Consider the following 54,909-nt stretch of genomic DNA (forward strand, 5'->3'; position numbering starts at 1 on the left):
CAAGGTTGCGAACACAGCGAGGCGATAGCCGGGTCTGGCCATGGCAGAGCTCCTATCCGATGTTGGACAGCTTGAGCAGATGACGCAGGTCGTCGAGCACGTGCTTGCCCTTGACCGTGGCGTCGTAACGCAGCACCAGGTTGCCGTGCGGGTCGACGATCCACAGTTGCGGCCCCGGCTCGCTGACGTGCTCGCCGTAGCGCTGCAGGTCCAGCGGATAACGCTGCAACTGCGGGTACTCGCGGGTGAGCAGCTGCTGGTAATCGCTGCTCAGTGGCTGCGCAGCCGCCAGCGCATGGCTGGCGCGGCTGGCATCGCGGCCCAGGCCGATCTGGATCTGCCGCGCCAGGTACACAAGGTTCTGGCAGGGCTGATCACACGCCGCCGGCGCGCTGACCAGCAGCTGCCAGCGCTGCTCCTGCGCCGGGATACCAATGTCGGCCCGGCTCAGGCCGTTGCCGATCATTGCACCGTGATAACTGCGGCCGTCCGGCACCCAGAACTTGAACTTGTACATGCTGGTGGCAAGGATCATCGGGCCGAGGGTGACCAGCAAGATCAGCAACAGCTGCCAGCGTCCGCGGCTGCGGGGCTTGCGGCCTTCAGGCACGTCCAGTGGACTCGTGGCGGCGCTCATGGTGATGCTCCTTGTTGTTATGCCAGCCGAAGTACAGGTACAGCAGCACCAATGCCGCCGCCAGGGCGAACCACTGCACGGCGTAGCCCAGGTGCTTTTCCGGGCCCATGGCGACTATCGGCCAGTCCAGCCGGTAGCTGGCTGGCCCGCCGAGCAGGCGCAGTTCGTGGCCATAACCGTCACGCCCCAACTGCTGCCAGAGCGCAGCGGGGTCGATGGCAGTGAGCAGGTGCGGCCACTGCCCGCCGACCGGGTCCGGGTGCAGTTGGAAGGCCGCGCCGGGGGCGATATAGACCGACGCCTGCAGCGCCAGCGTTTGCGAAGGGGTATCGAAGCGCGCCGGCACACGCCGATCGGGCCAGGGCAGCCAGCCGCGATTTATCAACAGCCAGTGGCCGCTGGCCTGATCGAGAAACGGTTGCAGCAGCTCGACGCCGACCTGGCCGTCGCGCAGGCGGTTGTCCAGCAGCAGGCTGTGATTGGCGTCAAAGTGGCCAAACAGCTGCACCCGATGAAAAGCCGGATCGGCCAGCGACTGCAGCTCGGCCAGCGCCAGCGGCGCTTCGACCTGGCGTTCGGCGTAGGTCGCCAGCAGTTCGCGCTTCTGCTCGGCGCGGCTCAGTTGCCAGCAACCCAGCGCGATCAACCCCGGCAGCAGTGCAAGCACCACCAGAGTCGGCACCAGCCCGGGGCGAAACGGCTTCACCTTGGGCCACGCTGTGCGAACGCTATACTTGCCTGCATCACCAAGCCCCCCGGGGAGTGCCGCCATGCTCAAGGCCGCCATTGTTTTGCTGTTGTTGGCCACTGTTGCCAGCCTGTTCAGTGGCCTGGTGTTTCTGGTCAAGGACGATCAAGACTCGACCCGCCTGCTCAAGGCCCTGACCGTGCGCGTCAGCCTCGCAGCGCTGACCATCGGTCTGATCGCCTGGGGCTTCATGAGCGGGCAACTGGTCTCCCACGCGCCCTTCTAATTGCATCCCACGCGCCCTGTGTAGGAGCGGCCTTGTGTCGCGATTGGGGCGCGCAGCGGCCACATAAATCGTGCAGCCACCACAGATCGCCGGGCCCGCTACGCGCGCCTATCGCGACACAAGGCCGCTCCTACAGGGTCCGCGCAAGCCGTTACAGCACATAAACAAATACAAACAACCCAACCCAAACCACGTCGACAAAATGCCAATACCAACTGGCCGCCTCGAAACCGAAATGCTGGTTGGCATCAAAATGCCCGCGCAGCACGCGCACGAACATCACGATCAAAATCACCGTCCCCAAGGTCACGTGCGCGCCGTGGAACCCGGTCAGCATGAAGAACGTCGCACCATAGATCCCCGAGCCCAACGTCAGCCCCAGATGCACATAAGCTTCGTAGTACTCGTAGGCCTGCAATGCCAGAAACGACAGCCCCAGCAGGATGGTCAGTCCCAGCCACAACTTCAGCGGCCCGCGATGGCCTTTGCGTAATGCGTGGTGGGCGATGGTAATGGTCACGCTCGAGCTGACCAACAGCAGGGTGTTGATCAACGGCAGGTGCCAAGGGTCGATGACATCCTTGGGCGGCGGAAACAGCTTCGGGTCCGGCGTGTGCAAAAGCGGCCAGGCAAACTCGAAGTTCGGCCAGAGCATGTGCGCCACACCCTTGGCGCCGTCACCGCCCAACCACGGCCCGGCCAGCACGCGCACATAGAACAGCGCGCCAAAGAAAGCCAGAAAGAACATCACCTCGGAGAAGATGAACCAGCCCATACCCCAGCGGAACGAGCGGTTCATTTGCGCGCTGTACAGCCCCGCCTTGTTCTCCCTGATCACCGCACCGAACCAGCCGAACAGCATGTAGGCCAGGCACAGCGCACCGAAGAAGAAGATCAGCGGCCCGTGCGAATCCGGGTGGCCGGCCTTCAGATCATTGAACCAGGTGCCCAGGCCGAACACCGTGACGAACATGCCGATGGTGGCGATGATCGGCCATTTGCTCTGCGCCGGGACGTAGTAGTGATCGTGGTGTGCCATTGCTGTTCTCCTTCCCTCAGCGGGCGCGCTGGACGCCCTCGGTGCTCAACTGGGCAACCGGCGGGTGGCGAGCGGTGATGTCGAACAAGGTGTAGGCCAGAGTCAGGTGCTTGACGTTGCCCGGCAGGTCGCGGTCGACGATGAACCGCACCGGCATCTCAATGCGCTCACCCGGCTGCAGCACCTGCTGGGTAAAGCAGAAGCATTCGGTCTTGTGGAAATACGCCGCCGCCTCGGCCGGAGTGATGCTCGGTACCGCCTGAGCGCTCATCGGCTTGTCGGTCGGGTTGTGCGCCACAAAGATCATCTGGTTGACCGCGCCCGGGTTGACCTCGACCTGGTCGGCACGCGAGTAGAAGTCCCAGCTCATGTCACCAGCATTGGTCGACATGAACTGCACCCGCACCGTGCGCGAAGGGTCGCTGACCTGGCTGCCTTCATATTGCCCGCCGGTCTTGCCATTGATGCCGAACGCCTTGCACATCACGTCGTACAGCGGCACCAGGGCAAAGCCGAAGGCAAACATCACCACCGTCAGCAGCAGCAGGCGGCGCACCAGGCGTTTGAGTGGCAGGCTGGTCATGGCAAGGCCCTATTTCACTTCCGGCGGCGTCTGGAAGGTGTGGTACGGCGCCGGCGATGGCACCGACCACTCCAGCCCTTCGGCGCCATCCCACGGTTTGGCCGGCGCTGGCCGGCCTCCACGGATGGTCTTGATGACGATGAACAGGAAGAAGATCTGCGTAGCGCCGAACAGGAATGCACCAATCGACGAGACCATGTTGAAGTCGGCGAACTGCAGGTTGTAGTCGGGGATGCGCCGGGGCATGCCGGCCAGGCCAACGAAGTGCATCGGGAAGAAGGCCAGGTTCATGCCGATGAACGACAGCCAGAAGTGCAGCTTGCCGAGGGTTTCGTCGTACATGTGGCCAGTCCATTTCGGCAGCCAGTAGTAGGCCGACGCGAAGATGCCAAAGATCGCCCCAGGCACCAGCACATAGTGGAAGTGCGCCACCACGAAGTAGGTGTCGTGGTACTGGAAGTCCGCCGGGGCAATCGCCAGCATCAGCCCGGAGAAACCGCCGATGGTGAACAGGATGACAAAGGCAATGGCGAACAGCATCGGCGTCTCGAAGGTCAGCGAGCCTTCCCACATGGTGCTGACCCAGTTGAACACCTTGACCCCGGTCGGCACCGCAATCAGCATCGTCGCGTACATGAAGAACAGCTCGCCCACCACCGGGATGCCGACCACGAACATGTGGTGCGCCCAGACAATGAACGACAGAAACGCGATCGCCCCGGTGGCGTACACCATCGAGGTGTAGCCAAACAGCGGCTTGCGGGAAAACGCCGGGATGATCGAGCTGACTGCGCCGAACGCCGGCAGGATCATGATGTACACCTCGGGGTGGCCGAAGAACCAGAACACATGCTGGAACAACACCGGATCACCACCGCCGGCCGCGCTGAAGAAGCTGGTGCCGAAGTGAATATCCATCAGCATCATCGTCACCACCCCGGCCAGCACCGGCATCACGGCGATCAGCAGAAAGGCGGTGATCAGCCAGGTCCAGACGAACAGCGGCATTTTCATCAGGGTCATGCCCGGCGCGCGCAGGTTGAGAATGGTCGCGATCACGTTGATCGCGCCCATGATCGAGCTGACGCCCATCAGGTGGATAGCAAAGATGAAGAAGGTCACGCTGGCCGGCGCATAGGTGGTGGATAACGGCGCGTAGAAGGTCCAGCCGAAGTTGGGCCCGCCACCGGCGCTGAACAGGGTCGATACCAACAGCAGAAACGCCGCCGGCAGCAGCCAGAAACTGAAGTTGTTCATCCGCGGCAGGGCCATGTCCGGGGCGCCGATCATCAATGGGATCATCCAGTTGGCCAGGCCGACAAACGCCGGCATCACCGCGCCGAATACCATGATCAGGCCGTGCATGGTGGTCATCTGGTTGAAGAAAGCCGGTTCGACGATCTGCAGCCCCGGCTGGAACAGCTCGGCGCGAATGACCATGGCGAACGAGCCGCCGAGCAGGAACATGCAGAAGCTGAACCACAGGTACATCGTGCCGATGTCCTTGTGGTTGGTGGTCAACACCCAGCGCATCAAGCCCTTGGCCGGGCCGTGGGCATGGTCGTGGCCATGCTCGTCGATCACTGCACTCATGTCCTGTCTCCTGCCAGCCACTGGCTGCGGCGCAATTTACGGCTCATTTGGCTTCTGCCTGCTTGAGCGCGAGCACGTCTTTAGGCGTGACCATGTCGCCTTTGTTGTTGCCCCAGGCGTTGCGCTCATAGGTGACCACGGCGGCGATATCGACTTCCGAGAGCTGTTTGCCAAACGCGGCCATGGCCGTGCCGGGCTTGCCGTGGAAGACAATGCCCAAGTGGCCTTCGATAGGCCCGGTAGCGATTTTCGAGCCCTTGAGTGCCGGGAACATTGGCGGCAAGCCCTGGCCCTCGGCCTGGTGACAGGCGACGCAAGTAGTGTGATAGACCTTGTCGCCGCGCTCGACCAGCTCTTGCAGGGTCCATTCCTTGCTGTTCAGCTCTTTGAGCTTGGCCGCTTCGGCCTTGCGCTCGCCCAGCCAGGTGTCGTAATCGGCCTGCGACTTGACCTCGACCACCACCGGCATGAAGCCGTGGTCCTTGCCGCACAGCTCGGTGCACTGGCCGCGGTAGATGCCGGGTTTCTCGACCCGGGTCCAGGCTTCGTTGACGAAGCCGGGGATGGCGTCACGCTTGACCGCAAAGGCCGGTACCCACCAGGAGTGGATCACGTCGGCGGCCGTGACCAGAAAACGCACCTTGGCGCCCACCGGGATCACCAGCGGCTGGTCGACCTCGAGCAGGTAATGCTCGTCCTTGGGCGCCTTGTTGTTGATCTGTTCCGCGGGGGTGGCAAGGTTGCTGAAGAACTCGACATCCTGCCCCAGGTATTTGTAATGCCACTTCCACTGGTAGCCGGTGACCTGGATATCGATGTCCGATTCACTGGCGTCGTAGATTTCGATCAGGGTCTTGGTGGCAGGGATGGCCATGACGATGAGGATAAGCAGCGGCACCACGGTCCACATGATCTCGACCCAGGTGTGCTCGTGGAAGTGCGCGGCCTGCTGGCCGGTTGAGCGGCGGTGGATCACCATCGACCAGAACATCGCGCCAAACACCACGATGCCGATAACGACGCAGATCCAGAAGATGATCATGTGCAGGTCGAACACTGCGTGGGAGACTTCGGTAGCCCCGGGCGCCATGTTGACGGTCCATGCGCCATGCGCCTGACCGATAACCGACCACAACAGAAGGCCCATCCAGACATGTGGATGTCGCATCATTGCGGGTTCCCCTTATCATTCTTGTAATCCCGGAGGCATAGACCTTGGGCAAGGGGGGGCGGCGGTCAAGACAGCCTGCTTCGACGACCGAGCTCCTCTGCAAACTGCAGGTGGGCCTCATCAACCAATCACGTTCAACCCGAGTATAGACAGCGCTCTAGGCCACGCAACGCGGCCTATGAAAACATCGTCACAAAGCCACAAAACCCAGCAAACCCGCGCCATTGCTGGGTCATGGCATAATGATGGCATCGCTATATTCTTGAGCTCGCACACGTTTGCGTTGCTTATAACAAATGCGTCTTAGGCATCCGGTATACCGAGCTAACTTAGAGCTTTCCGTAAGTACTGTCTTCCGTTTGTCACCCAATGTCCCTGGAGTTGTCATGAACATCGCCGCTGTACGCGAGCAGATCAAACAAGCCCATCAACATGAGAGCCAGAGCGGCCAATTGAAACAGCGCCTCGAAGCGCAACTGCCGCACCTGCATCCGTCCATCCAACTCCCTGAGAAAGATGCTCAGGGCACCCTGGCGCGCTTTGTTGGCGCTTATATCGACGAGGTTCCAGAGCTACTCGAAGCTGCCCATGCGGTCGCGCTCGAAGCTGGCATCGAGTCGCAGATCAAACCGGTATTGAAGATCGCCGAAGCCTATTTCATGCAACCGCCCAGCGTCATGCAAGGGCATGTCGGCCTCGATTGCCTGCTCGATGAAGCCTACCTGGCCCATCGTCTGGTCGAAGAGGTCAACGATCTGTACATCAAGCACTTCGGGCAGCCGCTGATTCCGGCGGACACCACCGTGGCCAACCTGATCGCCCATCAACTGATCGGCGAAGAGTTTGCCAACCAACTGGATGAAGTGGTGCATCACTCGGTCGACGAGATGCTCGACGACGACAGCTTCGCCCTGGAATCGGTCGAAGCCTACCGCGCCACGCTGAGCAGCCCGGCGACCGGTGAAGCCTGGAAACGCTGGCCGTGCCTGTCGCGCCAGCTGGGGGTCGAGCTCGGCCAACCGGCTTGAGCTGACGCAGTGTGAACCGGCCGGTCGCGGGCAACCCGCGACCGGCCAATACTGTTTAGGTGCAGTGCCCGCTCAGGCACCCACGCCCGCCGTGGTCCGCAGCCGCCCCTCGATCCGCCGCTTCAAGCGCCACTGCTCGATCTTCAAGCGCGAGCCCTTGGCGGCATTGCTGCGCCCCCAGTCTTCCAGTAACTCCAGGCACGAGTGGTCGATGTAGCTCAGGTTGCCCAGCGGCACATGCAGGGTCGTGCCCGCAGGCACCTGCTCAAGTACCTGGGTCAGGGCCGGCACCTTGAGGAAGGTGGCCGCGCCGCTCAGGCGCAACTCCATATGCCCAGGCTTGGCCAGGTCGACCAGATTGATTTTCAGCCGGGCCGCCTTGAACGCCAGCTTCAACAGAGTCAAGGCAAAGCCCAGCAAGACCCCGGTCAGCAGGTCGGTGAAGATGATCGCCAGCGCTGTTGCGGCATAGGTGAACATCGGCATCCGGCCATATCGGCCAAGGCTGCGAAACGCCTTGAAATCAACCAGCTTGATCCCGGTATACACCAGCACCCCGGCCAGGCTCGCCACCGGAATCTGCTGCAGCACGCTGCTCAGCACTACCACAAAGCCCAGCAGCCAGACACCATGCAGGATCGCCGAAGCGCGAGTCTGCGCGCCGGCCTGGACGTTGGCCGAGCTGCGCACGATCACCCCGGTCATCGGCAGCGCACCGAGCACGCCGCAGAGCATGTTGCCGATGCCTTGCGCCGAAAGCTCCTTGTCGAAGTCCGAGCGCTGCCCGCTGTGCATGCGGTCTACCGCTGCAGCAGACAGAAGCGTTTCAGCACTGGCGATGAAGGCCAGGGCAAAGGCGGCGACCAGCAAGGTCGGGTCGGCCAGCTTCAGCAGGTCATCCGGGCGCAGCCAGTCGATCGCTTCGGACAGGTCCGCCGGCACCACCACGCGGTTGACCGGCAGTGCCAGCCACATGGCGATTGCGGTCATGCTTGCCACACCGAGCAGCGCGCCCGGCACAAAGCGCAGCCGCTGCGGCCGGAAGCGCTCCCAGGCCCACATCATGGCGATGGTGCCCAAGCCAAGCGCACCGGCCTGCCAGCCATTCCCCGCGTTTTCCAGCGGCAGCGCTGCCAGCAGCGTTTCGGGGAAGGCCAGCAGGTTGTTCAGGCCCGAAGGCTGCGGCGCGGTGTCGAACATCACATGCACCTGCGACAGCACAATCAGCACGCCAATCCCGGCGAGCATGCCGTACACCACCGCCGGTGCCGTAACCCGAAACCAGCAGCCCAAACGAAAACGCCCGGCCAATAGCTGCAGCAAGCCCGCCAGCAGCAGAATCGGCCCAAGCATGGCCATGCCATGCTGGCGCACCAGCTCGAACACCAGCACCGCCAGGCCCGCCGCCGGGCCACTGACCTGCAGCGGCGAACCGGCAATGAAGCCGACCACGATGCCGCCGATAATGCCGGTAATCAGCCCCTTGGCAGGCGGCATGCCGGATGCGATGGCGATACCCATACAAAGGGGCAGGGCCACCAGAAATACCACCACTGAAGCCAGTAATTCTCGCGGCAGGGCCGCCTTGATCTGTGTTTTGTTCACCGTATTTCTCCTTTCTAGACACATGGCCGGTCCGCTGGCCATGGGCACAATGGGCCCCTGACAGGCGCGCAGGCGCCCGCCGCCAGCGCAGATGCCGGCAACTCGGTCAGGGAAATTCAAGGCAGCCGAAGGCCGCACCGCGCCCCTTAGGGTGCGCGGTCGGCTATCAAGGTTTTGCGGGTGTCAGGGTCGCTTAGTAGCGGCCTCTCGGCGTGGCGCTCGGGATCGGCTGGCCAGCCTCCAACGGCAGGAAGCTGTCGCTGACGGCGTCATAGGCTTCGATCCGACTGGTCTCGATGTCGTAAATCCAACCGTGGATGTGCAACTGGCCAGCGGCCAGGCGCGAAGCGACCGACGGGTGCGTGCGCAGGTGCTGCAGCTGGGCGATGACGTTTTCTTTGGTCACGACCTGCATGGTCTCGTGCTCGCTGCCGCACGAGCAGTTGTCTTCAACCACTGTGCGGGCCACTTCGGCGTGGCGCAGCCAGGCCTTTACGGTCGGCATCTTTTCCAGCGAAGCGGGGTTGAGCACCGCACGCATGGCGCCGCAGTCGGAGTGGCCACAGATGATGATGTGGTGCACACCGAGGGCCAGCACGGCGTACTCGATGGCTGTCGAAACACCACCGTTCATCTGGCCATAAGGCGGGACCACGTTACCGACGTTACGGGTCACGAACAGGTCGCCTGGCGAGCTCTGGGTGATCAGTTCGGGAACAATCCGTGAGTCGGCACAGGTAATGAACATAGCGCGTGGGGTTTGCGCTGTGGCGAGCTTCTTGAACAGCTCTTGCTGCTCTGGAAACACATCGTGATGAAACTTCAGGAAGCCGTCGACGATATGCTTAAGGGCGGCATCGGCGCTTTCGGCCGGGACAGCAGCCGGGGCGGCTTTGGATGGGTCCTTGATGGGCATGATTCATCCTCTAGACGGTGTGGGTAAGTTCCATATTACCGGTTAAAGATTCTGGCTATGCGGGGAATTAGATGACACGCACGGGCCATGAATCACAGTCGGTGTGGACTGATTTCCTACGCTACCGGGGAAAACTTAATTGAAACTTAATTTGAAGGCTCTAGAACGGGCGTTCCAGCTTCATTTGGCGGGACTTTGATAATAGCAAAAAAACATCAGAGGCCAAGAGTCATTAGTAAAAATATTGTGCAGTATTAGTTGGGCTGAAGGGTAACTGCCTGGGCTCAAAACAGTGCCATCTGCCCGCCGGGCCGACAGAACGCCGAGCAGTCCAGCGTTTGCGCCTCGCGGCCGGCAAAATCCAGCCGGCGCATGGCCCGAGAGAAGCGCTGCTGCAACAATTCGGCAAACACTCCTTCACCGCGCATGCGGCTGCCGAACCGGCTGTCGTAAAGTTCGCCGCCGCGGCTCTGGCGGATCAGGCTGAGCACGTGCGCGGCGCGCTGCGGGTAATGATCCTGCAACCACTGTTCGAACAACGGCGCTACCTCCAACGGCAAACGCAACATCATGTACGCCGCACTTTGCGCTCCGGCCTGCTTGGCCGCTTCAAGCAGATGCTCCAGCTCGCTGTCGTTGATCATCGGGATCATCGGCGAGCACAGCACGCCGACCGGGATACCCGCTGCGCGCATCACCCGGATCGCCCGCAGGCGTGCCTTGGGCGCTGCCGCACGCGGCTCGAGCACACGTTTGAGCTCATCATCGAGGGTGGTCAGGCTGATCATTACCCGCACCAGGCGCTGCTGAGCCAGCTCGGTGAGCAGGTCGAGGTCACGCAGAATCAACGAGCCTTTGGTGACGATGGTGACCGGATGGCGAAAGCGCAGCAGTACCTCCAGCAAGCGCCGGGTCAGCAACTGCTCACGCTCGATGGGCTGGTACGGGTCGGTGTTGGAGCCAAGGTTGATCGGTGCACAGACGTATCCCGGCTTGCTCAGCTGTTGTTCGAGCACTTCGGCAGCGTTGGTCTTGGCAATTAGCTTGGTTTCGAAATCCAGCCCTGGGGACAAATCCCAGTAAGCATGGCTGGGCCGCGCATAGCAGTAGATGCAGCCGTGCTCGCAACCGCGATAGGGGTTGATCGAACGGTCGAAGGGCAGGTCGGGGGAGGTGTTGCGGGTGATGATGGTCTTGGCGGTTTCGCTGCGGATCTCGGTGCCCTGGGTGAGCGGCACCTCTTGATACCAGCCGTCATCCTCCGCCACCGATACGCTTGGCGCAAATCGGTTATGAGGATTGTCGGCGGTGCCACGACCGCGCACAGGAGAGACTGACATGAGCATACTCGGAGCACTGTTTTTATATACAGTACTCCGATTGCGCAGCCAATGCCATGACCGCCCGGCGCTCAGTTACTCGCTGGGCTTTTTCAACTTGGGGTTAGGGAAAAACTGCACCGTCTGCACCTTGACCGGCTCAGCCTTGACCGCCTGCTGGTTGACCCGTGTGCCCAGCTCCTTGGGCACCGACAGGCCCTGCTCGTTGAGCGTATCGGTAAACCCGCAGGCGACGCACTCTCGGTGCGGTACGCCGTCTTCGCTCCACATGGTCAAGCGATCCGGCTCGCTGCACGCCGGGCAGACCGCCCCGGCGATAAAGCGTTTTTTGGTCTTGCTCACAGGCACCTCACTCATGCCGCTGCATCCTCGCTCAAGCCGCAGTGACGCAGCAGGGCATCGATCGACGGCTCGCGGCCACGGAAGTCGACAAACAGTACCATCGGCTCACGCGAACCACCGCGGGCGAGGATCGCCTCACGGAAGGCGCGGCCGGTTTCGGCATTGAGTACGCCTTCTTCTTCGAAGCGCGAGAAGGCATCAGCCGACAGCACTTCGGCCCATTTATAGCTGTAGTAACCGGCAGCGTAACCGCCGGCAAAGATGTGCGCGAAGCTGTTCGGGAAGCGGTTGTAGGCCGGCGGACGCATCACCGTGACTTCATCACGCACGCCTTCCAGCACCTCCAGCGCGCTGCGACCGTCGCCGTGGGTGGCGTGCAGCTCGAAATCGAACAGCGAGAACTCGAGCTGGCGCACCATCATCATGCCGGACTGGAAGTTCTTCGCTGCGAGCATCTTGTCGAGCAGGTCCTGCGGCAGTGGCTCGGCGGTCTCGAAGTGGCCCGAGATCAACGCCAGGCCCTCGGGCTCCCAGCACCAGTTTTCCATGAACTGACTTGGCAGCTCGACCGCATCCCAGGCCACACCGTTGATGCCGGATACGCCGGCATGCTCGATGCGGGTCAGCAGGTGATGCAGGCCGTGGCCGAATTCGTGGAACAGAGTGGTGACTTCATCGTGGGTCAGCAGCGCCGGCTTGCCAGGCGCGGCCGGGGTGAAGTTGCACACCAGGTTGGCCACCGGGCTCTGCAGGCTGCCAGCCTCGGTACGGCGGCGGTCGCGCGCGCCGTCCATCCAGGCACCGCCACGCTTGTTGGCGCGGGCATAAAGGTCGAAGAAGAAGCGCCCGACGTGCTCGCCGTTCTCCTTGATCTCGAACAGGCGCACGTCCGGGTGCCAGCTGTCGAAGCCCTTGAGTTCGGCGATTTCGATGCCGTACAGGCGCTGGACGATGGCGAACAGGCCAGACAGCACCTTGTCGATCGGGAAGTAGGCACGCAGGGTTTCCTGCGAAACGCTGTAGCGCTGCTCGCGCAGCTTCTCGCCGAAGTAACCGACGTCCCAGCTGGCCAGTTCAGGGCAGCCTTGCTCGGCAGCGTAGGCCTTGAGCTGTGCCAGGTCCTGCGCGGCAAACGGCTTGCTGCGCTTGGCCAGGTCCCGCAGGAAGCTCAGCACCTGGTCGCTGGACTCGGCCATCTTCGTCGCCAGGCTCAGCTCGGCGAAGTTCGGGTAACCGAGCAGCTGCGCCAGCTCCTGACGCAGGTCGAGGATCTCGTTCATGACCGGGCCGTTGTCGAACTGGCCGGCGTTCGGGCCCTGGTCCGAAGCGCGGGTGCAGTAAGCGGCGTACAGTTCTTCACGCAGGGCGCGGTCGTTGGCGTAGGTCATCACCGCGTAGTAGCTGGGGAATTCCAGGGTGATCAGCCAGCCATCGAGGCCCTTGGCTTGCGCAGCGGCAGCCATCTGCGCCTTGGCCGATTCGGTCAGGCCGGCGAGGGCGGCTTCGTCGCTGACGTGCTTGCTCCAGGCCTGGGTGGCGTCGAGCAATTGGTTGGAGAAGCGGCTGCCCAGCTCGCTGAGCTTGCTCTGCACTTCGGCATAGCGCTGCTGTTTGTCCGCCGGCAGGTCGATACCCGACAGGCGGAAGTCACGCAGGGCGTGCTCGAGGATGGTCTTTTGGGCGACGTCGAAGGTCGCCGACTCGGGGCTGTTGGCCAGGGCTTCATAGGCCTGGAACAGCTCGCGGTTCTGGCCCATCTCGGTGGAGTAGGCGCTCAAGGCAGGCAGGCACGACTCATAGGCCTCGCGCAGCTCGGCGCTGTTGCACACCGCATTGAGGTGGCTGACCGGGCTCCAGGCCGCGCCGAGGCGGTCGTTGAGTTCGTCCATCGCCAGCACCAGGCCAGCCCAGGTAGGGTGCTGGCCCTGGCTTTTGAGAATTTCAGCGATGGCTTTACGGTTATCGGCAAGGATCTGTTCGATCGCCGGCAACACGTGTTCGGCACGGATTGCCGAGAAGGGCGGCAGATCGTAGGACTGCAGAAGCGGGTTGTTCGCACTCACGGTTTGGATACCTTGGCAGGAGAAACATGGGACCATCTTAATTACAATCGACGCCGTCCGCAGCAGGCAGCCCGCCTATTGGCATTCAAGAGAGGCGCTATCATGGCCATTCGTAGCTTTCAGCAACACACTCCGATAGTTGGACCCCGGGCCTTTGTCGACCGTTCGGCGGTGGTGCTGGGCGACGTGCAGATCGGCGAGGACAGCTCGGTATGGCCGCTGACCGTGGTGCGCGGCGACATGCACCGCATCCGCATCGGTGCGCGCACCAGCGTGCAGGACGGCAGCGTGCTGCACATCACCCATGCCGGCCCGTTCAACCCGGACGGCTTCCCACTGATCATCGGCGACGAGGTGACCATCGGTCACAAAGTCATGCTGCATGGCTGCACCCTGGGCAATCGCATCCTGGTCGGCATGGGCAGCACCATCATGGATGGCGCGGTGGTCGAGGACGAGGTGATCATCGGCGCCGGCAGCCTGGTGCCGCCGGGCAAGCGCCTGCAAAGCGGTTACCTGTATGTCGGCAGCCCGGTCAAACAGGCGCGGGCACTGACTGACAAGGAGCGGGCGTTTTTCCCGTACAGTGCCGCCAACTACGTCAAGCTCAAGGACCTGCACCTGGCCGAAGGCTACGACCGCCCGGAATGACGCCTTCGCGGCGCCCATCCGCACAACCGAGAGACTCCATGCACCAGCAGACCATTCTTTTCGACCTGGACGGCACCCTGACCGACCCGCGTCTGGGCATTACCCGTTCGATCCAGTACGCCCTGGCCAAACTGGGCATCGACGAGCCGGACCTGACCCGCCTCGAGCACTTCATCGGCCCGCCCTTGCTGCAGGCCTTCATGCAGTTCTACGAGTTCGACGAGGCCAAGGCATGGCAGGCGGTGAACTTCTACCGCGAGCGCTTCAAGGTCACCGGGCTCTATGAAAACAGCGTGTATGCCGGCGTGCCCGAGCTGCTCCAAGCGCTCAACGAGCAAGGCCGCACGCTGTATGTAGCCACCTCGAAGCCGTGGGAATTTGCCCGCGAAATTGCCCGCCACTTTGCCTTCGACCATCACTTCAAGGTGATCTACGGCAGCGAGCTGGATGGCACGCGCACCAACAAGGTCGAGCTGATCGCCCACCTGCTCGAGCAGGAAGGCCTCGACCCGGCGCATACCCTGATGATCGGTGACCGCAAGCACGACCTGATCGGCGCGCGCAGCAACGGCGTGCAGGCCGTGGCGGTGGGCTACGGCTTCGGCAGCCGCGAAGAGCTGACGGCAGAAGCGCCAGCCTTCCATTTCGAAACGCTGGCTGAACTGCATCAGGCGTTTATCAGGGCCTGATCAGCTTCGCCGACGGCTGCGCAAGCTTGCCCAGCTCAGCTTTACGCTGTGCCAGGGGCAGCTTGCCCAGCTGTTCAACCACCTGATAGAACCGCGGCCAATCCCCGCCGACCTGCTGGAACAATGCCGCAAAGGCCGGCACCCATTGGTCATAAAGGCCGAAGGGCAACAGCTTGGCATTGCTCATTGGTGCGTAGATCCAGGCGTCATAGCGTTTGTCGCCCGCCCATTGACCATCGCGCAGCTGCCGGTACTCGGCGCGCAGACGGGCAAACTCGGCTTGCTTGGCCGCTCGCTTGGCGGCATCGGACAGTTGCCCCGCGTAGAGCTGCTGCAATCGCTCGCGGCTATCGAGCACCAGCTGAATGAACTGCTCGCGTTGCCGTGAAGTGTCTTCGCCAACCGCTGCAAGGCCACGGGCGGCGCGCCATTGCCGCGTGCCTTGCTGCTCGACGAAAGTGGCAAAGGACTCGTTGAACTCGGTGTCATCCTTCACGTAAAAGCGCTGGTGTGCCAGCTCGTGAAAGATCAACGAAGCCAGCCGCTCGTCACCCCAGCCAAGCATCGACGACAGCAGCGGGTCATCGAACCAGCCCAAGGTCGAGTAGGCTTCGACACCGCCGACATACACGTCCAGCCCTTGCTGGCGCATCAACGCCGCCGCACCGCGCGCTGCGCCTTGGCGGTAGTAACCGCGATAGGCCACGCAGCCGGCAATCGGGAAGCAGTGAGTGATTGGCTGCAACGACAGCTCAGGCGTGGCGAACACGTTCCATACCACGTACGGCCGGCCCAGATCGGCATACACCCGGTAGCTGCGGTTATCCGGCAGCTTCAGCACACCGCTGGCAAACACTCGGGCCCTCTCGGCGTGCTCAAGCCGCTCGCGCAACACCGGATCTGTCGCCGGGTCGCGCAGCAGCTGCTCGACCGGCTGGCGCGCACGCAGCAACTGCAATTGGCCCGCGGCCAGTTGGCTGTAGTAACTCACGCTGCTGCAACCGCTCAGCAGAACAAGCGCCAGTACGGGAACCAAAGGTGAGAAAACGCGGTCGAGTGCCCCAAGGCCTGAGCGCTGACTAAAAAGATCGTAAAGCATCGCCGCTGTTCATCTCGCTCAAGGTTGTGCAAAGCCACAGACTATCTCGCCAAGAGGGAGTATCGCCATGCGTGCACCGATAGCCATCGGCGCCTTACTGCTGTTGTCGGGTTGCTCGACCCTGCCCGATGCCGACCCGAGCAAAGCCTGGGTCGACCTCGAACCGAGCGATGACACGGCGCTGCATGCCGTGCAGGTCGACGAGCGCGACTGGCAAGACAACCGTTACTTCGAGGTCGAGCCCGGCAAGCATGAGCTGACCGTGCGCTATCAATTCCCGGTAGCGCCGAGCAACATTGGCCCGGTGGCCGAGCCGCTCTGGCGCGACTGTCAGCTGAATGTCGACTTCAAGGACTTCAACGCTGGCCAGCGCTACAGCCTGCAAGCAGGCAGCATCGGCTTCAGGCCATGGCTGAAACTCTACGATGAGCGACAAAAGCTGGTAGGCCAGGGTGCACCGGCGGGCTGCCAACGCAGCTGATGGCGACGATTGGCGCTATGCTCAAGGCTTGTAACCTGCAAGTGGGAGTTCCACCATGCGCCAGCCCATGATGCTGATCGCCCTGAGTACACTTGGGGCCTGCGCCAGCCCCTTGCCCCCCGTTGACCCAAAACAGGCGTGGGTCGACCTCTACACCATGACCCCCGGCAAGGTGATCATGGCTGACCGCCTCGATGGCAAGCGCCTCGACGACGGCCGCTACTTTCAGGTACCCCCCGGCCAACACGAGCTGAGAGTGCGTTTTGACTATGAGCTCAGTGGCGGGCTGTTCACTACTGACCCTACCCAGCGCACCTGCTACCTGACCGTACGTTTCGACAACTTCGAAGCCGGCCAGCGCTATCGCCTGGAGGCCAGGGCGCCAGCCATGCAGCCGCAGGTGTACCTCTACGACACCAGTCGCAAAGTGTTGGTAGATGAGCCCAGCGACGTGTTTTGCATCCCGTAACGAAAATGGGGCTGCTCGAGTCCGAGCAGCCCCATGGCATCAACCGTTACTGATCATTCTTTTGATAAATGATCTTCTTGCTGCCACCTTCACAGCTGCCCACCACCATGTTCTGGTCGGTGACCTCACTGTTGGCAACAATCTCCAGGGTGTAGGAGGCTACGCCTCGGGCCTGGATCTTCGCTTCGATTTCAGCTTTGAGCTCTTCGCAGGGCTTCACTGCAGCTAACGCAGAAGTAGCGAGCAGCGAAGCCAGCAGGGCGATTGCAACGCGAATCATGGGACGGCTCCTGGAGCGGCAGGCCAACTGCCGACAATCCTTAGACTACAACAAACCGCCCCAGTTGCGCCGCCTCAGCCCTCCAGTGTGGCGTCGAGGCTGATCTGCGCATTGAGCACTTTCGACACCGGGCAACCGGCCTTGGCCTTGTTGGCGATCTCGGTGAACTGCTCTTGGCTGGCGCCTGGCACCTTGGCCTTGAGGATCAGGTGCACGGCGGTGATGGCGAAGCCGTCGTCCTGTTTGTCGAGGGTGACTTCGGCGGTGGTGTCGATGCGCTCTGCGGTCAGGCCAGCCTCACCGAGCATCATCGACAGTGCCATCGAGAAGCAGCCGGCGTGGGCAGCGCCGATCAGTTCTTCAGGATTGGTGCCGGGGGTGTCTTCAAAGCGGGTATTGAAGCCATAAGGGTTCTGCTTGAGCGCGCCGCTCTCGGTGGACAGCATGCCTTTGCCATCCTTCAGACCACCTTGCCATACCGCTGATGCTGTCTTTTTCATGGTGTCCCCTGAACATTTGCTTGCGTGTAGGTAAAGATTGAGAGGACACCACCTACGGCAAGTTCAGAACAATCCGCAGGCAAACATTGAATACATCGAATCTGCCCATACAGAGTCTACAAGGCTAACGCCCTTTACTTTTTTGCGGAGGCAGCGATGACGCAGTTGCGTGATCTGAAGATTTCTACCCTCGACCTGGTCCCGGTACGCGCCGACGCCGGCCCAGCTCAATCCCTGCACAATTCACTGGACCTGGCGCGCCACGTCGAACGCTTTGGCTACAACCGCTTCTGGGTGGCTGAACACCACAACATGGACGGCATCGCCAGCTCGGCCACCTCGGTGCTGCTCGGCTACCTGGCCGGCGGCACCTCGACCATCCGTGTCGGCGCCGGCGGGGTGATGCTGCCCAACCATGCACCACTGGTGATCGCCGAGCAGTTCGGCACCCTGGCCAGCCTCTATCCCGGCCGTATCGACCTTGGCCTGGGGCGTGCGCCCGGCTCTGACCAGATGACCGCCCGCGCCCTGCGCCGCGAGCGCTCGGGCAGCGCAGACGACTTCCCAGATGATGTCGAAGAACTGGTGCGCTACCTCGGCCCACGCACGCCTGATCAAAAAGTGATCGCCGTGCCGGGGTATGACACCGAGGTGCCGATCTGGCTGCTCGGTTCCAGCCTGTTCAGCGCCCAGCTGGCTGGCATACGCGGCTTGCCTTACGCCTTTGCCTCGCACTTTGCGCCGCGCTACATGCATGAGGCGATTCGCACCTACCGTAATCACTTCAAGCCGTCGACGGTGCTCGACAAGCCCTATGTGATGCTCGGCGTGCCGATGGTGGTCGCTGATACCGACGAGACAGCCGAGTATCTGGCGACCTCGGTATATCAACGCATCCTCGCACTGATGCGTGGGCAGAGCCTGATGCAGCGCCCACCGGTGAGCACCATGGACGGCCTGTGGCTGCCCCATGAGCGCGAAGCGGTGATGAGTTTCCTGGGTCTGGCGATGATCGGCAGCCCGCAGAAGGTGCGGGCCAAGGTCGAGGTGCTGCTGGAGCAGACCGGTGCTGATGAGCTGATCTTCACCTGTGACCTTTACGAGCACGCCGACCGCATCCGGTCGTACGAACTGCTCGCGCAGGCGCTCAAGGCCGACTGAGTGCAGATGCGATTGGGGCTGCAGAGCAGCCCCAATTGGCCATTACGCAGGCAATATTACTTGCGCGTGTAGACGATTTCCTTGGTGCCGCCCTCGCAAGAGCCGACCACTTTGCCCGCTGGATCACCCTTGTCGATGATCTCCAGCGTGTAACCACTCACCCCTTTGGCATCCAGCTTCGCCGCAATCTCTGCCTTGAGCTCCTCGCACGGTTTGCCTGCGGCCATGGCACCACCGGCCAGCATCAGCAAACCCATCGCCATCAGTAGCTTGTTCATCGATCGCTCTCCTTGTTCAGATCAATCAAACAGGGCGCAACCCGCGCCCCTGAACTGTATTACCCCATCCCTCACGGACACTCTAGCCCGGTAGTGTTTCAGCTCTCGGCAATACGGAAGCCAACCTTCAAGGTGACCTGGAAGTGCGCGACCTTGCCATTCTCGATATGGCCGCGGGTTTCGGTGACTTCGAACCATTCCAGATGCTTGAGGCTCTTGCCGGCCTCGGCGATAGCGTTGTTGATGGCGTCCTCTACACTGGTCGTGGAAGACCCAACCAGCTCGATTTTCTTGTACGTACGATGCTCAGACATTAGCGCGTTCCTCGAGTGATTACCGCAGATGAGCCTAGCAGTGCAGGCCTGATTTACCTGCGAGCGGTCAATTCGAGAAAAAGTTCGATCGCACTTTTGCCGCGCGGCACAGTCGCACTAGTTACTGCCACTTACCATTGCGAAGGAGAGTCAACATGGCCCGCAACACCCTGCGTAAGACATCGCTGCAAAGCATGGAAGCCGAGATCGAGAGCCTCCTCAACACCCTCGAGACGCTCAAGAATGACGCCTCCGAAGAATCGCAAAAGTCCCTCAAGGCCATTCGCGGTAACGCCGAAAACGCCCTGAAACACTCGCGCAGCGTCATCAGCGACGCCTATGACGAGGTCAAGACCCGCACCCGTCAAACCGGCATCGCTACCCGTGACTACGCCCAAGAGCACCCATGGACTGCCGCCGGCGTTGCGGTTGGCGCACTGGGCCTGCTGGCGGCTTACCTACTGACCAAACGCAACTAAGCCATCTGCTCCAGCTCGCGGCGCAGCCACTGCGCCAGTTGCTCGGCGCGCCCATCTGCGGCGCGCCGCGGCACCCACAGCGCCAGCGCGGCGTTGGTGGGCGAGAACCCCCAGGGTGCAATCAAACGCCCGGCACGCAAGTCGTCCGCTACCAACGGTTGCGGTGCAATCGCCACGCCCAGGCCTGCCACGGCCGCCTCCAGCAAATAATACAAATGCTCGAACGCCTGCCCCAGCTGTAGCTCGCTCGTGCTCAGCCCATGCTGCGCCGCCCAGGTAGGCCAGGCTTGTGGTCGCGAGGTGGTGTGCAGCAACGCTTGCTGCAGCAATGCTGCGGCTGGAGCGTTGCGCAGGCTCTGCGAACCCGCAAAGTGCGGGCTGAGCACCGGGCCGATGCGTTCTGCAGCCAGGACATGGACCTGCATATCTGCCGGCCACGGCGGCTCGGCGTACACCAGCAGCGCATCCAGCCCCGGCCGGCGCGGATCGAGGTCGCCTTCACCCGCCGACAGGTGCAGGCGCAGCGCCGGCAGCTCGGCATTCAGTCGCCCAAGCCTGGGGATAAACCAGCGCGCCAGCAGGCTGCCCGAGCAGCCCAGCACGAACGGCGCTTCGCTGACATCCCGGCTCAGCTCGGCACACACGCCGCGCAGGCGGTCGAAGGCATCGACACTGGCATCGCGCAGGCGCACGCCGGCATCTGTGAGTTTGACGCCACGCCCATCCTTGACGAACAACGCCACCCCAAGATGCTCTTCCAGCACCTTGATCTGCCGGCTGACCGCGCCGTGGGTCACGTGCAGCTGTTCGGCGGCCTGGCTGACGCTGTTCAGCCGGGCGGTCGCTTCAAATGCCCGCAGAGCATTCAGGGGAGGAAGGTCGTGGCGCATAACCCGTGAGATTTCCTGACATGTTTGCGCAATCTTATCGGTTTTCAGCCGAGCGCAGTGAAGTTAGAGTAAAGCCCATCAGTCATCCATATCGCCTTGGAGCGCTCCATGACCCAGACCCAATTCCGCGCTGGCCCCGACGCCGACGGCCTGTTCGGCTCGTTCGGTGGCCGCTACGTGGCAGAAACCCTGATGCCGCTGGTGCTGGACCTGGCCCGCGAATACGAAGCGGCCAAGGCCGACCCGGCGTTCATCGAGCAGCTGGCGTACTTCCAACGTGATTACATCGGCCGGCCCAACCCGCTGTACTTCGCCGAGCGCCTGACCGAGCACTGCGGCGGCGCGCAGATCTACTTCAAGCGCGAAGAGCTCAACCACACCGGCGCGCACAAGGTTAACAACTGCATCGGCCAGGTACTGCTGGCCAAGCGCATGGGCAAAAAACGCCTGATCGCCGAAACCGGCGCCGGCATGCACGGTGTTGCGACTGCCACTGTGGCTGCCCGTTTCGGCCTGCCGTGCGTGATCTACATGGGCGCCACCGACATCGAGCGCCAGCAAGCCAACGTGTTCCGCATGAAGCTGCTGGGCGCCGAGATCGTTCCGGTTACCTCCGGCACCGGCACCCTCAAAGACGCCATGAACGAAGCGCTGCGCGACTGGGTCACCAACGTCGACGATACCTTCTACCTGATCGGCACCGTTGCTGGCCCGCACCCTTATCCTGCGATGGTGCGCGACTTCCAGTCGATCATCGGCAAGGAAACTCGCGCCCAGATGCAGGAAAAACAAGGCCGTCTGCCAGACAGTCTGGTGGCCTGCGTCGGTGGTGGCTCCAACGCCATGGGCCTGTTCCACGAGTTCCTCGATGACGCCAGCGTGCAGATCATCGGCGTTGAAGCCGGCGGCCATGGCGTCGACACCGACAAGCACGCCGCCAGCCTCAACGGCGGCGTACCGGGCGTGCTGCACGGCAACCGCACCTACCTGCTGCAGGACGGCGACGGTCAGATCACCGATGCCCACTCGATTTCGGCAGGCCTGGACTACCCCGGCATTGGCCCGGAGCATGCCTTCCTGCACGAAGTGAAGCGGGTCGAGTACGTCAGCATCACCGACGACGAAGCGATCGATGCGTTCCACGCCACGTGCCGTCTGGAAGGCATCATCCCGGCGCTGGAAACTGCCCACGCCCTGGCTGAAGCCATCAAGCGCGCGCCGACCCTGCCTAGCGACCACTTGATGGTGGTGTGCCTGTCCGGCCGTGGCGACAAAGACATGCAAACCGTGATGAACCACATGGCCGCCCAGGAGAAACAGGCATGAGCCGTCTCGAACAACGCTTTGCCGACCTCAAGGCCGAAGGCCGCTCGGCGCTGGTCACTTTCATCACTGCCGGCGACCCTGGCTACGACACCTCACTGGCCATCCTCAAGGGCCTGCCAGCCGCCGGTGCCGACGTGATCGAGCTGGGCATGCCGTTCACCGACCCGATGGCTGACGGCGTGGCGATCCAACTGGCGACCTTGCGCGCCCTGGACGCCGGCCAGACCCTGGCAAAAACCTTGCAGATGGTTCGCGAGTTCCGCGTCGACAACCAGACCACGCCAATCGTGCTGATGGGTTACTACAATCCGATCCACCGCTTTGGCGTAGAGAAGTTTGTTGCCGAGGCCAACGAGGCTGGCGTTGACGGCTTGATCATCGTCGACCTGCCGCCTGAACATGACGCCGAGCTAGCTACCCCGGCGCAGGCAGCAGGCATCGACTTCATTCGCCTGACCACACCGACCACCGACGATGCGCGCCTGCCGCGCGTGCTCGAGCGCAGCTCGGGGTTCGTCTACTACGTTTCGGTGGCCGGCGTCACCGGTGCAGGTTCTGCTACCAGCGAGCACGTCAGCGAGGCGCTGGCGCGTCTGCGTCGCCATACTGACCTGCCGATCAGCGTCGGCTTTGGTATCCGCACCCCTGAGCAAGCAGCGGCGATCGCGCGCCTGGCTGAAGGTGTGGTGGTTGGCTCGGCGCTGGTCGACAAGATCGCCAACGCCAGCAGCAACGAGCAGGCCGTCAACGATGTGCTGAGCCTGTGCTCGGCGCTGGCTGAAGGCGTACGCTCGGCTCGTCGCTGAGGTGACCTGGGCCACTCGCGCTGCTGCAGCGCGGATGGCCCTGCTTCACTCCTCGAAGATCGACAGGTCCAACGGTCGTAAAGCGCCCATCCAGATCGCATGATCACGGTGATCGGCCAGCTCATCGCCAGTCAGCGGGTGCAGAAACACCACCAGCCCGCGCCGATATAACGCCAACCACGGCAGCACCACGCCCACCACCTCCGGCGCAAACGCCAGCTGGCAGCTCCAGTCCGGGTGCGGCCCTACTGGCTTCTGATGCATGCGCCCCATGCTCACGGGAAACAGCCGTGTCGCCTCCTCGCACAGCTCCCGCGCCTGCTCCATGCTCTGCGCGTCGTAATAGACGTGCGCGTGGTAACCCTTGATTCTCTGCACGTTAGCTCCTGATTACGCTTCCACCGCCACCGCCGGCAAGGCAGTGATGCAATGAAAAGATAGCCGAGACCGCAGAGCAGCCCAACCTCTTAACGGTTGCGCTCTTGCTCCAGCCAATCCACAAACCGCTCGATCAACGCCCCACGGCGCTTGCGCGGCGGTAATACCACGTAATACCCGCGGTCCGAGCGCAAACTCCCCGCCAATGGCCGGCACAACAACCCTTGTTCCACCAGCCCGTCCACCAAATGCCCCCAGCCAATCGCCACGCCTTGCCCGGCAATCGCCGCCTGAATCAGCAGCGTGTAGTTATCAAAGCGCAATTGCCCAGCCGGCGCTGGGCTGGACACGCCAAAGCCGCGAAACACCCCCGCCCAGTCAAACCAGCGGCTGGCCTGCTCGCCCTTCAAATGCAGCAACGGCAACCGTTGCAAAGCCGAGGCTGACAAGGGTTTGCCATCAGTCATCCGCGGGCTGCACACCGGGAAAACCTCCTCATCGAACAACCAGCGGCTCTCCCCCTGATGGAAACGCCCATCGCCGAACAGCACCGCCACGTCGATGTCAGGGCGCAACATGCCCTGACTACGTTCACCGGTCACCAGGCTTACATCCACCTGTGGATAAGCCTCATGAAAGCGCTGCAGCCGCGGCATCAGCCAGAATGCTGCGAAGGCAAAGTCAGTGGCCACCTGCAGCACCTCGCGTTGGCCGCGGCCGCTGGCCTGGGCGATGCCGTCATCCATCGCCTGCAGGCCCTGGTGCACCTGTTCGAACAACAACTGGCCGGCTTCGGTGAGCTCAATGCCCCGATAAATACGGTCGAACAGGCGCGTGCCAAGCGTTGCTTCCAGGCGCTTTACCTGCTGACTGACTGCCGGCTGGGTGGTGCCAAGCTCCAATGCAGCGGGGGTAAAGCCACGCAGGCGCGCGGCCGCTTCGAACACGCGCAAGGTATCCAGCGACAGCGCGGCAAGGTGCTCAAACATAAGCTCAGCTAATCCCAGTCATTGCCCGCCATGGGCTTTACCCATGTTATCGGAAGTCGCATCTTGAAAGGCACGCGGATCGCATAACCTTCGACAATGGAAGCCAACATGACGCGCCCGAATATCCTGTTCATCATGGCCGACCAAATGGCCGCACCCCTGCTGCCAATCTATGCCCCTTCGCCTGTGCAGATGCCTCATCTGAGCCGGCTGGCGGAACAGTCGGTAGTGTTCGATTCAGCCTACTGCAACAGCCCATTGTGCGCGCCGTCCCGCTTCACGCTGGTCAGCGGCCAACTGCCCAGTCGCATCGGCGCCTACGATAATGCTGCCGATTTTCCCGCCGATGTACCGACCTATGCGCACTACCTGCGCCGCTTGGGTTACCGCACTGCGCTGTCAGGCAAAATGCACTTCTGCGGCCCAGACCAGCTGCACGGTTACGAAGAGCGGCTGACCAGCGACATCTACCCAGCCGACTATGGCTGGGCGGTGAACTGGGACGAACCGCACGTGCGTCCGAGCTGGTTCCACAACATGTCTTCGGTGCTGCAGGCGGGGCCGTGCGTGCGCACCAACCAGCTGGATTTCGACGAAGAGGTGGTGTTCAAAGCGCGCCAGTACTTGTACGACCATGTGCGCGAGAACGATGGGCGACCGTTCTGCCTGACGGTGTCCATGACCCACCCGCACGACCCCTACACCATCCCCAAGCGATATTGGGACCGCTATGAGGGTGTAGATATTCCGATGCCCACCGGGCTCAGTCAGGCAGAACAGGACCCCCACTCACAGCGCCTGCTGAAGGTTTATGACCTGTGGGACAAGCCGCTACCTGTGGATAAAATTCGCGATGCCCGCCGAGCCTACTTTGGCGCCTGCAGCTACATCGACGACAACATCGGCCAGCTGCTGCAGACCCTGGAGGAGTGCAACCTGGCCGACGACACCTTGATCGTGTTCTCCGGCGACCACGGCGACATGCTGGGCGAGCGAGGCCTCTGGTACAAGATGCACTGGTTCGAGATGTCGGCGCGGGTTCCGCTGCTGATCCATGCGCCCAGGCGCTTTGCTGCAAGCCGGGTGAGCGCCTCGGTATCAACCTGTGATCTGCTGCCGACATTGGTAGAGCTGGCCGGTGGCGCTGTGGATAAAGACCTGCACCTTGACGGCCGCTCACTGCTCGGCCATCTGCAAGGGCAGGGCGGTCACGACGAAGTGATCGGCGAATACATGGCTGAGGGCACGGTCGGCCCACTGATGATGATCCGCCGCGGGCCATACAAGTTCGTGTACAGCGAAGACGACCCCTGTCTACTCTATGACCTGAGCCGCGACCCGCACGAGCGGGAGAACCTCACGGGCAGCCCGGATCACCAGGCGCTGCTGCAGGCGTTTGTCGATGAAGCACAAGAGCGCTGGGATGTCCCCAGCCTGCGCCAGCAGGTACTGGCCAGCCAGCGCCGCCGCCGGCTGGTCGGCGCAGCGCTCGCCATCGGCAAGCTGAACAGCTGGGACCATCAACCCTGGGTAGATGCCAGCCAACAGTACATGCGCAACCACATCGATCTCGACGACCTCGAGCGCAAGGCACGTTACCCACAGCCCGCACCCCTGGATTGAGAAGAGAGGCCGCCATGCACATGTTCTCCACCGCCGTACTTGCCCTGGCTCTGGGCGTTGCCACAGCCAACGCAGCCGACAGCGACGCGCAATGCAGCACCGTAAAACTAGCCGACCCTGGCTGGAGTGATATTGCCTCGACCAACGCAGTAGCCCGGCTGCTGCTGGAAAGCCTGGGCTACCAGGTAAAAGTAGATAGTCTGGCCGTGCCGATCATCTACGGCGGCCTCAAGGATGGGAGGGTCGACGCCTTTCTTGGCAACTGGATGCCGGCGCACCAGAGCTTCCATGACAAGTTCGTCGCCAACGGCGATGTCCAGCAGCTGTCACGCAACCTGGAAGGAACCGAGTTCACCCTGGCAGTGCCCGACTACGTGTGGAACGCCGGGGTCAAGAGCTTCGCTGACCTGCAGAAACACGCCGACCAGTTCGACCACAAGCTGTACGGTATCGGCTCCGGCGCCCCAGCCAATCTCTCGTTGAAAGAAATCATCGACAAGAATGAATTCAACCTTGGTAAGTGGAAGCTGGTGGAATCCAGCGAGCAGGCGATGCTGGCCCAGGTCGATCGGGCGATCAAGAAACAGCAGTTCATCACCTTTCTTGGCTGGACCCCGCACCCGATGAACGTGAAACTGAAGATGCATTACCTGACCGGCGGGGAGAAGTGGTTCGGCAGCAAAGGCGAGGTATACACGCTGACCCGCAAGGGTTATCCACAAGCGTGCCCGAATGCGGCGAAGCTGCTGGGGAATCTCAAGTTCACACTGGACATGGAAAACAGCATCATGGCCCAGGTTGTGGATAACAAGATCAGCTTCGATCAAGCGGCCAAGGCATGGGTGAGAGCGCATCCCGAATCGCTGGACGAATGGTTGCTCGGCGTGACCACCAAAGCCGATAGCAATGCGCTTGAGGCAGTCAAAGCCAAGCTCTGAACGACCCCAAAAAACTGGGGCTAGGCGCTATAGCCGGGATGCCCCACTGCGATGAATCTCGGCGAAATCTAAGGATTGTGGACAACTCATGCACCGCCTCAGTCACCTGCTGCCTTTCCTCAAGTGGCTGCCCCGGCAAACGCCGCGCAGTATGCGCCAGGACCTGCTGGTCGGCCTGAGCGGTGCCATCCTCGCCTTGCCGCAATCCATCGCCTACGCGCTGATCGCTGGCCTGCCGGCCGAGTACGGCCTGTACGCGGCCATCGTGCCGGTGATCATCGCCTGCCTGTGGGGATCTTCGTGGCACCTGATCTGCGGCCCGACCGCGGCCATCTCGATCGTGCTGTATGCCAGTGTCAGCCCGCTGGCCGTCAGTGGCAGCAGCGACTACATCAGCCTGATCCTGCTGCTGACGTTTCTAGCCGGCGCCTTCCAACTGGTGCTCGGACTGGTGCGCTTTGGCGCACTGGTCAATTTTGTCTCGCACTCGGTGGTGCTCGGCTTCACCCTTGGTGCGGCTGTGGTCATTGCCCTGGGGCAACTGCCAAACCTGCTCGGCATCGAACTGGTGAGCCAGGCCACCGCGCTGAAAACCCTGCAGGATCTGCTCACTCACGCTGGCGAAATCGACCTGCCAGCGCTGACGCTGGGCTTGGCGACGTTGCTGCTTGGCCTGCTGCTGAAGCTTTGGCGGCCGCGCTGGCCGAGCCTGTTGATAAGTCTGCTGCTGGTCAGCCTGGTCGCCTGGTTGCTGCCGCAATGGTTTGGCCAGGTGGCGCGGGTGCCGGCGTTCAGCGGCCAGCTGCCACCCTTGAGCCCGTTGCCATTGCTGGATTTCGAACTGATCCTGCACTTGCTGCCAAGCGCCGTGGCGGTGGGCATGCTCGGCTTGGTCACCAGCCTGTCGATTGCCCGCTCGCTGGCGTCGCGCTCCGAGCAAATGATCGATGCCAATCAGGAAATCCGCGCCCAAGGCCTGTCGAACATGGTCGGCAGCGTATTCTCCGGTTACCTCTCGTCCGGCTCATTCACCCGCTCGGGCTTGAGCTACGATGCGGGCGCACGTTCGCCGCTGGCCGGGGTGTTTTCCGCGCTGTGGTTGGCGCTGTTCGCAGTGACCGGCGCCGGCCTGATTGCGCACCTGCCGATCCCGGCCATGGCCGGCAGCATTTTGCTGATCTGCTGGGGTTTGATCGATGTGCGCGGCATCCGCGCGCTGTTTCGGGTCAGCCGCGCCGAGTTTCTGGTGATGGCCCTGACCGCTATGGCAACGCTGCTGCTGGAGCTGCAGACCGCGATCTATGCCGGCGTACTGGCCTCGCTGTTCTTCTACCTCAAGCGCACCTCACAGCCCCGCGTGCTGCAAAGCCGCGAAGGCGAGACAGATGTACTGCGGGTGGGTGGGTCGATCTTCTTTGGCGCAGCGCACTACCTGCAAGTGCGCCTGCAACGCTGCCAGGGGCCGCATGTACTGATCGATGCGCGGCAGGTCAACTTTATCGACTATTCGGGCGTTGACATGCTCCACCGTGAAGCGCGGAGGCTGATGCGTAATGGCGGTAGCCTGACGCTGCAGCGGGCAAGGCCGCAGGTGGTCGAGGAATTGCAGAAGCTGGAAGGGGCGCAGGCGTGTCCAATACGCTTTGAGGATTGATTGGGACTTCAGGATGCTGGGGGGGACCGCGTCAGACTGGCTGGACACGGTCAGCGTAGGAGCGGCCTTGTGTCGCGAAAGGGCTGCAAAGCAGCCCCGACATTCTCAAACCCCACACAATTTGAGACCCTGCCCGATCCCCGGCCTAGGCCTCAGCCCCGCGCCAACTGGCGACGCAGCTCATCCAGCACTGGCGCTGTATCCGGCCGCACCCCACGCCAGATGAAGAACGCCTCGGCCGCCTGCTCGGCGAGCATGCCCAGGCCATCGAGTACCTTGGCTGCCTGCAGGCGAGTCGCCCACTGGCAGAACGGGGTCGGCTCCTTGCCGTACATCATGTCGTAGCACACGGTGCGGCCAGCTTCGACCAGGCTGTCGGCAATCGGCGGCATCTGCCCGGCAAGGCTGGCCGAGGTGGCGTTGATGATCACGTCTACCGGCTCGCTGAGCCAGGCAAAACCACTGGCCACCACCGGCCCTAGCGCATCGAACTCATGCGCCAGCTGCTCGGCCTTTTCTTCCGTCCGGTTAGCGATCACCAGCGCCTGCGGGTTATGCGCCAGAATCGGCTCGAGTACACCGCGCACTGCGCCGCCCGCACCAAGGATGAGGATGCGCTTGCCCTTGAGCTCGACCCCGGCGTTTTGCGTGAGGTCGCGCACCAGACCGGCGCCGTCGGTGTTGTCACCTTGCAGGCTGCCGTCGGCCAGCTTGGTCAGGGTGTTGACCGCGCCGGCGCGCTGGGCACGCTCGGTGAGACAGTCGCACAGGCGGTAGGCTTCTTCCTTGAACGGCACGGTGACGTTGGCACCCTGGCCCTGCTTGAAGAAGCCGCGAGCGCAGTCGCTGAACTCGTCCAGCGGCGCCAGCAGGGTGTTGTATTCGATGTGCTGGCCGGTCTGATCGGCAAACAGGCGGTGGATCAGCGGCGACTTGCTGTGGCCGATCGGGTTGCCGAAAACGACGTATTGGTCCATGGCGCTTCCTCGGTTATCCACAGGGCTTACTGGCCAAGCCAGTCGCGGTCTTGCAGGTAGTAGTCGGTCAGGCGCGCTTCTTCGCTGCCTGGCGCCGGCTTCCAGTCATAGCCCCAACGCACTTGCGGCGGCAGCGACATCAGGATCGACTCGGTACGCCCACCCGATTGCAGGCCGAACAAGGTGCCACGGTCGTACACCAGGTTGAACTCGACATAGCGCCCACGGCGGTACTCCTGGAATTCGCGCTGCTCAGCGGTATAAGGCGTGGCCTTGCGCCGCTGCACGATCGGCAGGTAGGCGTCGATATAGGCATCGCCGATCGCCCGAATGAAGGCGAAGCAGGTGTCGAAGTCCCACTCGTTGAGGTCATCGAAGAACAGCCCACCAATGCCACGCGGCTCGCCGCGGTGCTTGAGGTGGAAGTAGCGGTCGCACCAGGCTTTGTAACGCGGGTAGACGTCGGCGCCGAACGGCGCGCAGGCCTGCTCGGCGACGCGGTGCCAGTGCACGCAGTCTTCCTCGTTGCCGTAGTAGGGGGTGAGGTCAAAGCCGCCGCCAAACCACCAGACTGCCTCTTCGCCTTCTTTTTCGGCGATGAAAAACCGCACATTGGCGTGCGAAGTCGGCACATGCGGGTTATGCGGGTGGATCACCAGCGACACCCCCAGCGCCTCGAAGCCGCGCCCGGCCAACTCTGGCCGGTGAGCACTGGCCGACGGCGGCAGGCCGCTGCCGAACACGTGGGAGAAGTTGACCCCGCCTTTCTCGATCAGCGCGCCGTCCCCGATCACCCGCGTGCGCCCGCCACCACCGGCTTCGCGCACCCACGCGTCCTCGACGAAGCGGGCGCCGCCGTCTTCGCGTTCGAGGGCAGAGCAGATGCGGTCTTGCAGGTCGAGCAGATAGGCCTTCACGGCCTCGGTGCGGCTGGTCATCGGGGTCACCTGGGAGGAGCAGGGAAGAATTCGCCGCGTAGCATACCACCGGCAACCGGCGCGTCGCAGTTGACGGCAGTCAAGCAAAGGCGTCCGATAGAAGGCCTGCATCCAATCCGACAACAGGAGTGCGAGATGGCCCAGCGTATCCAGTTCAGCCAGCATGGCGGTCCCGAAGTACTGCAACTGGTCGAGTTCGACCCGGCCCCACCCGGCCCGCAGCAGGTTCGTGTGCGCAACCAGGCGATCGGCCTGAACTTCATCGACACGTATTTCCGCAGCGGCCTGTACCCACCGCCAGCGCTGCCCTCGGGCCTGGGCACCGAAGGTGCCGGCATCGTCGATGCGGTCGGCGAAGGTGTCACCCGGCTCAAGGTCGGCGACCGCGTCGCCTACGTCGGCGGCCCGCTGGGCGCCTACAGCCAAGTGCACACGCTGCCCGAAGCCAACCTGGTCAAACTGCCCGACAGCATCAGCTTCGAGCAGGCTGCCGCAGTGATGCTCAAAGGCCTGACCGTGCAGTACCTGCTCAAACAGACCTACGCCGTGCAGCCGGGCGAAGTGATCCTGTTCCACGCCGCAGCTGGTGGGGTTGGCTCGCTGGCGTGCCAGTGGGCTAAAGCGCTGGGCGCCAAGCTGATCGGCACGGTCAGCTCGGCGGAAAAAGCCGAGCGGGCCAAGGCCCTCGGCGCCTGGGAGACTATCGACTACAGCCACGAAGACGTCGCCAAGCGCGTGCTTGAGCTGACTGACGGCAAAAAGGTTGCGGTGGTATACGACGGCGTTGGCGCCGATACCTGGCTGACCTCGCTGGACTGCCTACAGCCACGCGGCTTGATGGTCAGCTTCGGCAACGCCTCCGGCGCGGTCAGTGGCGTCAACCTGGGCATTCTGGCGCAGAAGGGTTCGCTTTACGTGACCCGGCCGACCTTGGCCACTTACGCCAACAACGCCGAAAACACCCAGGCCATGGCCGATGACCTGTTCGCCATGATCGCCAGCGGCCAGCTGACGGTGGATATCCAGCAACGCTACCCGCTCAGCGAAGCGGCCAAGGCGCAGAGCGAGCTGTCGGCGCGGCGCACGGTCGGCTCGACGGTGCTGTTGCCCTGAGCTGCGGGGCCGCTATGCGGCCCTTCGCGGGTAAACCCGCTCCCACAGGATTATGAGCTGCCGCTCAGTTTGGTATCCGGCAGGTACACCCCTTTACAGCGATCACGCTCAACTCCCTGTGGGAGTGGGTTCACCCGCGAAGGGCCGCGGAGCGGCCCCAATACAGCCAGCACCGGGCGTCAGGTCAACGACATCCTCTTGCTCAATGTCCCGGATTCGAAGCTGTCGAGTAAAGACTCAACCACACCCTCAGCCGCTTCCACCGCGTGCAGGTTGGCCCAGTACAGGCCACGGCCTTCTTCGCGCATGTGTTCCATGGCTTGCATGCCGGTTTCATAGGCACAGCGCAGGTGCAACGCTACGTGGACCAGAGCGTCTTCGATGGGGATGTTTGGGTTTACTGAGAAAAGCGGAGGATGGCCGGCTTCGCAGCGGCCGAAGGGGTGGGCGGTGGTGGAGGGTAAGGGTGGATCTGGGACGATTTTCTTGGCCACCGGAAAATGCTCCTAACCTTTACCGCTTCAATTCACTACCACGTGAATTGGGTGGCGGCGATACGCGAGGTGGTAGACCCGGGCATTTTCCAATCCAGGCAGGCTCGAAAGCCTCCCGCGCACAGCCGCCATAGACTGTCATGGAAAAAAAGCACCTGGGCTACCACACCCGATCGCAGAATTATTCAGCGACGATGTGAAGCCTAGAGGCATGAGTTCCCACTGAGAAGGTGATGGCATACGACAGCGTGCGTAGGATATTTCGCTGAATGCGATCCGCACAGCCTTTTGGTAAAAATCAGAAATATCCTGCACATGACTGAGTAATGCTGGGCAACAGTCTGCGGACTCACGAATTCGGTACCAGCCAGAAATGCTGGGGCGCTACGCTCCGTTGGTTCGACCGTACTGCTGCCCTGAGTGATTGGGGCCGGCTAACGGCCCCAATATCCAACACAGCGGCTGTCAGATGAGAGACATACGCTTTTCCAGCGTGCCTGCCTCGAAGTTGTCGAGCAGCGACTCGACCACACCTTCAGCCGCTTCCACTGCATGGAGGTTGGCCCAGAACAGGCCGCGGCCTTCTTCGCGCATATGCTCCATGGCTTGCAGGCCGGTTTCGTAGGCACAGCGCAGGTGCAGTGCGACGTGGACCAGAGCGTCTTCGATGGGGATGTTTGGGTTTACCGAGTAAAGCGGAGGATGGCCGGCTTCGCAGCGACCGAAGGGGTGACTCGTGGTTAGTGGGAGAGGCGGATCAGGTACAAGCTTCTTGGTCATGGGGTTTTCTCTAATCAATCGCCGCTACAACTCGTTACCACGCGAATTGGTGGCAGCTATACGCAGGGTGGTAAACCGGAGAGATACCCCAAGACCCGGCAGGCTAAAAGCCTCCCGCGCACAGCTGCCATGACTGACATGGGGAATCATCATCTCCGGGTTACCACACCCGATCGCTGAGTTATTCAGCGACGATGTGAAGCCTAGAGGCATGAGTTCCCACTGAGAAGGTGATGGCATTCTACAGCGTGCGTAGGATATTTCGCCGAATACGATCCGCACAGCCTTTTGGTAAAAATCAGAAATATCCTGCACATGACTGAGTAATGCTGGGCAACAGTCTGCGGACTTACGAATTCGGTATCAGCCAGAAATGCTGGGGGCGCTACGCACCCCTTTCGCGACACAAGGCCGCTCCTACGGGGACCGCGTCTGACCTGCTTACGCGGTCCCTGTAGGAGCGGCCTTGCGTCGCGAAAGGGCTGCAAAGCAGCCCCGGCAGACTCGAGCCAGACGCTCACCCCGCCCGCACCACCTCGCCAGTGGCCAGATCACGAATCACACTCGGATTCTTCCGCCCGCCCAACAACCCGCCCAGCACCAGATCCAGATCTCCCCGGAAATACTGCTCCACCCGCAAGCGACTCTTCGCTGCCGGCCGTCCACCGGGGTTGGCCGAGGTGGAAATCAGCGGCCCAACTAGCGCGCAAAGCTCGCGCACCTGTGGATGATCAGTGACGCGCAGGGCAACGGTGTCGTGCTGGCCGGTGACCCACTCCGGCAACATGCCCTGATGCGGTACCAGCCAGGTGTTTGGGCCAGGCCAGGTGTCGGCCATGCGCTTGATCCAGTCTTCGGGGAAGTCTTCGAACAGGAAGTCGAACTGCTCGATGCTGTCTGCCACCAGAATCAGGCCTTTATCCACAGGCCGCGACTTGAGCGCGAGCAGGCGGTACACCGCGTCTTCGTTCCAGGGGTCGCAGCCCAGACCCCAGACTGCTTCGGTCGGGTAGGCAATCACCGCGCCCGCGCGAATTTCCCGTGCGGCTTGCTGCACACGCCAACTGCTGACCATTGTTGTTACTCCGAATTACGCTGACCTGCAGTTTACTCAGCCAGACCGCGCAAACCAACGCCCAGCTTGATTGCTGACGCGGCCTTCCAGCTCCAACTCGGTCAGGCTGGCGAGCACCTGCGCCAGCGCCTGCCCGCTGCTGCGGGCCAGCCCTTCGCTGGTTTGCGGTGCAGCGTGGAGCAAGGCGAGCAGGGGGTGGGCGGGTTTATCCACAGCCACCGGCGGCAGGTTTTGCCAACCGCGCAGGCTGTCGAGGATCTGCTCGACGCTTTCCACCAGCAGCGCGCCATCACGAATCAACTGGTGGCAGCCCTTGGCGCCGGGGTGATGGATCGAGCCTGGGATGGCGTACACCTCGCGGCCTTGCTCGGCCGCCAGACGGGCGCTGATCAGCGAGCCGCTGGCGGTACCGGCCTCGACCACCAGCACACCGAGCGACAAACCACTGATGATCCGGTTGCGACGGGGGAAGTTGCCAGGCAGTGGTCCGGCGTCCAGCGGGAACTCTGAAACCACTGCGCTACCACGCTCGATCATCTCCTGCGCGAGGGCTTTATGGCGCTGTGGATAAAGTTTTTCAAGACCCGTGCCAAGCACCCCGATTGTGCTGCCTTGAGCGTCCAGCGCAGCCCGATGAGCGGCGCCGTCTACGCCCAGCGCCAGGCCGCTGGTGATGGTAAAACCGGCGCGGGCGAGGCAGCGCGAAAAAGCCGCGGCGTTGTCCAGCGCCGGCGGCGAAGCACGCCTGCTGCCGACGACAGCCAGCTGCGGGCGCTCGAGTATTTCAACGTTGCCGGCCACAAACAGCAGCGGCGGGGCATCGTCGATTTCGCCCAGCAGAGGCGGGTAGCCAGGCTGGTCCCACATCAGCAAATGCTGGCCCGGACGCTCTAGCCAGGCCATTGCAGCGCTGGCACCATCGCGCACTTCTGGGCTGCGCCGAGCCTCGCAGGCAGCGGCAGTCAGCCCCAGCGTGCGCCAGGCAGTTGCCGGTGCACTGAGCGCCGAGGAGGCGCTGCCAAACGCCTCAATCAGTGTCAGAAAACGCCGCATACCGACGTCAGGCAAGCGATGCAGGCGCAGCCTCGCCTCTAATTCAGCAGGTGGACAGTCAGACGAAAGGGGAACGGGCATGGCTGATCATCCTTGATCGACAAAGGGTCATGCAGATGGCACAACCTGTGGATAACTGTGTTGATAAGAGTTTTATAACCTGTCAACAGATTCGGCTATAAGCGCCGTTCTGAAACCCTAGCTGACCTTTGCTACGTGCTGAATCGTGCGTTTGCCTTTATTATGTGTGTTCAGTTTTCAACCGACCGCACAGTGACTGCCTGACCCCTATGGCCATTTTGAACATTCTCGAATTCCCGGACCCGCGCCTGCGTACCATTGCCAAACCGGTGACGGTGTTTGACGACGCCTTGCGCCAGCTGATCGACGACATGTTTGAAACCATGTACGAAGCGCCTGGCATCGGCCTGGCCGCGACGCAGGTCAACGTCCACCTGCGCCTGGTAGTGATGGACCTGAGCGAAGATCGCAGCGAGCCACGGGTGTTCATCAACCCCGAGCTCGAAGAGCTGACCGACGACATGGGCCAGTACCAGGAAGGTTGCCTGTCGGTGCCGGGCTTCTACGAAAACGTCGATCGCCCTCTGCGCATCCGGGTCAAAGCCCAGGATCGCGATGGCAAGCCGTACGAGATGGAGGCCGAAGGCCTGCTCGCGGTGTGCGTGCAGCACGAGCTGGACCACCTCAACGGCAAGCTGTTTGTCGACTACCTGTCGCAGCTCAAACGTGACCGGATCAAGAAGAAGCTGGAAAAGCAGCACCGCCAGAACGCCTGATCCCCCACCTTGCAGAAGGCTTGCTCCGGCAAGCCTTTTTCTATTTCAAGCGAGAACTCCATGCGCATCGTCTTCGCGGGCACCCCTGAGTTTGCCGCCGAACACCTCAAAGCCCTGCTCGACAGCCCTTACCAGGTGGTTGCGGTGTACACCCAGCCCGACCGTCCGGCCGGCCGTGGGCAAAAGCTCATGCCGAGCCCGGTCAAGCAGTTGGCCGTGGCCCATGACATCCCTGTGCTGCAACCGCCGACCCTGCGCAATGCCGAGGCCCAGGCCGAACTGGCCGCGCTGGCGCCGGACCTGCTGGTGGTGGTTGCCTACGGTTTGATCCTGCCGCAGGCGGTGCTGGATATCCCGCGCCTGGGCTGCATCAACAGCCATGCCTCGCTGCTGCCACGCTGGCGCGGTGCGGCGCCGATCCAGCGCGCCGTCGAAGCCGGCGATGCCGAGAGCGGCGTCACCGTGATGCGCATGGAAGCGGGCCTGGACACCGGGCCGATGCTGCTCAAGGTCACTACTCCAATCAGTGCCAGCGACACCGGCGGCAGCCTGCATGACCGCCTTGCCGAAATGGGCCCGCCTGCCGTGCTCGAGGCGATTGCCGGGCTGGCCGCTGGCACCTTGCAGGGCGAAGTGCAGGATGACGCCCTGGCCACTTATGCACACAAGCTGAACAAAGAAGAAGCGCGCATCGACTGGAGCCGCCCGGCAGTTGAGCTGGAGCGTCTGGTACGCGCCTTCAACCCATGGCCGGTGTGCCACACCAGCCTCGATGGCGAAAGCGTGAAGGTCCTCGAAGCGAAGTTGTCCACAGGCAGCGGCGCACCCGGCCAGATCCTCAGCGCCAGCAAGGACGGCCTGATCGTCGCCTGCGGTGAGCAGGCACTGAGCCTGACCCGCCTGCAACTGCCAGGCGGCAAGGCGCTGAACTTCAGCGACCTGTTCAACAGCCGCCGCGAGAAGTTCGCTGACGGCAAGGTGCTTGGCCAATGAACCCACGTCTGGCTGCTGCCCGCGCCCTCGCTGCTGTACTCAGCGGCAAGGCTTCGCTGAACAGTTCGTTGCCAACGCAACTGGACAAGGTCGAGGAACGCGACCGTGGCCTGACCCAGGACCTCGCCTTCGGCACCGCCCGCTGGCAGCCACGCCTGGAGCTGCTGGCCGCGCAGTTGCTGCAAAAGCCGTTCAAGGCGGCCGACAGTGATGTGCAGGCGCTACTGCTGGTGGGCTTGTACCAGCTGTTCTACACGCGAATCCCGGCGCATGCCGCCATCGGCGAAACCGTGGGCTGCGCCGACAAGCTGAAAAAGCCGTGGGCCAAGGCCCTGCTCAATGCCGTGCTGCGCCGCGCCCAGCGCGAGGGCGAAGAACTGCTCGCCAGCATGGAGCGCGACCCGGTGGTGCGCACCGCCCACCCGCGCTGGCTGCAGAAGTCGCTCAAAGCGTTCTGGCCGGAGCAGTGGGAAGCCATCTGCGCCGCCAACAATGCTCATCCGCCGATGATCCTGCGGGTCAACCGCCGCCATCACAGCCGCGACGCCTACCTGGCCTTGCTTGGCGAAGCCGGTATCGCTGCCGCTGCTTGCCAGTACAGCCGCGACGGCATCGTGCTCGCGGCCGCCTGCGACGTGCGTGGCCTGCCAGGCTTTGCCGAAGGCTGGATCAGCGTGCAGGACGAGGCGGCGCAACTGGCCGCCGACCTGCTCGAACTGGCCCCCGGCCAACGCGTGCTGGATGCCTGCTGCGCACCGGGCGGCAAGACCTGCCACCTGCTCGAAGCCGAGCAGGGCCTGGCCGAAGTGGTGGCGATCGACCTGGAAGCCAAGCGCCTGGTCCGCGTGCGCGAGAACTTGGCGCGCCTGCAACTGGACGCCAGGCTGATCGCCTGCGATGCCCGCGACACCGCCAACTGGTGGGACGGCAAGACCTTCCAGCGCATTCTGCTCGACGCACCGTGCTCGGCGACTGGGGTGATCCGCCGTCATCCGGATATCAAGCTGACCCGTCAGGCTGATGACATCCCGGCCCTGGCCACGTTGCAGGGCGAGTTGCTCGATGCGCTGTGGCCAACCCTAGAAGTCGGCGGCATGCTGCTGTACGCCACCTGCTCGAGCCTGCCGACCGAAAACACTGAAGTGATCGAGGCGTTTCTGGCCCGCACGCCAGGCGCCCGTGAACTGGACCTGGCCACCGAGGCCGGCCTGCGCCAGCCGCACGGGCGCCAGTTGCTGGCTCAGGAAGGCGGCCACGACGGCTTCTACTATGCCAAGCTGATCAAGATTGCCGCCTCGCGCGGATAAAACACCAGGTTAGGAGTAGTGGATGAAGATCATCATCCTTGGCGCAGGGCAGGTAGGCGGCACGCTGGCAGAACACCTGGCCAGCGAAGCCAATGACATCACTGTGGTCGACACTGATGGCGACCGCCTGCGCGACCTTGGCGACCGCCTTGATATCCGCACTGTGCAGGGCCGTGGCTCGCTGCCGACGGTGCTGCGCCAGGCCGGCGCCGACGACGCCGACATGCTGGTGGCGGTGACCAACAGCGACGAGACCAACATGGTCGCCTGCCAGGTCGCCTACTCGCTGTTCCACACCCCGACCAAGATCGCTCGGGTGCGCGAATCGGCGTACCTGACTCGGGAAGAAATGTTCCACAACGACCATATCCCGGTCGACGTGCTGATCAGTCCCGAACAGGTGGTGACCAACTACATCAAGCGCCTGATCGAGCACCCCGGCGCACTGCAGGTGATCGACTTCGCTGACGGCAAAGCCCAGTTGGTGGCGGTCAAGGCCTACTACGGCGGCCCGCTGGTGGGCCAGCAGTTGCGCCAGATCCGCGCGCACATGCCCAATGTCGACACCCGCGTGGCGGCGATCTTCCGCCGTGACCGGCCGATCAAGCCGCAGGGCGATACCGTCATTGAAGCCGATGACGAGGTTTTTTTCATCGCCGCGAAGAAGGACATCCGTGCGGTCATGGGCGAGTTGCGCCGCATCGACGAGACCAACAAGCGTGTGGTCATCGCCGGGGGCGGGCAGATCGGCGAGCGCCTGGCTGAGGCGATCGAGAGCCGCTACCAGGTCAAGATCATCGAGATGAACGCGGCGCGTTGCCGTTACCTGTCCGACACCCTGGAAAGCACTGTGGTGTTGCAGGGCAGCGCCTCGGACAAGGACCTGATGCTGGAAGAGAACATCGCCGACGCCGATATCTTCCTGGCCCTGACCAACGACGACGAGGCCAACATCATGTCGTCGCTGCTGGCCAAGCGCCTAGGTGCGCGCAAGGTGATGACCATCATCAACAACCCGGCCTATGTCGACCTGGTGCAGGGCGGCGATATCGACATCGCCATCAGCCCGCAGTTGGCGACTATCGGCACCTTGCTTGCCCACGTGCGCCGCGGCGATATCGTCAGCGTGCACTCGCTGCGCCGCGGTGCGGCCGAGGCGATCGAGGCGGTGGCGCATGGTGACGCCAAGTCGAGCAAGGTGATTGGCAAGGCCATCGCCGACATCGACCTGCCGCCGGGCACCACCATTGGCGCGATCATTCGTGCCGAGCAGGTGCTGATCGCCCACGACAACACGGTGCTGGAAACCGGCGACCACGTGATTCTGTTCGTTGTGGATAAAAAGCATATCCGCGACGTCGAGAAGCTATTCCACGTGGGCTTGAGCTTTTTCTAAGGAGGCACGGCAATGCGCGAATCGCTGCAGAAGATGCTCGACAAGGGTGTGGATAACTCACTGTTGCGTTTCGGCCTGGGCAAGGCCTGGCTGGATGAGGGCAACGGCGCCGAGGCGGCGGTGCATCTGGCCCGCTGCGTTGAGCTGGACCCGAAGTATTCGGCGGCGTGGAAGCTGTTGGGCAAGGCTTATCAGCTGAGCGGTGATCTGGCCGCGGCGCGGCAGGCGTGGGAACAAGGGACTGAAGCGGCGCGGGCGCATGGCGATAAACAGGCCGAGAAAGAGATGGCGGTGTTTTTGAAGAAATTGAACAAAGCCTGAGATTGCCGGGGCTGCTGCGCAGCCCTTTCGCGACACAAGGCCGCTCCTACAGTTGACCGCGTCCCTCTGTAGGAGCGGCCTCGCGTCGCGAAAGGGGCGCGAAGCGCCCCCAAAATCTCAATACCAGCGCTGTTCCCCAGCCGGACGCTTCTTGAAGCGCTTCATGCTCCACATATACTGGCTCGGATACTCGCGCACATAACGCTCGACCACCTTGCTCATGGCCGCCGCCGACACCGTTACATCGGTGCTGTACATCTCCTCGGGCGCCGCCTCGAGAATTACCCTGAACCCAGAACCATCCGGCAGCCGCAGCGCATGCAGGAACACCCCGACCGCCTTGCCGCCAGCCAGCATGTTCGGCACAAACTTGCTGGTCAGCGCCTGGGTGCCGAGGAACGGTACAAATACCCCAGCCGACTCGGCCGGCTCCGGGTCAGCCGGAATCCCCACCTGGCCACCACGGCGCACTTCCTTGATCACGCTGAGGATGCCTTCCTTGGTCGACGGCGCCACACGGTTGCCCATCTGCACGCGCTGCTCGCGAAGCAGGTCATCGACGGCCTTGAGCTTGGGCGGGCGGTAGAAAATGATCGGTTTGCACTGGCTGCAGTAGAAGTGGTTGAGCACTTCCCAGTTGCCCAGGTGGCTGGTAATGCCGACTACGCCCTTGCCTGAGGCCAGGGCGGCCTCCAGCACTTCCAGGCCCTGCACTTCGTGGACGAGGTCCAGCGAACGCTGAGGCGGCCAGATCCAGGCGCAGGCGCTTTCGACAAACGACTTGCCAATATCGCGCAGGGCGCGGCCGACCAACTGCTCGCGCTCGGCCGGGTCCATCTCCGGAAAACACTTGGCCAGGTTGATCCGCACCACGTTGCGCGAACCGTTGGGTATCTTCCACATCAGCCAGCCAATGCCGGCGCCAACCCGTTGCACCGCGCTCCAGGGCAGCTTGGCAAACAGGCGCAGCACCCCGACCATCAGGGCGCCCTTGAACTTTTCCACAGGCGAATTCCTTATTTCAGCAAGCGCGCATTGTACCCGCTCAGCGCGCCAAGGCGGCGTAGCGATCGCAGTCGGTGGTGTGGTCCATGACCATCCCGGTGGCCTGCATGAACGCGTAGCAGATAGTCGGACCAACGAACGTGAAGCCGGCTTTCTGCAACGCCTTGCTCATCGCCTTGGCCTCGTCGGTGACTGCCGGCATCTCGCTACGGTCGATGAAGTGGTTGATCTTCGGCGTGCCGCCGACAAACGACCAGAGCCACTCGGCCGGGTTATCCACAGCCAGCCAGGCCTTGGCATTACGCCGCGCCGCGTTGAGTTTGAGGCGGTTGCGGATGATCCCGGCATCGAGCATCAATTCCTCGATGCGCTCATCGCTCATCTGCGCCAGTTGCACCGGGTCAAAGTCATACATGACCTGGCGATAGCGCTCGCGCTTGCGCAATACGGTGATCCAGGACAGCCCGGCCTGGAACCCTTCGAGCAAAAGCATCTCGAACAGCAACGCCGGATCGCGCTGCGGCGTTCCCCACTCCTGGTCGTGGTAGGCCTGGTACAACGGATCGTCGGTACACCAAAAGCAGCGTGGCATAAGGCTCCAATCAGTAGAGGGCGAGGCGAATCGGGTTATACTCCCGCTCTTTACATCCGCATCCCCAGATACAGGTGAATTTCGTGAGCCAGCCTACGCCAGCCGTGCGTACCTTCCAAGACCTCATCCTCGCCCTGCAGAAGTACTGGGCTGAGCAAGGTTGTGTGGTACTTCAGCCCTACGATATGGAAGTAGGCGCCGGCACTTTCCACACCGCGACCTTTTTGCGCGCCGTCGGCCCAGAAACCTGGAACGCCGCCTACGTGCAGCCAAGCCGTCGGCCTGCCGACGGACGGTATGGTGAAAACCCCAACCGCCTGCAGCATTACTACCAGTTCCAGGTGGTCCTCAAGCCTAACCCGGCCAACTTCCAGGAACTGTACCTGGGCTCGCTGAAAGCGATCGGCCTCGACCCGCTGGTGCACGATGTGCGCTTCGTCGAAGACAACTGGGAATCGCCGACCCTCGGCGCCTGGGGTCTGGGTTGGGAAATCTGGCTGAACGGCATGGAAGTGACTCAGTTCACCTACTTCCAGCAAGTCGGCGGTCTGGAGTGCTACCCGGTCACCGGCGAAATCACCTACGGCCTCGAGCGCCTGGCGATGTACCTGCAGGGCGTTGATTCGGTGTACGACCTGGTCTGGGCTGACGGCCCGTTCGGTGTGGTCACCTATGGCGACGTGTTCCACCAGAACGAAGTGGAGCAATCGACCTACAACTTCGAGCACGCCAACGTTGACAAACTGTTCGAGCTGTTCGACTTCTACGAAAGCGAAGCCAACCGCCTGATCAAGCTCGACCTGCCGCTGCCGACCTATGAAATGGTCCTGAAGGCGTCGCACACCTTCAACCTGCTCGACGCCCGCCGCGCCATCTCGGTGACCGAGCGCCAGCGTTACATCCTGCGCGTACGTACGCTGGCTCGCGACGTGGCGCAAAGCTACCTGCAAGCCCGTGCCCGCATGGGCTTCCCGATGGCGACCCCTGAACTGCGTGACGAAGTGTTGGCTAAGCTGGAGGCTGCACAATGAGTGCTCAAGATTTTCTGGTTGAACTGGGCACCGAAGAGCTGCCACCCAAAGCCCTCGCCAGCCTCGGTGACGCGTTTTTGGCCGGTATCGAAAAAGGCCTGCAGGCCGCTGGCCTGAACTACGCCGGCAAGAGCGTGTATGCCGCGCCGCGCCGCCTGGCAGTGCTGATTCGTCAGCTCGACGTGCAGCAGCCTGACCGCTCCATCAACGTCGATGGCCCGCCCATGCAGGCCGCGTTCAACGCCGAAGGCCAGCCAACTCAGGCGGCCCTGGGCTTTGCCAAGAAGTGCGGCGTCGACCTCAGCGAGATCGACCAGAGCGGCGCCAAACTGCGCTTCTCGCAGCACATCCCGGGCAAGGCTACTGCCAGCCTGCTGCCGACCATCGTCGAAGATTCGCTCAACGACCTGCCGATTCCCAAGCGCATGCGCTGGGCGGCCAGCCGTGAAGAATTCGTGCGGCCAACCCAATGGCTGGTGATGCTGCTCGGTGAGCAGGTGGTCGATTGCACCATCCTCAAGCAGCAAGCCGGTCGCGAGTCGCGTGGGCACCGTTTCCACCACCCGGAAAACGTGGTTATCAGCGCGCCTGCCAACTACGCCGAAGACCTGCGCAAAGCCTACGTGCTGGCCGATTTTGCCGAGCGCCGCGACTTGATCGCCAAGCGCACCGCAGAGCTCGCCCTGCAGCAGGAAGGCACGGCCATCGTGCCGCCGGCGCTGCTCGATGAAGTGACTGCGCTGGTCGAATGGCCGGTGCCGCTGGTGTGCTCGTTCGAGGAACGCTTCCTTGAAGTGCCGCAAGAAGCGCTGATCACCACCATGCAGGACAACCAGAAGTACTTCTGCCTGCTCGACAGCGACGGCAAGTTGCTGCCGCGCTTCATTACCGTGGCCAACGTCGAGAGCCGTGACCCGCAGCAGATCGTGCTCGGTAACGAAAAGGTCGTGCGTCCGCGCCTGACCGACGCCGAGTTCTTCTTCAAGCAGGACAAGAAGCAGCCGCTGGCGACCTTCAACGAGCGCTTGAAGAACGTGGTGTTCCAGGCCCAGCTGGGCAGCGTCTACGACAAAGCCGAGCGCGTCTCCAAGCTGGCCGCCTACATCGCCCCACGCATCGGCGGCGACGCCCAGCGTGCGGCGCGTGCCGGCTTGCTGTCCAAGTGTGACCTGGCCACCGAAATGGTCGGCGAGTTCCCGGAAATGCAAGGCGTTGCCGGCTACTACTACGCCATGAACGACGGCGAGCCGGAAGACGTCGCCCTGGCCCTGAACGAGCAGTACATGCCGCGCGGTGCTGGCGCGGAACTGCCGCAGACCCTCACCGGTGCTGCCGTGGCCATTGCCGACAAGCTCGACACCCTGGTCGGTATCTTCGGCATCGGCATGCTGCCAACCGGCAGCAAAGACCCGTACGCCCTGCGTCGCGCTGCCCTCGGCGTGCTGCGCATTCTGATAGACAAGCAGCTGGACCTGGACCTGACCGACGCCGTGAGCTTCGCCGTCAACCAGTTCGGTAGCAAGATCAAGCCAGCCGGGCTGTCCGAGCAGGTCCTGGAGTTCATCTTCGACCGCCTGCGTGCGCGTTATGAAGACGAAGGCATCGACGTCGGTACCTACCTGTCGGTACGTGCCCTCAAGCCAGGCTCGGCGCTGGACTTCGACCAACGCGTACAGGCCGTGCAGGCGTTCCGCCAACTGCCTGAAGCCGGGGCCCTGGCCGCGGTCAACAAGCGTGTGTCGAACCTGCTGAGCAAGGCTGAGGGTGCGATCTCCGAGCAAGTCGAGCCGAAGTATTTCGACAATGCCAACGAGTTCTCGCTGTACTCGGCGATCCAGCAGGCCGACCAGGCTGTGCAACCGATGGCCGCGGCCCGTCAGTACCGTGAGTCGCTGGCCCGCCTGGCAGCGCTGCGTGACCCGGTCGACGCCTTCTTCGAGGCAGTGATGGTCAACGCCGAAGATGCCAAGGTCCGTGCCAACCGCTACGCCCTGCTCAGCCGCCTGCGCGGTCTGTTCCTGGGTGTGGCCGACATCTCATTGCTGGGGTAAGCCTTGAAACTGCTGATTCTCGATCGTGACGGGGTGATCAATCACGACTCCGACGCCTACATCAAGTCGCTGGAGGAGTGGATCCCCATTGCCGGCGCGATCGAGGCCATCGCGCAGTTGAGCAAAGCGGGCTGGACGGTGGCGGTGGCCACCAACCAGTCCGGCATTGCCCGGGGCTACTATTCGCTGGACACCCTCGAGGCCATGCACACGCGCTTGCGCGAGCTGGTGGCCGAGCAGGGTGGCGAACTGGGCCTCGTCGTGTACTGCCCGCATGGTCCGGACGAGGGCTGCGCCTGTCGCAAACCGAAGCCGGGCATGCTCGAGGCAATCGCTGCCCATTACCAGGCAGAGCTGCCTGGCGTATGGTTCGTCGGCGACAGTAAAGGTGACCTGGAGGCCGCCCTGGCCGTCGGAGCACAACCGGTGTTGGTGAAAACCGGCAAAGGTGAGCGCACCCTGAGCAAGGGCGTCGCTGCAAGCACGCTGATTTTTGACGATCTGGCCGCTGTCGCCAGAGCACTTATCTAGACTGTCCGCCGCCTGGCGCACAGTTCATTAGGCGGGCACGACCCGCAACGGTACATGCCACTATGTCGATCCTGCAGGCGATCAGAATCTTTCTTTTTTACCTGCTGCTGGGCACCAGCTCGTTGCTCTGGTGCACCTTGAGCTTCTTCATCGCGCCGTTTCTGCCGTTTCAAAAGCGCTACCGCTTCATCAACGTCTACTGGTGCCGCTTTGCCGTGCGCCTGACCGAGGTGATGCTGGGTATCCGCTACAAGATCACCGGCGCGGAGAACGTGCCAGCGACCCCGTGCGTGATTCTGTCCAATCACCAGAGCACCTGGGAAACGTTCTTCCTGTCGGCGTACTTCCAACCGCTGAGCCAGGTACTCAAGCGTGAGCTGCTGTATGTGCCGTTCTTTGGCTGGGCCATGGCCATGCTGCGGCCGATCGCGATCGACCGCGACAACCCCAAGGAAGCCTTGCGCCACGTTGCCAAGAAGGGCGACGAGCTGCTCAAGCAAGGCGTGTGGGTATTGATCTTCCCTGAGGGTACCCGTGTCCCGTATGGGCAGATCGGCAAGTTCTCCCGTGGCGGTACGGCCTTGGCGGTGAACGCAGGCCTGCCGGTGCTGCCGATTGCGCATAACGCCGGCCGTTACTGGCCGAAGTCTGGCTGGGGCAAGCAGGCGGGGGTGATCGAGGTGGTGATTGGCGAGCCGATGTATGCCGAAGGCAGCGGGCCGCGGGCCATTGCTGACCTGAATAACCGCGCTGAGGCGTGGAATCAGGAGACCCAGCGGGCGCTGGGTGCGCTGCCTCCAGTGGCTGAAAGCAGCGCCGCAGACAGCTTGGAAAATTGTGGATAACTTGTGAGCAACTTTTCAAATGATGCTTAGAGATTGACTCTAAGTGATTGAAATTTATAGCTATTTATCTATGTGACAGTTTTTCGAAAACCGTGCATAAGTTTTTTTCGTGATTGAAAACGGGGGCTGCTGTGCAGCCCCCGGCTGTTTCAGATCAGACCTTGTCCAGGTCCACATCCTTGGTCTCTTTCAAACAGAATATCCCCACCACCAGGCTCACCCCGGTTATCAACACCGGGTACCACAGCCCATAGAAAATATCCCCGGTATACACCACCAGCGCGAACGATACGGTCGGCAGGAACCCACCGAACCAGCCGTTACCAATGTGGTACGGCAGAGACATCGAGGTATAGCGGATCCGCGTCGGGAACAGCTCGACCATCACCGCCGCCAGCGGGCCATAGGTCATGGTCGCGATCAGGATCATCGCTACAATCAGCGCTACCACCATGAACTCGTTGACCTGCGCAGGATCGGCCTTGGCCGGATACCCCGCCTGGGTAATCGCCGCACGCATTGCCGCTTCGTCGAAGCCGGTGATGGCCGTGTCGCCGATGTTCACCACGACATCACTGCCAGTCGCAGCAGCCGAGCTGTACGGCAGGCCCTGCTTGACCAGGAAGGTCTTGACCTTGTCGCACGGGCTGTCGAAACGCGCTTTGCCGACCGGGTCGAACTGGAAGGTGCAGCTGGCTGGGTCAGCCATCACCACAATGGGCGACTGACGGCTGGCGGCGTCGATCTGTGGGTTGGCGTAATGGCTCAGGGCCTTGAACAGCGGGAAGTACAGGACGGTTGCCAGCAGCAGGCCAACCATCAGGATCGGCTTGCGGCCAATGCGGTCAGACAGCCAACCGAAGAACACGAAGAACGGCGCGCCGATCACCACGCTGATGATCAGCAGAGTGTTGGCCTGGGCCGGGTCCATCTTGAGCATCTGGGTCATGAAGAACAGCACATAGAACTGCGCCGTGTAGAAGGTTACTGCCTGACCGGCGTTGATGCTGAACAGTGCCGTCAGGACGATCTTGAGGTTGCTCCAATTGGTGAACGACTCACGAATCGGCGACTTGCTCAGCTTGCCCTGCGCCTTCATTTTCACGAAGGCTGGCGACTCGTGCATGCTCATGCGGATCCAGGTGGAAATCCCCAGCAGCACAATCGACAGCAGGAACGGCAGGCGCCAGCCCCAGGTTTCAAACTCATCACCGCTGATGTAGCGGCTACCCAGTACCACCAGCAACGACAGCAGCAGGCCCAGGGTCGCGGTCGACTGGATGAAGCCGGTATGGAAACCGCGCTTGCCGGGCGGTGCGTGCTCGGCCACGTAAGTTGCCGCGCCACCGTACTCGCCGCCCAACGCCAGGCCTTGGAGCATGCGCAGAATCACCAGGATGATCGGCGCCGCGATACCAATGCTGGCATAGGTAGGCAACAGCCCGACCGCGAAGGTCGACAAGCCCATCAACACGATGGTGACCAGGAAGGTGTATTTACGCCCGATCATGTCGCCCAGGCGGCCGAACACCAGCGCGCCAAACGGCCTGACCAAGAAGCCCGCAGCGAATGCCATCAGGGCGAAGATGAACGCCGTGGTGTCGTTGACCCCCGCAAAGAACTGCTTGCTGATCACCGCCGCCAGAGCGCCGTACAGAAAAAAGTCATACCACTCGAAAACCGTCCCGAGGGATGACGCGAAAATGATCTTTCTTTCCTCGCGACGGCTGGTAGGGCTCGCCGCTGCTCCCTGCTCTTGAATGTAATCAGACATCGTTGCTGTCCTCGGCCCGCAGGCCACAGTGATTATTCTTGTTGTTCCACTGCCGGCAGGCCCTGATCACCAGCCGCCGCTTGTTGCACGCACCTGGTCAGGGCGTCGGTATTGCGCTTGCGTCGCTGAGGTAGGTTTGGGTTGCAGCTCCTTTGAGAATCAGTTGCGCCGCTTTCTCGGCGATCATCAGTGTCGGTGAACAGGTATTGCCGGAAACAATCTGCGGCATGATCGAGGCATCGGCCACGCGCAAGCCTGGGATGCCGTGCACACGCAGTTGATGGTCGACCACATCGAGCGTGCCGCTGCCCATGCGGCAGGTGCCGACCGGGTGGAAGATGGTGGTGCCGATCTTGCTCGCAGCCTCAAACAGCTCTTCTTCAGTGTTGAGCGCAGCGCCCGGCAGGTACTCGACCGGGTCGAAGGCGGCGAGGGCAGGTGCCTGGACGATGCGCCGGGTCATGCGAATGGCATCGGCGGCAACACGCAGGTCTTGCGGGTCGCTCAGATAGTTAGGGTTGATCACAGGCTCGGCATGCAGATCGGCCGAGCGAATATCGATGCGCCCGCGGCTGGCGGGGCGCAGATTGCACACCGACGCGGTGAACGCCGGGAAGCGATGCAGCGGCTCGCCGAAGCGCTCCAGTGAAAGCGGCTGGACGTGATATTGCAGATTGGCGCTGGCCTGCTCGGGGCTGGAGCGAACGAACGCGCCGAGCTGACTGGGCGCCATCGCCAGCGGGCCGCTGCGGTCGTATAGATAGCGCAGGCCCATGCCCATCTTGCCCCATAGGCTGTTGGCCATCTGGTTCAAGGTACGGGTGTTGCGGATCTGGTAGATCAGGCGCAGCTGCAGATGGTCCTGCAGGTTGCCGCCCACACCAGGCATGTCATGGCGTACGCCGATGCCGAGATCTTCAAGCAGCTTGCGCGGGCCGATGCCGGAACGTTGGAGGATACCCGGTGAACCGACCGAGCCTGCGCAGAGGATAATCTCCCGCCGCGCCTGAAACTCGTGCCACTCACCCTGCCAGCGAGCTTTGACCGCCGTAGCACGGGTATTGTCGAGCAGCACCTGGTCAACTTCGACGCCAGTGAGCAGAGTCAGGTTGGGCCGCTTGAGGATTGGCCGCAGAAAGGCTTTGGCCGCATTCCAGCGTACGCCGCTGCGCTGGTTGACCTGAAAGTATCCACAGCCTTGGTTGTCGCCGGTATTGAAGTCGTCGACCTTGCCAATCCCGCTCTGCTCGGCGGCATCGCGGAAGGCGTCGAGGATCGGCCAGCTGTAGCGCTGCTGTTCGACCCGCCATTCGCCGTCGGCGCCGTGGCTGTCGCTGCTGCCGGCATAGTGATTCTCGCTGGCCTTGAACAGCGGCAGCACGTCTTTCCAGGCCCAGCCGTCGTTGCCTTGTTCAGCCCAGCGATCGTAGTCGCTGGCCTGGCCGCGCATGTAGATCATGCCGTTGATCGACGAGCAGCCGCCGAGCACCTTGCCGCGCGGATAACCCAGGCTGCGGCCGCCAAGGCCCGCTTGCGCCTCGGTCTTGAAGCACCAGTCGGTGCGCGGGTTACCGATGCAATAGAGGTAACCGACCGGGATGTGAATCCATGGATAGTTATCGCGCCCACCCGCTTCGAGCAGCAGCACCCGGCAGGATGGATCGGCGGACAAACGGTTGGCCAGCAAACATCCGGCTGGGCCAGCGCCTACAACGACATAGTCGTAGGCAGAATCGGCTGATGGCATGTGCGACCTCGGGCCTGATTATTATTCTTGTCGCTTTTGATCTTAGTGCGTAATTTCGCTAAGGAAACACGAGTTTTCGCTCAACCGCTGTGCGTTTTAGCACAGCCAATATCAGCCGTTTCCTAAGTAACCTGACAGCCGCTCACAGTTATGCACAGGGATAAGCATGTTCGACTGGAATGATCTGAGGTTCTTTCTCGAGTTGCAGCGCAGCGGCCGTCTGCTGACTGCAGCCAAGCGCTTGAACACCACCCACAGCACGGTGGCGCGGCATATCGAGGGCATCGAAAAGAGCCTGGGCACAGCGCTGTTCGTTCAACATGCACAGGGTTACGAGCTGACGCCGTCTGGCCAGGCACTGCTCAAGCATGCCGAAGCGATGGAGAACGTCGCGCTGTTGGCGCAGGAAGAGATCACCCAGGCGATAACGCCGCTGGGCAAGATCCGCCTGGGTGTCACCGAAGGCATCGGCATCATGTTCTTCACCCCACGCATGCGCGCCTTGTTCGAGCGCTATCCGGGCCTGGAAGTCGAACTGGTGGCGGTGCCGCGCTTCGTCAGCATCCTCAACCGCGAGGCAGAAATCAGCATTCATCTGGAACGGCCCAATGCCGACCTGTTGATAACTCGCAAGCTCACTGACTATCGGCTGGCGCTCTACGCCAGCCCCGAGTACCTCGAACGCTCACCGGCGCTGAACAGTCGTGAGGATCTGGCCCGTCACAGTTGGATTGGCTACGTCGACGATCTGCTGTTCAGCCAGGAGCTGCTGTTTCTCAACAGTTTCTGCCGTGCGCCGAATGTGATCTTTCGCAGCACCAGCGTCATCGCTCAGCAGCAGGCCGCACGCGCCGGCCTAGGCATCGCTGTGCTGCCCAACTACATGGCCAGGCATGATCCACAGCTGCGCCGGGTGCTGCCCAGCGAAACCATCCAGCGCAGCTACTGGATCTGCACCCGGCGCGAGTTGCACAAGTCAGTGCGCCTGCGGGTAGTCTGGGATTACCTGCTGGCGCTGTGTGCAGCAGAGCAGGCCGAACTGCTAGCCGAGTAGGCCCTTGCTCGCCAGCAGCAGCGCTGCGCCGATGCCGACCACGGCAAACACCTGCTGCAAGCGCGGCCCAGCCAACTTGCCGGCCAGTGGGCGCGCCAGTAGCAGGCCCGTCACCGCACCTACCGCGAAGGGTGCACCTACCTGCCAGTGCATCACCCCGGCGACGCTGGCGCTGACTACGCTGCCGCAGGCAACCAGCGCGATCACCGCCAACGAGGTGGCGACAATGCTCTTCATCTCCAGGTTGGTATAACGGCTGAGCGCCGGAATGATGACGAAGCCGCCACCGACGCCCAGCAGTCCCGACAGTAAACCCGCCACACCGCCAGTCACGGCCAGGGCACGTGCGCAGGGCAGGGTCCAGCGCAGCCGCCCCTTCATAGGGTTGAGTACGCAGGGCATGATCTGGCGCTCGCCGCATGGCGACTCACCACGTAACTCGCGCGCCGCCTTGCGCCAGATGCGCAGGCAGGCATGGATCAGCACCGCGGCGAACACCAACGCCAGCGGTGCGTTGGGCAACCGATGAGCGAGCATCAAACCGAAAGGTGTTGCGCAGATACCGATCAGCGCAATGAACAACGCCGCGCGATAACGCACCAGGCCCTGGCGCAGCCCGAGCAGCGCACCGACTGACGCCGCCAGGCCGACGGCCAAAAGGCCAACTGGCGCCGCCTCGACCATATTCAAACCCAGCCCGAATACCAATAAAGGCACTGCCAGAATGCCTCCGCCAGCACCGGTCAACGCCAGTACCGCTCCGATGATAGCGCCCAGCGCTGCACCCAGCACTTCGATCACGATTGCTTCTCGGTGCCGGCAGGTTGCGGCCGCGCCAGCCATTCACGGCCTTTGAGCATCCCATGCCAATACAGCGCAGGGAGCAGCTTCACCTTGAGTAGCCAGGCCAGCCGAGTAGGCTGCCGGCCGTCGAGCAACCACTGCGCAAAGCTGGGTGCCAGCGTACCGCCGTATTTGAATTCAGCCAGGACGATCTTGCCGCGCTCCACGGTCAACGGGCATGAACCGTAACCGTCATAGTGCGCGAGGGTAGGCGACCGGCCGAGCGCTACCAGCACGTTGTTGGCCACCACCGGCGCCTGCTTGCGCGCAGCCGCGGCAGTCTTGGCGTTACTGGTATTGATCGCATCACCCAGGCCGTGCACGTTGGCGAACTGCCGATGGCGCAGAGTGAACGGATCGACATCCAGCCAGCCCGCGCCATCCGACAGCGGGCTGCTGCGGATGAACTCGGGCGCTACTTGCGGCGGCACCACGTGCAACATGTCGAAGGGCTCGACTCGCGTCTGCGTGCTGCCATCGGCCAGGCTGTGGATAAACGTCGCGCGCTTGCCCGGACCATCTACTGCCACCAGGCGGTGTGAATAGTTGAGATCCACCGCGTACTTGTCGATGTAGGCCATCAATGCGGGCACGTAGTCAGCAACGCCAAAAAGTACCGGACCCGAATTGTAGAAGCTGGCCTTGATGGCACCCAGGCGCTCACGCCGCAGCCAGTGATCACACGAAAGGTACAACGCCTTCTGTGGGGCCCCCGCACACTTGATGGGCATCGGGGGCTGGGTGAAGAGGGCGCGGCCTTGCTTGAGGTTCTGGACCAATTGCCAGGTGTAAGGTGCCAGGTCATAACGGTAGTTGGAGGTCACACCGTTGCGCCCGAGGGTTTCCGTGAGGCCCTCGATTGCCTGCCAGTCGAGAGTCAGGCCGGGGCAGACCACCAGCTGTTCGTAACTGATGATTCGGCCGTCCTCCACAACCACGCTTTGCGCTGCGGGATCAAAACTAATCACCCGCGCTTTTATAAATCGCACGCCTTTGGGGATGGCGCGGACCATGCTGCGCGCGGTGCTGGCAGCGCTGAATACACCAGCGCCGACCAGGGTCCAGCCGGGTTGGTAGTAGTGCACCTCAGCAGGGTCGATCAACGCAATATCGAGCGTCGGATCACGCTTGAACAAACTGGCGGCGGTGGCAATCCCCGCAGCACCAGCGCCGACGATCACCACCTTGTGATGGTCGATGCGCGTGCTATTGGCTGTGGATGGCAAGGCAGGCATGCGGGTATTCCTTTTCGATCTTGGTATGGGGACTAGGCCGGCGACGTTCAGAGCTGGTTCAGCGGGATTTTCAGGTAACGCACGCCGTTGCTCTCCGGTTCAGGCAACTGCCCGCTACGCATGTTGACCTGGACGGCGGGCAGGATCAGTACCGGCATATCCAGGGTGGCGTCACGCGCTTCGCGCATGGCGACGAACTCGTCCTCGCTTATACCCTGACGGATATGAATATTGCTGGCGCGCTGCTCGGCCACGGTGGTGACAAAACGCAGGGCGCGACCCTCGGGCAGGTAGTCATGGCACATGAACAGTTGGCTGTGGTCGGGGAAGGCGAGCAAACGCCGGATCGAGCGATACAGCGTGCGTGCGTCGGCACCGGGAAAATCGCATCGGGCAGTGCCGTAGTCAGGCATGAACAAGGTATCGCCGACAAACACCGCCTTCTCGCCAGCATCCTCGACCACGTAGCTCATGCACGCCGGGGTGTGCCCTGGGGTGTGTAGCGCACGGGCCCGCAGATTGCCGATCATCAGCACGTATTCGTCCTCCAGCAACACGTCGAACTGGCTGCCGTCGCGGGCGAAACCGGGTTCGGCGTTGAACAGTGCTGCGAAGGTCTTCTGCACCTGGGTGATGTGCGAACCGATGGCAACCTGGCCGCCAAGCTTGGCTTTCAGATAGGCAGCAGCCGACAGGTGATCGGCGTGCACATGAGTTTCCAGAATCCACTGCACACTGGCGCCGAGCGCCTCGACCCGAGCGATCAGCTTGTCCGCCGAGCTGTGGCTGGTGCGTCCCGACTTGGGGTCGTAGTCGAGCACGCTGTCGATCAGCGCGCACTTGAGGGTCTGGCGGTCCATCACCAGGTAGCTGATGGTCGAAGTGGCCTCGTCGAACAGGCTCTCTACATGGATGTTGTTGCCGATGATCATCACACTCTCCAGATATCTGCGGCGCCTTGTTAGGCTTAGGCAGTAACCCAGGGTTTATCAAGATGCATGCCAGGGTTTCAATGAGGCGTTATGGCCCACCTGTCCGCAGTGCTACAGCTATCGCAGCGTTGTCTTCCTCACGATTCGCTGCCAGCACTGCCAGTGGTTGGCAGTCGACTGTCAGCCAATGGCAGTCACTGGCAGTCCTTGCTACGCTCGCCAGGTACCCGCAACCGGTTCTGGTCATGTCTGCGCTTTCCGCTTCTCATCCAGCCATCCTCGGCCTGGTGTCCTACCTTGAGCACGATGTGCACCCGTCGATCGTGCTCGACACCGACTACAACATCCTTGCGGCCAATGCTGCCTACCGGCGTCAGTTCGGCATCAATGACAGTGCGCCGCTGGGCGAGAAATGTCATCGCGTCTCTCATCACTACGTGGTGCCCTGTGATCAGGCCGGCGAGCACTGCCCGATGCGCAAAGCCTGGGACAGCAAAGTGCCGGAGCGGGTCCTGCACATTCATCACACCCCACGCGGGCCCGAGCATGTCGACGTCGAGTTGCGGCCAATCCTCGATGAGCAGGGCAGGGTGGTTGCTTTCGTCGAGCGCCTTAACACCGTGACCCTGGCTGCCGCCCAGCCACAACAGCAAGGGCTGGTTGGCCGCGCGCCGGCGTTCCAGGCGGCGCTGGCCAGCTTGCAACGCGCCGCGCCGGCGCAGATTCCGGTGTTGCTGCAAGGCGAATCCGGCACGGGCAAGGAGTTGTTCGCCCGTGCCCTGCACTTGGGCAGCCCGCGCGCGACCGGCCCGCTGGTGGTGGTCGACTGCACCGGGCTCAATGACAGCCTGTTCGAGAGTGAGCTGTTCGGCTATGAGAAAGGCGCGTTCACTGGCGCGACCCAGCGCAAGATCGGTCTCGCCGAAGCGGCCCATGGCGGCACGCTGTTCCTCGACGAAATAGGTGAAGTGCCGCTGACCATGCAGGTCAAGTTGTTGCGACTGATCGAGTCGGGCAGCTTCCGCCCGGTGGGCAGCTTGCGCACCGGGCACTCAGACTTCCGCTTGATCTCAGCTACCCACAAGCCGCTCAAAGAGATGGTGGCAGCAGGTACCTTTCGCGAGGACCTGTACTACCGAATCAGCGGTTTTCCGATTCGCTTGCCAGCGCTACGCGAGCGAGTAGAGGACCTACCGATGCTGGCGCAGAGCTTGTTACAGCGCATGGCTGGCGCACATACCGTCACGCTGACACCTGAAGCGCAAGCGCGCCTGAGCTTGCATGCCTTCCCGGGCAATATCCGCGAGCTGCGCAATATCCTCGAACGTGCGCGATTGTTTGCCGATGATGGGCTGATCCGCCCAGAGCATCTGCCTGAGGACCTGGCCCCCGCCAGCTCGACTGTATCGACACGAGACTCGCGTAATTCGCTAGCCGCCCTCGCGCAGTTGGTGCAGCAGTTCCAAGGGCCGCGCAGCGAGCTGGCGCAGGTACTGGGCATCAGTGAACGCACGCTGTATCGCCGGCTACGTGAGCTTGGGCTTTGAGAGGGTCGAATGCGCTGCTGTTCCACGTGGAACATGCCTGCGCAGGGACGTCGGATTTTGCACACTATGTCGCGATCAGCCGCGCCGACGACGCCTAGAGACCACCCACAGTAGCGGAGGCGTCAGCGCTGTAACTTATCTTTGCTACGGTCTGAGTTCTCATTGACATGGACACAAGGCTT

General features: G+C 62.4%; 58 protein-coding genes (1 of these 58 cut by a window edge). 25 read left to right on the top strand and 33 right to left on the bottom strand.

What is annotated here, in order from left to right; all coding sequences use genetic code 11:
- The 3 genes in view from IDM28_RS22435 to IDM28_RS22445 are tightly spaced (at most 10 nt apart) and all read right to left on the bottom strand, a layout consistent with a single transcriptional unit that may run on beyond the window.
- Positions 1–42, bottom strand: the 5' portion of a protein-coding gene (locus IDM28_RS22435; protein ID WP_188036906.1) for a COX15/CtaA family protein. Its footprint begins 1,026 nt before the window's first position; 42 of the gene's 1,068 nt are visible here — the first part of the coding sequence; the start codon lies at positions 40–42; the stop codon falls past the left edge of the window.
- A gap of 10 nt (positions 43–52) precedes the next feature.
- Entirely contained in the window at positions 53–637 is a 585-nt protein-coding gene (locus tag IDM28_RS22440; RefSeq protein WP_150570260.1) for a hypothetical protein, read from the bottom strand.
- Positions 603–1,343 (bottom strand): SURF1 family protein, encoded by a 741-nt coding sequence (locus tag IDM28_RS22445; protein ID WP_150570261.1) that lies wholly within the window; start codon positions 1,341–1,343, stop codon positions 603–605. Before IDM28_RS22445 ends, IDM28_RS22440 begins: the two co-directional genes overlap by 35 nt.
- Positions 1,344–1,407: 64 nt before the next feature.
- On the opposite strand from IDM28_RS22445, the gene IDM28_RS22450 reads away from it, so the two are divergent.
- Positions 1,408–1,611 carry a twin transmembrane helix small protein gene (locus IDM28_RS22450; RefSeq protein ID WP_101322723.1) on the top strand — a complete coding sequence of 68 codons (204 nt, stop codon included), beginning with the start codon at positions 1,408–1,410 and terminating at the stop codon, positions 1,609–1,611.
- Positions 1,612–1,762: 151 nt separating this feature from the next.
- On the opposite strand, the gene IDM28_RS22455 is transcribed toward IDM28_RS22450, so the two are convergent.
- The 4 genes from IDM28_RS22455 to coxB are packed head-to-tail and all read right to left on the bottom strand — an operon-like array spanning position 1,763 to position 5,997.
- Positions 1,763–2,650 carry a cytochrome c oxidase subunit 3 gene (locus IDM28_RS22455; protein ID WP_101322724.1) on the bottom strand — a complete coding sequence of 296 codons (888 nt, stop codon included), beginning with the start codon at positions 2,648–2,650 and terminating at the stop codon, positions 1,763–1,765.
- Positions 2,651–2,666: 16 nt separating this feature from the next.
- On the bottom strand, positions 2,667–3,233 hold the full coding sequence (locus tag IDM28_RS22460; protein WP_101322725.1) for a cytochrome c oxidase assembly protein: 567 nt from the start codon (positions 3,231–3,233) through the stop codon (positions 2,667–2,669).
- 9 nt (positions 3,234–3,242) lie between these two features.
- The gene (gene ctaD, locus IDM28_RS22465) at positions 3,243–4,826 is read right to left on the bottom strand and encodes a cytochrome c oxidase subunit I (RefSeq protein WP_101322726.1); all 1,584 of its coding nucleotides are present in this window, start codon (positions 4,824–4,826) and stop codon (positions 3,243–3,245) included.
- 43 nt (positions 4,827–4,869) lie between these two features.
- Complete coding sequence (gene coxB, locus IDM28_RS22470) at positions 4,870–5,997, bottom strand: cytochrome c oxidase subunit II (RefSeq protein WP_188036907.1); 1,128 nt, start codon at positions 5,995–5,997, stop codon at positions 4,870–4,872.
- Positions 5,998–6,383: 386 nt separating this feature from the next.
- On the opposite strand from coxB, the gene IDM28_RS22475 reads away from it, so the two are divergent.
- Positions 6,384–7,025 (top strand): hypothetical protein, encoded by a 642-nt coding sequence (locus IDM28_RS22475; protein ID WP_101322728.1) that lies wholly within the window; start codon positions 6,384–6,386, stop codon positions 7,023–7,025.
- 72 nt (positions 7,026–7,097) lie between these two features.
- On the opposite strand, the gene IDM28_RS22480 is transcribed toward IDM28_RS22475, so the two are convergent.
- From IDM28_RS22480 to prlC, 5 genes are all read right to left on the bottom strand, one after another.
- Positions 7,098–8,630, bottom strand: a complete 1,533-nt coding sequence (locus tag IDM28_RS22480) for a SulP family inorganic anion transporter (RefSeq protein ID WP_101322729.1) — start codon at positions 8,628–8,630, stop codon at positions 7,098–7,100.
- A gap of 193 nt (positions 8,631–8,823) precedes the next feature.
- Complete coding sequence (locus tag IDM28_RS22485) at positions 8,824–9,546, bottom strand: carbonic anhydrase (RefSeq protein WP_101322730.1); 723 nt, start codon at positions 9,544–9,546, stop codon at positions 8,824–8,826.
- A 284-nt stretch (positions 9,547–9,830) separates the two neighbouring features.
- Positions 9,831–10,886, bottom strand: a complete 1,056-nt coding sequence (locus IDM28_RS22490) for a PA0069 family radical SAM protein (RefSeq protein WP_409035098.1) — start codon at positions 10,884–10,886, stop codon at positions 9,831–9,833.
- Positions 10,887–10,961: 75 nt separating this feature from the next.
- Complete coding sequence (locus tag IDM28_RS22495; RefSeq protein WP_101322733.1) at positions 10,962–11,243, bottom strand: YheV family putative zinc ribbon protein; 282 nt, start codon at positions 11,241–11,243, stop codon at positions 10,962–10,964.
- Positions 11,240–13,291, bottom strand: a complete 2,052-nt coding sequence (prlC, locus tag IDM28_RS22500; RefSeq protein WP_150572338.1) for an oligopeptidase A — start codon at positions 13,289–13,291, stop codon at positions 11,240–11,242. The genes IDM28_RS22495 and prlC overlap by 4 nt, the downstream gene beginning before the upstream one ends.
- A 102-nt stretch (positions 13,292–13,393) precedes the next feature.
- On the opposite strand from prlC, the gene IDM28_RS22505 reads away from it, so the two are divergent.
- Positions 13,394–13,942 (top strand): gamma carbonic anhydrase family protein, encoded by a 549-nt coding sequence (locus IDM28_RS22505; RefSeq protein ID WP_101322735.1) that lies wholly within the window; start codon positions 13,394–13,396, stop codon positions 13,940–13,942.
- A 38-nt stretch (positions 13,943–13,980) separates the two neighbouring features.
- Positions 13,981–14,631: an HAD family hydrolase gene (locus IDM28_RS22510; protein WP_101322736.1), complete on the top strand. Its 651-nt coding sequence runs from the start codon at positions 13,981–13,983 to the stop codon at positions 14,629–14,631.
- Here the strand turns inward: IDM28_RS22510 and IDM28_RS22515 are convergent.
- Entirely contained in the window at positions 14,621–15,730 is a 1,110-nt protein-coding gene (locus IDM28_RS22515; protein WP_188036908.1) for an aminopeptidase, read from the bottom strand. The two genes, IDM28_RS22510 and IDM28_RS22515, sit on opposite strands and share 11 nt — an antisense overlap.
- A 67-nt stretch (positions 15,731–15,797) precedes the next feature.
- On the opposite strand from IDM28_RS22515, the gene IDM28_RS22520 reads away from it, so the two are divergent.
- A complete protein-coding gene (locus IDM28_RS22520; protein ID WP_150570266.1) occupies positions 15,798–16,211 on the top strand; it encodes a hypothetical protein in 414 nt (137 codons plus the stop codon).
- Between the two features lie 55 nt (positions 16,212–16,266).
- Positions 16,267–16,680: a hypothetical protein gene (locus IDM28_RS22525; RefSeq protein WP_101322739.1), complete on the top strand. Its 414-nt coding sequence runs from the start codon at positions 16,267–16,269 to the stop codon at positions 16,678–16,680.
- Positions 16,681–16,726: 46 nt separating this feature from the next.
- On the opposite strand, the gene IDM28_RS22530 is transcribed toward IDM28_RS22525, so the two are convergent.
- Both IDM28_RS22530 and IDM28_RS22535 read right to left on the bottom strand, forming a co-directional pair.
- The gene (locus tag IDM28_RS22530) at positions 16,727–16,960 is read right to left on the bottom strand and encodes a DUF1161 domain-containing protein (protein ID WP_101322740.1); all 234 of its coding nucleotides are present in this window, start codon (positions 16,958–16,960) and stop codon (positions 16,727–16,729) included.
- Positions 16,961–17,034: 74 nt separating this feature from the next.
- Positions 17,035–17,460, bottom strand: coding sequence for an OsmC family protein (locus tag IDM28_RS22535; protein WP_103435463.1), 426 nt, complete (start codon positions 17,458–17,460; stop codon positions 17,035–17,037).
- Positions 17,461–17,616: 156 nt separating this feature from the next.
- Here IDM28_RS22535 and IDM28_RS22540 point away from each other — a divergent pair, with 156 nt between their 5' ends.
- Positions 17,617–18,621, top strand: a complete 1,005-nt coding sequence (locus IDM28_RS22540) for an LLM class flavin-dependent oxidoreductase (protein ID WP_150572340.1) — start codon at positions 17,617–17,619, stop codon at positions 18,619–18,621.
- Positions 18,622–18,677: 56 nt separating this feature from the next.
- Here the strand turns inward: IDM28_RS22540 and IDM28_RS22545 are convergent, their stop codons facing one another.
- Positions 18,678–18,899, bottom strand: coding sequence for a DUF1161 domain-containing protein (locus IDM28_RS22545; protein WP_101322743.1), 222 nt, complete (start codon positions 18,897–18,899; stop codon positions 18,678–18,680).
- Between the two features lie 98 nt (positions 18,900–18,997).
- On the bottom strand, positions 18,998–19,213 hold the full coding sequence (locus IDM28_RS22550) for a dodecin (protein WP_101322744.1): 216 nt from the start codon (positions 19,211–19,213) through the stop codon (positions 18,998–19,000).
- 155 nt (positions 19,214–19,368) lie between these two features.
- Here IDM28_RS22550 and IDM28_RS22555 point away from each other — a divergent pair, with 155 nt between their 5' ends.
- Positions 19,369–19,692 carry a YqjD family protein gene (locus IDM28_RS22555; protein WP_101322745.1) on the top strand — a complete coding sequence of 108 codons (324 nt, stop codon included), beginning with the start codon at positions 19,369–19,371 and terminating at the stop codon, positions 19,690–19,692.
- Here IDM28_RS22555 and IDM28_RS22560 read toward each other — a convergent pair.
- Positions 19,689–20,582 carry a LysR family transcriptional regulator gene (locus IDM28_RS22560; protein WP_188036909.1) on the bottom strand — a complete coding sequence of 298 codons (894 nt, stop codon included), beginning with the start codon at positions 20,580–20,582 and terminating at the stop codon, positions 19,689–19,691. The two genes, IDM28_RS22555 and IDM28_RS22560, sit on opposite strands and share 4 nt — an antisense overlap.
- A 108-nt stretch (positions 20,583–20,690) precedes the next feature.
- On the opposite strand from IDM28_RS22560, the gene trpB reads away from it, so the two are divergent.
- Entirely contained in the window at positions 20,691–21,908 is a 1,218-nt protein-coding gene (trpB, locus tag IDM28_RS22565; protein ID WP_101322747.1) for a tryptophan synthase subunit beta, read from the top strand.
- Positions 21,905–22,714 carry a tryptophan synthase subunit alpha gene (trpA, locus tag IDM28_RS22570; protein WP_150572344.1) on the top strand — a complete coding sequence of 270 codons (810 nt, stop codon included), beginning with the start codon at positions 21,905–21,907 and terminating at the stop codon, positions 22,712–22,714. Before trpB ends, trpA begins: the two co-directional genes overlap by 4 nt.
- A 45-nt stretch (positions 22,715–22,759) precedes the next feature.
- On the opposite strand, the gene IDM28_RS22575 is transcribed toward trpA, so the two are convergent.
- Together IDM28_RS22575 and IDM28_RS22580 are read right to left on the bottom strand one after the other, a co-directional pair.
- On the bottom strand, positions 22,760–23,092 hold the full coding sequence (locus IDM28_RS22575) for a DOPA 4,5-dioxygenase family protein (protein ID WP_101322749.1): 333 nt from the start codon (positions 23,090–23,092) through the stop codon (positions 22,760–22,762).
- 89 nt (positions 23,093–23,181) lie between these two features.
- Entirely contained in the window at positions 23,182–24,081 is a 900-nt protein-coding gene (locus tag IDM28_RS22580; protein WP_101322750.1) for a choline sulfate utilization transcriptional regulator, read from the bottom strand.
- 108 nt (positions 24,082–24,189) lie between these two features.
- Between IDM28_RS22580 and betC the strand changes: the two genes are divergently transcribed.
- From betC to IDM28_RS22595, 3 genes are all read left to right on the top strand, one after another.
- The gene (gene betC, locus IDM28_RS22585; protein ID WP_188036910.1) at positions 24,190–25,704 is read left to right on the top strand and encodes a choline-sulfatase; all 1,515 of its coding nucleotides are present in this window, start codon (positions 24,190–24,192) and stop codon (positions 25,702–25,704) included.
- A gap of 14 nt (positions 25,705–25,718) precedes the next feature.
- Positions 25,719–26,642: a choline ABC transporter substrate-binding protein gene (gene choX, locus IDM28_RS22590; RefSeq protein WP_188036911.1), complete on the top strand. Its 924-nt coding sequence runs from the start codon at positions 25,719–25,721 to the stop codon at positions 26,640–26,642.
- A gap of 88 nt (positions 26,643–26,730) precedes the next feature.
- Positions 26,731–28,296, top strand: coding sequence for a SulP family inorganic anion transporter (locus IDM28_RS22595; RefSeq protein ID WP_188036912.1), 1,566 nt, complete (start codon positions 26,731–26,733; stop codon positions 28,294–28,296).
- A 152-nt stretch (positions 28,297–28,448) separates the two neighbouring features.
- On the opposite strand, the gene aroE is transcribed toward IDM28_RS22595, so the two are convergent.
- Together aroE and hemF are read right to left on the bottom strand one after the other, a co-directional pair.
- A complete protein-coding gene (aroE, locus tag IDM28_RS22600) occupies positions 28,449–29,273 on the bottom strand; it encodes a shikimate dehydrogenase (RefSeq protein ID WP_188036913.1) in 825 nt (274 codons plus the stop codon).
- Positions 29,274–29,299: 26 nt separating this feature from the next.
- Positions 29,300–30,211 carry an oxygen-dependent coproporphyrinogen oxidase gene (gene hemF, locus IDM28_RS22605; protein ID WP_101322755.1) on the bottom strand — a complete coding sequence of 304 codons (912 nt, stop codon included), beginning with the start codon at positions 30,209–30,211 and terminating at the stop codon, positions 29,300–29,302.
- Between the two features lie 135 nt (positions 30,212–30,346).
- On the opposite strand from hemF, the gene IDM28_RS22610 reads away from it, so the two are divergent.
- Entirely contained in the window at positions 30,347–31,324 is a 978-nt protein-coding gene (locus IDM28_RS22610) for an NADPH:quinone reductase (protein ID WP_101322756.1), read from the top strand.
- Positions 31,325–31,503: 179 nt separating this feature from the next.
- On the opposite strand, the gene IDM28_RS22615 is transcribed toward IDM28_RS22610, so the two are convergent.
- From IDM28_RS22615 to dprA, 4 genes are all read right to left on the bottom strand, one after another.
- Entirely contained in the window at positions 31,504–31,818 is a 315-nt protein-coding gene (locus tag IDM28_RS22615) for a DUF3077 domain-containing protein (protein ID WP_188036914.1), read from the bottom strand.
- A 465-nt stretch (positions 31,819–32,283) separates the two neighbouring features.
- Positions 32,284–32,598, bottom strand: a complete 315-nt coding sequence (locus IDM28_RS22620) for a DUF3077 domain-containing protein (protein ID WP_150572347.1) — start codon at positions 32,596–32,598, stop codon at positions 32,284–32,286.
- Positions 32,599–33,115: 517 nt separating this feature from the next.
- Complete coding sequence (locus IDM28_RS22625; RefSeq protein ID WP_150572348.1) at positions 33,116–33,673, bottom strand: L-threonylcarbamoyladenylate synthase; 558 nt, start codon at positions 33,671–33,673, stop codon at positions 33,116–33,118.
- Between the two features lie 36 nt (positions 33,674–33,709).
- On the bottom strand, positions 33,710–34,807 hold the full coding sequence (gene dprA / locus IDM28_RS22630) for a DNA-processing protein DprA (RefSeq protein ID WP_181088465.1): 1,098 nt from the start codon (positions 34,805–34,807) through the stop codon (positions 33,710–33,712).
- Positions 34,808–35,016: 209 nt separating this feature from the next.
- Here dprA and def point away from each other — a divergent pair, with 209 nt between their 5' ends.
- The 5 genes from def to IDM28_RS22655 are packed head-to-tail and all read left to right on the top strand — an operon-like array spanning position 35,017 to position 39,540.
- On the top strand, positions 35,017–35,523 hold the full coding sequence (gene def / locus IDM28_RS22635; protein WP_101322761.1) for a peptide deformylase: 507 nt from the start codon (positions 35,017–35,019) through the stop codon (positions 35,521–35,523).
- A 60-nt stretch (positions 35,524–35,583) separates the two neighbouring features.
- Complete coding sequence (gene fmt / locus IDM28_RS22640) at positions 35,584–36,516, top strand: methionyl-tRNA formyltransferase (protein WP_188036915.1); 933 nt, start codon at positions 35,584–35,586, stop codon at positions 36,514–36,516.
- Positions 36,513–37,823 (top strand): 16S rRNA (cytosine(967)-C(5))-methyltransferase RsmB, encoded by a 1,311-nt coding sequence (gene rsmB / locus IDM28_RS22645; protein WP_188036916.1) that lies wholly within the window; start codon positions 36,513–36,515, stop codon positions 37,821–37,823. Before fmt ends, rsmB begins: the two co-directional genes overlap by 4 nt.
- Positions 37,824–37,845: 22 nt before the next feature.
- Positions 37,846–39,219: a Trk system potassium transporter TrkA gene (gene trkA, locus IDM28_RS22650; protein ID WP_101322764.1), complete on the top strand. Its 1,374-nt coding sequence runs from the start codon at positions 37,846–37,848 to the stop codon at positions 39,217–39,219.
- Between the two features lie 12 nt (positions 39,220–39,231).
- Positions 39,232–39,540 carry a tetratricopeptide repeat protein gene (locus tag IDM28_RS22655; protein ID WP_188036917.1) on the top strand — a complete coding sequence of 103 codons (309 nt, stop codon included), beginning with the start codon at positions 39,232–39,234 and terminating at the stop codon, positions 39,538–39,540.
- Between the two features lie 117 nt (positions 39,541–39,657).
- Here IDM28_RS22655 and IDM28_RS22660 read toward each other — a convergent pair whose 3' ends face one another.
- Entirely contained in the window at positions 39,658–40,545 is an 888-nt protein-coding gene (locus IDM28_RS22660; protein WP_101322766.1) for a lysophospholipid acyltransferase, read from the bottom strand.
- A gap of 40 nt (positions 40,546–40,585) precedes the next feature.
- Positions 40,586–41,137, bottom strand: coding sequence for a DNA-3-methyladenine glycosylase I (locus IDM28_RS22665; protein ID WP_101322767.1), 552 nt, complete (start codon positions 41,135–41,137; stop codon positions 40,586–40,588).
- An 83-nt stretch (positions 41,138–41,220) separates the two neighbouring features.
- Between IDM28_RS22665 and glyQ the strand changes: the two genes are divergently transcribed.
- The 4 genes from glyQ to IDM28_RS22685 all read left to right on the top strand — a co-directional run bounded on the left by glyQ (position 41,221) and on the right by IDM28_RS22685 (position 45,595).
- A complete protein-coding gene (glyQ, locus tag IDM28_RS22670; protein WP_101322768.1) occupies positions 41,221–42,168 on the top strand; it encodes a glycine--tRNA ligase subunit alpha in 948 nt (315 codons plus the stop codon).
- On the top strand, positions 42,165–44,219 hold the full coding sequence (gene glyS / locus IDM28_RS22675) for a glycine--tRNA ligase subunit beta (RefSeq protein WP_101322769.1): 2,055 nt from the start codon (positions 42,165–42,167) through the stop codon (positions 44,217–44,219). The genes glyQ and glyS overlap by 4 nt, the downstream gene beginning before the upstream one ends.
- Positions 44,220–44,222: 3 nt before the next feature.
- Complete coding sequence (gene gmhB, locus IDM28_RS22680; RefSeq protein ID WP_101322770.1) at positions 44,223–44,750, top strand: D-glycero-beta-D-manno-heptose 1,7-bisphosphate 7-phosphatase; 528 nt, start codon at positions 44,223–44,225, stop codon at positions 44,748–44,750.
- A 62-nt stretch (positions 44,751–44,812) separates the two neighbouring features.
- Positions 44,813–45,595 (top strand): lysophospholipid acyltransferase family protein, encoded by a 783-nt coding sequence (locus tag IDM28_RS22685; protein WP_101322771.1) that lies wholly within the window; start codon positions 44,813–44,815, stop codon positions 45,593–45,595.
- Between the two features lie 154 nt (positions 45,596–45,749).
- On the opposite strand, the gene IDM28_RS22690 is transcribed toward IDM28_RS22685, so the two are convergent.
- Both IDM28_RS22690 and IDM28_RS22695 read right to left on the bottom strand, forming a co-directional pair.
- Complete coding sequence (locus tag IDM28_RS22690; RefSeq protein ID WP_101322772.1) at positions 45,750–47,369, bottom strand: MFS transporter; 1,620 nt, start codon at positions 47,367–47,369, stop codon at positions 45,750–45,752.
- A 97-nt stretch (positions 47,370–47,466) separates the two neighbouring features.
- Entirely contained in the window at positions 47,467–49,116 is a 1,650-nt protein-coding gene (locus IDM28_RS22695; RefSeq protein ID WP_188036918.1) for a GMC family oxidoreductase, read from the bottom strand.
- A 166-nt stretch (positions 49,117–49,282) separates the two neighbouring features.
- On the opposite strand from IDM28_RS22695, the gene IDM28_RS22700 reads away from it, so the two are divergent.
- Positions 49,283–50,170, top strand: a complete 888-nt coding sequence (locus tag IDM28_RS22700) for a LysR family transcriptional regulator (protein WP_101322774.1) — start codon at positions 49,283–49,285, stop codon at positions 50,168–50,170.
- Here the strand turns inward: IDM28_RS22700 and IDM28_RS22705 are convergent.
- Genes IDM28_RS22705 through IDM28_RS22715 form a run of 3 tightly spaced genes read right to left on the bottom strand, consistent with a single transcriptional unit; the run spans position 50,159 to position 53,180 of the window.
- A complete protein-coding gene (locus IDM28_RS22705; RefSeq protein ID WP_188036919.1) occupies positions 50,159–51,013 on the bottom strand; it encodes a sulfite exporter TauE/SafE family protein in 855 nt (284 codons plus the stop codon). The genes IDM28_RS22700 and IDM28_RS22705 overlap by 12 nt on opposite strands.
- Entirely contained in the window at positions 50,968–52,248 is a 1,281-nt protein-coding gene (locus IDM28_RS22710; protein WP_188036920.1) for an FAD/NAD(P)-binding oxidoreductase, read from the bottom strand. The genes IDM28_RS22705 and IDM28_RS22710 overlap by 46 nt, the downstream gene beginning before the upstream one ends.
- A gap of 47 nt (positions 52,249–52,295) precedes the next feature.
- Entirely contained in the window at positions 52,296–53,180 is an 885-nt protein-coding gene (locus IDM28_RS22715; protein ID WP_150570282.1) for an MBL fold metallo-hydrolase, read from the bottom strand.
- Between the two features lie 245 nt (positions 53,181–53,425).
- Between IDM28_RS22715 and IDM28_RS22720 the strand changes: the two genes are divergently transcribed.
- Positions 53,426–54,727, top strand: a complete 1,302-nt coding sequence (locus IDM28_RS22720) for a sigma-54 interaction domain-containing protein (RefSeq protein WP_188036921.1) — start codon at positions 53,426–53,428, stop codon at positions 54,725–54,727.
- The last annotated feature ends 182 nt before the right edge of the window (positions 54,728–54,909 follow it).

Source organism: Pseudomonas sp. EZ-C24 (genome assembly GCF_014525325.1).
GTDB lineage: Bacteria > Pseudomonadota > Gammaproteobacteria > Pseudomonadales > Pseudomonadaceae > Aquipseudomonas > Aquipseudomonas shirazensis.

Excerpts from the sequence above, each read along its gene's own strand:
- IDM28_RS22705 (WP_188036919.1), bottom strand. The coding sequence starts at position 51,013 with ATGGCTGGCGCGGCCGCAACCTGCCGGCACCGAGAAGCAATCGTGATC.
- trkA (WP_101322764.1), top strand. The coding sequence starts at position 37,846 with ATGAAGATCATCATCCTTGGCGCAGGGCAGGTAGGCGGCACGCTGGCA.
- dprA (WP_181088465.1), bottom strand. The coding sequence starts at position 34,807 with ATGCCCGTTCCCCTTTCGTCTGACTGTCCACCTGCTGAATTAGAGGCG.
- hemF (WP_101322755.1), bottom strand. The coding sequence starts at position 30,211 with ATGACCAGCCGCACCGAGGCCGTGAAGGCCTATCTGCTCGACCTGCAA.
- IDM28_RS22525 (WP_101322739.1), top strand. The coding sequence starts at position 16,267 with ATGCGCCAGCCCATGATGCTGATCGCCCTGAGTACACTTGGGGCCTGC.
- IDM28_RS22715 (WP_150570282.1), bottom strand. The coding sequence starts at position 53,180 with ATGATCATCGGCAACAACATCCATGTAGAGAGCCTGTTCGACGAGGCC.
- IDM28_RS22610 (WP_101322756.1), top strand. The coding sequence starts at position 30,347 with ATGGCCCAGCGTATCCAGTTCAGCCAGCATGGCGGTCCCGAAGTACTG.
- IDM28_RS22665 (WP_101322767.1), bottom strand. The coding sequence starts at position 41,137 with ATGCCACGCTGCTTTTGGTGTACCGACGATCCGTTGTACCAGGCCTAC.
- IDM28_RS22625 (WP_150572348.1), bottom strand. The coding sequence starts at position 33,673 with ATGGTCAGCAGTTGGCGTGTGCAGCAAGCCGCACGGGAAATTCGCGCG.
- IDM28_RS22495 (WP_101322733.1), bottom strand. The coding sequence starts at position 11,243 with ATGAGTGAGGTGCCTGTGAGCAAGACCAAAAAACGCTTTATCGCCGGG.
- IDM28_RS22485 (WP_101322730.1), bottom strand. The coding sequence starts at position 9,546 with ATGCCCATCAAGGACCCATCCAAAGCCGCCCCGGCTGCTGTCCCGGCC.
- IDM28_RS22595 (WP_188036912.1), top strand. The coding sequence starts at position 26,731 with ATGCACCGCCTCAGTCACCTGCTGCCTTTCCTCAAGTGGCTGCCCCGG.
- IDM28_RS22515 (WP_188036908.1), bottom strand. The coding sequence starts at position 15,730 with ATGCTTTACGATCTTTTTAGTCAGCGCTCAGGCCTTGGGGCACTCGAC.
- trpA (WP_150572344.1), top strand. The coding sequence starts at position 21,905 with ATGAGCCGTCTCGAACAACGCTTTGCCGACCTCAAGGCCGAAGGCCGC.
- aroE (WP_188036913.1), bottom strand. The coding sequence starts at position 29,273 with ATGGACCAATACGTCGTTTTCGGCAACCCGATCGGCCACAGCAAGTCG.
- IDM28_RS22475 (WP_101322728.1), top strand. The coding sequence starts at position 6,384 with ATGAACATCGCCGCTGTACGCGAGCAGATCAAACAAGCCCATCAACAT.
- IDM28_RS22450 (WP_101322723.1), top strand. The coding sequence starts at position 1,408 with ATGCTCAAGGCCGCCATTGTTTTGCTGTTGTTGGCCACTGTTGCCAGC.
- IDM28_RS22460 (WP_101322725.1), bottom strand. The coding sequence starts at position 3,233 with ATGACCAGCCTGCCACTCAAACGCCTGGTGCGCCGCCTGCTGCTGCTG.
- IDM28_RS22520 (WP_150570266.1), top strand. The coding sequence starts at position 15,798 with ATGCGTGCACCGATAGCCATCGGCGCCTTACTGCTGTTGTCGGGTTGC.
- IDM28_RS22690 (WP_101322772.1), bottom strand. The coding sequence starts at position 47,369 with ATGTCTGATTACATTCAAGAGCAGGGAGCAGCGGCGAGCCCTACCAGC.
- IDM28_RS22490 (WP_409035098.1), bottom strand. The coding sequence starts at position 10,886 with ATGTCAGTCTCTCCTGTGCGCGGTCGTGGCACCGCCGACAATCCTCAT.
- IDM28_RS22440 (WP_150570260.1), bottom strand. The coding sequence starts at position 637 with ATGAGCGCCGCCACGAGTCCACTGGACGTGCCTGAAGGCCGCAAGCCC.
- IDM28_RS22455 (WP_101322724.1), bottom strand. The coding sequence starts at position 2,650 with ATGGCACACCACGATCACTACTACGTCCCGGCGCAGAGCAAATGGCCG.
- IDM28_RS22655 (WP_188036917.1), top strand. The coding sequence starts at position 39,232 with ATGCGCGAATCGCTGCAGAAGATGCTCGACAAGGGTGTGGATAACTCA.
- IDM28_RS22685 (WP_101322771.1), top strand. The coding sequence starts at position 44,813 with ATGTCGATCCTGCAGGCGATCAGAATCTTTCTTTTTTACCTGCTGCTG.
- glyS (WP_101322769.1), top strand. The coding sequence starts at position 42,165 with ATGAGTGCTCAAGATTTTCTGGTTGAACTGGGCACCGAAGAGCTGCCA.
- IDM28_RS22550 (WP_101322744.1), bottom strand. The coding sequence starts at position 19,213 with ATGTCTGAGCATCGTACGTACAAGAAAATCGAGCTGGTTGGGTCTTCC.
- trpB (WP_101322747.1), top strand. The coding sequence starts at position 20,691 with ATGACCCAGACCCAATTCCGCGCTGGCCCCGACGCCGACGGCCTGTTC.
- coxB (WP_188036907.1), bottom strand. The coding sequence starts at position 5,997 with ATGATGCGACATCCACATGTCTGGATGGGCCTTCTGTTGTGGTCGGTT.
- IDM28_RS22695 (WP_188036918.1), bottom strand. The coding sequence starts at position 49,116 with ATGCCATCAGCCGATTCTGCCTACGACTATGTCGTTGTAGGCGCTGGC.
- fmt (WP_188036915.1), top strand. The coding sequence starts at position 35,584 with ATGCGCATCGTCTTCGCGGGCACCCCTGAGTTTGCCGCCGAACACCTC.
- def (WP_101322761.1), top strand. The coding sequence starts at position 35,017 with ATGGCCATTTTGAACATTCTCGAATTCCCGGACCCGCGCCTGCGTACC.
- IDM28_RS22700 (WP_101322774.1), top strand. The coding sequence starts at position 49,283 with ATGTTCGACTGGAATGATCTGAGGTTCTTTCTCGAGTTGCAGCGCAGC.
- IDM28_RS22710 (WP_188036920.1), bottom strand. The coding sequence starts at position 52,248 with ATGCCTGCCTTGCCATCCACAGCCAATAGCACGCGCATCGACCATCAC.
- IDM28_RS22510 (WP_101322736.1), top strand. The coding sequence starts at position 13,981 with ATGCACCAGCAGACCATTCTTTTCGACCTGGACGGCACCCTGACCGAC.
- betC (WP_188036910.1), top strand. The coding sequence starts at position 24,190 with ATGACGCGCCCGAATATCCTGTTCATCATGGCCGACCAAATGGCCGCA.
- IDM28_RS22535 (WP_103435463.1), bottom strand. The coding sequence starts at position 17,460 with ATGAAAAAGACAGCATCAGCGGTATGGCAAGGTGGTCTGAAGGATGGC.
- IDM28_RS22555 (WP_101322745.1), top strand. The coding sequence starts at position 19,369 with ATGGCCCGCAACACCCTGCGTAAGACATCGCTGCAAAGCATGGAAGCC.
- IDM28_RS22530 (WP_101322740.1), bottom strand. The coding sequence starts at position 16,960 with ATGATTCGCGTTGCAATCGCCCTGCTGGCTTCGCTGCTCGCTACTTCT.
- rsmB (WP_188036916.1), top strand. The coding sequence starts at position 36,513 with ATGAACCCACGTCTGGCTGCTGCCCGCGCCCTCGCTGCTGTACTCAGC.
- choX (WP_188036911.1), top strand. The coding sequence starts at position 25,719 with ATGCACATGTTCTCCACCGCCGTACTTGCCCTGGCTCTGGGCGTTGCC.
- IDM28_RS22505 (WP_101322735.1), top strand. The coding sequence starts at position 13,394 with ATGGCCATTCGTAGCTTTCAGCAACACACTCCGATAGTTGGACCCCGG.
- IDM28_RS22545 (WP_101322743.1), bottom strand. The coding sequence starts at position 18,899 with ATGAACAAGCTACTGATGGCGATGGGTTTGCTGATGCTGGCCGGTGGT.
- IDM28_RS22560 (WP_188036909.1), bottom strand. The coding sequence starts at position 20,582 with ATGCGCCACGACCTTCCTCCCCTGAATGCTCTGCGGGCATTTGAAGCG.
- IDM28_RS22580 (WP_101322750.1), bottom strand. The coding sequence starts at position 24,081 with ATGTTTGAGCACCTTGCCGCGCTGTCGCTGGATACCTTGCGCGTGTTC.
- IDM28_RS22720 (WP_188036921.1), top strand. The coding sequence starts at position 53,426 with ATGTCTGCGCTTTCCGCTTCTCATCCAGCCATCCTCGGCCTGGTGTCC.
- IDM28_RS22620 (WP_150572347.1), bottom strand. The coding sequence starts at position 32,598 with ATGACCAAGAAGCTTGTACCTGATCCGCCTCTCCCACTAACCACGAGT.
- ctaD (WP_101322726.1), bottom strand. The coding sequence starts at position 4,826 with ATGAGTGCAGTGATCGACGAGCATGGCCACGACCATGCCCACGGCCCG.
- IDM28_RS22540 (WP_150572340.1), top strand. The coding sequence starts at position 17,617 with ATGACGCAGTTGCGTGATCTGAAGATTTCTACCCTCGACCTGGTCCCG.